This is a genomic window from Thermostichus sp. OS-CIW-26, assembly GCF_054058395.1.
The window spans coordinates 1-54,688 of record NZ_JBSSAG010000011.1 but is presented as its reverse complement, the minus strand read 5'-3'; the positions used below and the strand labels follow the sequence as shown (position 1 = coordinate 54,688).

At 58.2% G+C, this 54,688-nt stretch carries 54 protein-coding genes, 4 pseudogenes and 1 riboswitch (1 of these 59 cut by a window edge); of the genes and pseudogenes, 29 read left to right on the top strand and 29 right to left on the bottom strand.

Going from position 1 to position 54,688, the window contains the following annotated elements; all coding sequences use genetic code 11:
- On the top strand, positions 1–784 hold the 3' portion of the coding sequence (locus ACVW0C_RS06730) for a molybdopterin molybdotransferase MoeA (RefSeq protein ID WP_457384705.1). 464 nt of this gene lie to the left of the window's left edge; 784 of the gene's 1,248 nt are visible here — the last part of the coding sequence; its start codon lies off the left edge, out of view; it ends in the stop codon at positions 782–784.
- A gap of 68 nt (positions 785–852) precedes the next feature.
- On the opposite strand, the pseudogene ACVW0C_RS06725 reads toward ACVW0C_RS06730, so the two are convergent.
- From ACVW0C_RS06725 to ACVW0C_RS06715, 3 genes and pseudogenes are all read right to left on the bottom strand, one after another.
- Positions 853–1,757: pseudogene (locus ACVW0C_RS06725) on the bottom strand (IS630 transposase-related protein).
- 166 nt (positions 1,758–1,923) lie between these two features.
- The gene (locus ACVW0C_RS06720; RefSeq protein ID WP_457384704.1) at positions 1,924–3,387 is read right to left on the bottom strand and encodes a cryptochrome/photolyase family protein; all 1,464 of its coding nucleotides are present in this window, start codon (positions 3,385–3,387) and stop codon (positions 1,924–1,926) included.
- Between the two features lie 122 nt (positions 3,388–3,509).
- Positions 3,510–3,725, bottom strand: a complete 216-nt coding sequence (locus tag ACVW0C_RS06715; protein WP_238376842.1) for a hypothetical protein — start codon at positions 3,723–3,725, stop codon at positions 3,510–3,512.
- Between the two features lie 191 nt (positions 3,726–3,916).
- On the opposite strand from ACVW0C_RS06715, the gene rbfA reads away from it, so the two are divergent.
- From rbfA to ACVW0C_RS06690, 5 genes and pseudogenes are all read left to right on the top strand, one after another.
- Positions 3,917–4,351, top strand: coding sequence for a 30S ribosome-binding factor RbfA (gene rbfA, locus ACVW0C_RS06710; protein ID WP_457384703.1), 435 nt, complete (start codon positions 3,917–3,919; stop codon positions 4,349–4,351).
- Between the two features lie 679 nt (positions 4,352–5,030).
- Positions 5,031–6,266: an RNA-guided endonuclease InsQ/TnpB family protein gene (locus tag ACVW0C_RS06705; RefSeq protein ID WP_457384702.1), complete on the top strand. Its 1,236-nt coding sequence runs from the start codon at positions 5,031–5,033 to the stop codon at positions 6,264–6,266.
- Positions 6,267–6,414: 148 nt separating this feature from the next.
- Positions 6,415–7,263 carry a pseudouridine synthase gene (locus tag ACVW0C_RS06700; RefSeq protein ID WP_457384701.1) on the top strand — a complete coding sequence of 283 codons (849 nt, stop codon included), beginning with the start codon at positions 6,415–6,417 and terminating at the stop codon, positions 7,261–7,263.
- A gap of 65 nt (positions 7,264–7,328) precedes the next feature.
- A pseudogene (locus tag ACVW0C_RS06695) lies at positions 7,329–7,541 on the top strand (helix-turn-helix domain-containing protein); the annotation flags it as partial.
- Between the two features lie 132 nt (positions 7,542–7,673).
- The gene (locus tag ACVW0C_RS06690; protein ID WP_414408085.1) at positions 7,674–8,201 is read left to right on the top strand and encodes a DUF4115 domain-containing protein; all 528 of its coding nucleotides are present in this window, start codon (positions 7,674–7,676) and stop codon (positions 8,199–8,201) included.
- 16 nt (positions 8,202–8,217) lie between these two features.
- Here ACVW0C_RS06690 and ACVW0C_RS06685 read toward each other — a convergent pair whose 3' ends face one another.
- The 5 genes from ACVW0C_RS06685 to ACVW0C_RS06665 all read right to left on the bottom strand — a co-directional run bounded on the left by ACVW0C_RS06685 (position 8,218) and on the right by ACVW0C_RS06665 (position 13,303).
- Entirely contained in the window at positions 8,218–8,907 is a 690-nt protein-coding gene (locus tag ACVW0C_RS06685; protein WP_457384717.1) for a phosphoribosylanthranilate isomerase, read from the bottom strand.
- A 62-nt stretch (positions 8,908–8,969) separates the two neighbouring features.
- Positions 8,970–10,040 carry an LOG family protein gene (locus ACVW0C_RS06680; protein WP_414341868.1) on the bottom strand — a complete coding sequence of 357 codons (1,071 nt, stop codon included), beginning with the start codon at positions 10,038–10,040 and terminating at the stop codon, positions 8,970–8,972.
- A gap of 114 nt (positions 10,041–10,154) precedes the next feature.
- A complete protein-coding gene (gene trxA / locus ACVW0C_RS06675; protein ID WP_011431863.1) occupies positions 10,155–10,496 on the bottom strand; it encodes a thioredoxin in 342 nt (113 codons plus the stop codon).
- Positions 10,497–10,882: 386 nt separating this feature from the next.
- Positions 10,883–11,626: an NUDIX hydrolase gene (locus ACVW0C_RS06670; protein WP_457384700.1), complete on the bottom strand. Its 744-nt coding sequence runs from the start codon at positions 11,624–11,626 to the stop codon at positions 10,883–10,885.
- Positions 11,627–12,079: 453 nt separating this feature from the next.
- On the bottom strand, positions 12,080–13,303 hold the full coding sequence (locus ACVW0C_RS06665; RefSeq protein WP_457384699.1) for an ABC transporter ATP-binding protein: 1,224 nt from the start codon (positions 13,301–13,303) through the stop codon (positions 12,080–12,082).
- Between the two features lie 242 nt (positions 13,304–13,545).
- On the opposite strand from ACVW0C_RS06665, the gene ACVW0C_RS06660 reads away from it, so the two are divergent.
- The 4 genes and pseudogenes from ACVW0C_RS06660 (at position 13,546) to apcD (ending at position 17,355) form a co-directional block, all read left to right on the top strand.
- Positions 13,546–14,277: an SDR family oxidoreductase gene (locus ACVW0C_RS06660; RefSeq protein ID WP_414341872.1), complete on the top strand. Its 732-nt coding sequence runs from the start codon at positions 13,546–13,548 to the stop codon at positions 14,275–14,277.
- Positions 14,278–14,513: 236 nt separating this feature from the next.
- A pseudogene (gene folE, locus ACVW0C_RS06655) lies at positions 14,514–15,083 on the top strand (GTP cyclohydrolase I FolE); the annotation flags it as partial.
- A 266-nt stretch (positions 15,084–15,349) separates the two neighbouring features.
- Positions 15,350–16,678 (top strand): type IV pilus twitching motility protein PilT, encoded by a 1,329-nt coding sequence (locus tag ACVW0C_RS06650; RefSeq protein ID WP_457384716.1) that lies wholly within the window; start codon positions 15,350–15,352, stop codon positions 16,676–16,678.
- Between the two features lie 191 nt (positions 16,679–16,869).
- The gene (gene apcD / locus ACVW0C_RS06645; RefSeq protein ID WP_011431857.1) at positions 16,870–17,355 is read left to right on the top strand and encodes an allophycocyanin subunit alpha-B; all 486 of its coding nucleotides are present in this window, start codon (positions 16,870–16,872) and stop codon (positions 17,353–17,355) included.
- Positions 17,356–17,359: 4 nt separating this feature from the next.
- Here apcD and ACVW0C_RS06640 read toward each other — a convergent pair whose 3' ends face one another.
- The gene (locus tag ACVW0C_RS06640; protein ID WP_414329553.1) at positions 17,360–18,043 is read right to left on the bottom strand and encodes a HEAT repeat domain-containing protein; all 684 of its coding nucleotides are present in this window, start codon (positions 18,041–18,043) and stop codon (positions 17,360–17,362) included.
- A 92-nt stretch (positions 18,044–18,135) separates the two neighbouring features.
- On the opposite strand from ACVW0C_RS06640, the gene rpsO reads away from it, so the two are divergent.
- The 5 genes from rpsO (at position 18,136) to ACVW0C_RS06615 (ending at position 24,220) form a co-directional block, all read left to right on the top strand.
- Positions 18,136–18,411 carry a 30S ribosomal protein S15 gene (gene rpsO / locus ACVW0C_RS06635; protein ID WP_011431855.1) on the top strand — a complete coding sequence of 92 codons (276 nt, stop codon included), beginning with the start codon at positions 18,136–18,138 and terminating at the stop codon, positions 18,409–18,411.
- A gap of 36 nt (positions 18,412–18,447) precedes the next feature.
- Positions 18,448–18,885 carry a photosystem II biosynthesis protein gene (locus ACVW0C_RS06630; RefSeq protein ID WP_414329551.1) on the top strand — a complete coding sequence of 146 codons (438 nt, stop codon included), beginning with the start codon at positions 18,448–18,450 and terminating at the stop codon, positions 18,883–18,885.
- A 96-nt stretch (positions 18,886–18,981) separates the two neighbouring features.
- Positions 18,982–20,175: a nickel pincer cofactor biosynthesis protein LarC gene (gene larC / locus ACVW0C_RS06625; protein WP_457384698.1), complete on the top strand. Its 1,194-nt coding sequence runs from the start codon at positions 18,982–18,984 to the stop codon at positions 20,173–20,175.
- 82 nt (positions 20,176–20,257) lie between these two features.
- Complete coding sequence (locus tag ACVW0C_RS06620) at positions 20,258–22,285, top strand: ABC transporter ATP-binding protein/permease (RefSeq protein ID WP_457384697.1); 2,028 nt, start codon at positions 20,258–20,260, stop codon at positions 22,283–22,285.
- 153 nt (positions 22,286–22,438) lie between these two features.
- A complete protein-coding gene (locus tag ACVW0C_RS06615) occupies positions 22,439–24,220 on the top strand; it encodes an NADPH-dependent assimilatory sulfite reductase hemoprotein subunit (protein ID WP_457384696.1) in 1,782 nt (593 codons plus the stop codon).
- Positions 24,221–24,229: 9 nt separating this feature from the next.
- On the opposite strand, the gene ACVW0C_RS06610 is transcribed toward ACVW0C_RS06615, so the two are convergent.
- Positions 24,230–24,907, bottom strand: a complete 678-nt coding sequence (locus tag ACVW0C_RS06610; protein ID WP_457384715.1) for an adenylate/guanylate cyclase domain-containing protein — start codon at positions 24,905–24,907, stop codon at positions 24,230–24,232.
- A gap of 28 nt (positions 24,908–24,935) precedes the next feature.
- A pseudogene (locus ACVW0C_RS06605) lies at positions 24,936–26,090 on the bottom strand (RNA-guided endonuclease InsQ/TnpB family protein).
- 295 nt (positions 26,091–26,385) lie between these two features.
- On the opposite strand from ACVW0C_RS06605, the gene ACVW0C_RS06600 reads away from it, so the two are divergent.
- The gene (locus ACVW0C_RS06600; protein ID WP_457384695.1) at positions 26,386–27,210 is read left to right on the top strand and encodes a tetratricopeptide repeat protein; all 825 of its coding nucleotides are present in this window, start codon (positions 26,386–26,388) and stop codon (positions 27,208–27,210) included.
- A 79-nt stretch (positions 27,211–27,289) separates the two neighbouring features.
- On the opposite strand, the gene ACVW0C_RS06595 is transcribed toward ACVW0C_RS06600, so the two are convergent.
- Positions 27,290–27,637, bottom strand: a complete 348-nt coding sequence (locus ACVW0C_RS06595; RefSeq protein WP_414341893.1) for an STAS domain-containing protein — start codon at positions 27,635–27,637, stop codon at positions 27,290–27,292.
- Between the two features lie 153 nt (positions 27,638–27,790).
- On the opposite strand from ACVW0C_RS06595, the gene ACVW0C_RS06590 reads away from it, so the two are divergent.
- Complete coding sequence (locus ACVW0C_RS06590; RefSeq protein WP_457384694.1) at positions 27,791–28,972, top strand: glycosyltransferase; 1,182 nt, start codon at positions 27,791–27,793, stop codon at positions 28,970–28,972.
- An 8-nt stretch (positions 28,973–28,980) separates the two neighbouring features.
- Here the strand turns inward: ACVW0C_RS06590 and ACVW0C_RS06585 are convergent, their stop codons facing one another.
- Positions 28,981–29,754 carry a Uma2 family endonuclease gene (locus tag ACVW0C_RS06585; RefSeq protein ID WP_414408014.1) on the bottom strand — a complete coding sequence of 258 codons (774 nt, stop codon included), beginning with the start codon at positions 29,752–29,754 and terminating at the stop codon, positions 28,981–28,983.
- Between the two features lie 196 nt (positions 29,755–29,950).
- On the opposite strand from ACVW0C_RS06585, the gene ACVW0C_RS06580 reads away from it, so the two are divergent.
- The 3 genes from ACVW0C_RS06580 (at position 29,951) to ACVW0C_RS06570 (ending at position 33,217) form a co-directional block, all read left to right on the top strand.
- Complete coding sequence (locus ACVW0C_RS06580) at positions 29,951–31,144, top strand: RNA-guided endonuclease InsQ/TnpB family protein (protein WP_457384714.1); 1,194 nt, start codon at positions 29,951–29,953, stop codon at positions 31,142–31,144.
- A gap of 113 nt (positions 31,145–31,257) precedes the next feature.
- Positions 31,258–31,950, top strand: a complete 693-nt coding sequence (locus ACVW0C_RS06575) for a response regulator transcription factor (RefSeq protein ID WP_414422318.1) — start codon at positions 31,258–31,260, stop codon at positions 31,948–31,950.
- Between the two features lie 739 nt (positions 31,951–32,689).
- Positions 32,690–33,217, top strand: a complete 528-nt coding sequence (locus ACVW0C_RS06570; protein WP_457384693.1) for an E3 ubiquitin ligase family protein — start codon at positions 32,690–32,692, stop codon at positions 33,215–33,217.
- A 33-nt stretch (positions 33,218–33,250) separates the two neighbouring features.
- On the opposite strand, the gene ACVW0C_RS06565 is transcribed toward ACVW0C_RS06570, so the two are convergent.
- Positions 33,251–33,805, bottom strand: coding sequence for a DUF4079 domain-containing protein (locus tag ACVW0C_RS06565; RefSeq protein WP_011431843.1), 555 nt, complete (start codon positions 33,803–33,805; stop codon positions 33,251–33,253).
- A gap of 239 nt (positions 33,806–34,044) precedes the next feature.
- Between ACVW0C_RS06565 and ACVW0C_RS06560 the strand changes: the two genes are divergently transcribed.
- Positions 34,045–34,536 (top strand): phycobilisome linker polypeptide, encoded by a 492-nt coding sequence (locus ACVW0C_RS06560; protein WP_457384692.1) that lies wholly within the window; start codon positions 34,045–34,047, stop codon positions 34,534–34,536.
- A 266-nt stretch (positions 34,537–34,802) separates the two neighbouring features.
- Complete coding sequence (locus ACVW0C_RS06555) at positions 34,803–37,157, top strand: polysaccharide deacetylase family protein (RefSeq protein ID WP_457384691.1); 2,355 nt, start codon at positions 34,803–34,805, stop codon at positions 37,155–37,157.
- A gap of 40 nt (positions 37,158–37,197) precedes the next feature.
- On the opposite strand, the gene ACVW0C_RS06550 is transcribed toward ACVW0C_RS06555, so the two are convergent.
- From ACVW0C_RS06550 to ACVW0C_RS06505, 10 genes are read right to left on the bottom strand one after another with little or no spacing between them, the layout of a single operon-like run.
- A complete protein-coding gene (locus ACVW0C_RS06550) occupies positions 37,198–38,337 on the bottom strand; it encodes an alpha-D-ribose 1-methylphosphonate 5-triphosphate diphosphatase (protein WP_414342139.1) in 1,140 nt (379 codons plus the stop codon).
- Complete coding sequence (locus ACVW0C_RS06545; protein ID WP_011431839.1) at positions 38,318–39,013, bottom strand: ATP-binding cassette domain-containing protein; 696 nt, start codon at positions 39,011–39,013, stop codon at positions 38,318–38,320. Before ACVW0C_RS06545 ends, ACVW0C_RS06550 begins: the two co-directional genes overlap by 20 nt.
- 10 nt (positions 39,014–39,023) lie before the next feature.
- On the bottom strand, positions 39,024–39,791 hold the full coding sequence (locus ACVW0C_RS06540; RefSeq protein ID WP_011431838.1) for an ATP-binding cassette domain-containing protein: 768 nt from the start codon (positions 39,789–39,791) through the stop codon (positions 39,024–39,026).
- The gene (locus ACVW0C_RS06535; RefSeq protein ID WP_457384690.1) at positions 39,784–40,650 is read right to left on the bottom strand and encodes an alpha-D-ribose 1-methylphosphonate 5-phosphate C-P-lyase PhnJ; all 867 of its coding nucleotides are present in this window, start codon (positions 40,648–40,650) and stop codon (positions 39,784–39,786) included. Before ACVW0C_RS06535 ends, ACVW0C_RS06540 begins: the two co-directional genes overlap by 8 nt.
- A complete protein-coding gene (locus ACVW0C_RS06530) occupies positions 40,634–41,686 on the bottom strand; it encodes a carbon-phosphorus lyase complex subunit PhnI (protein WP_457384689.1) in 1,053 nt (350 codons plus the stop codon). The genes ACVW0C_RS06535 and ACVW0C_RS06530 overlap by 17 nt, the downstream gene beginning before the upstream one ends.
- Entirely contained in the window at positions 41,671–42,240 is a 570-nt protein-coding gene (phnH, locus tag ACVW0C_RS06525) for a phosphonate C-P lyase system protein PhnH (RefSeq protein WP_457384688.1), read from the bottom strand. The genes ACVW0C_RS06530 and phnH overlap by 16 nt, the downstream gene beginning before the upstream one ends.
- An 8-nt stretch (positions 42,241–42,248) precedes the next feature.
- Entirely contained in the window at positions 42,249–42,668 is a 420-nt protein-coding gene (gene phnG, locus ACVW0C_RS06520; RefSeq protein WP_011431834.1) for a phosphonate C-P lyase system protein PhnG, read from the bottom strand.
- A 9-nt stretch (positions 42,669–42,677) separates the two neighbouring features.
- Positions 42,678–43,496 (bottom strand): phosphonate ABC transporter, permease protein PhnE, encoded by an 819-nt coding sequence (phnE, locus tag ACVW0C_RS06515; protein ID WP_414388972.1) that lies wholly within the window; start codon positions 43,494–43,496, stop codon positions 42,678–42,680.
- On the bottom strand, positions 43,465–44,361 hold the full coding sequence (gene phnD / locus ACVW0C_RS06510) for a phosphonate ABC transporter substrate-binding protein (RefSeq protein ID WP_457384687.1): 897 nt from the start codon (positions 44,359–44,361) through the stop codon (positions 43,465–43,467). Before phnD ends, phnE begins: the two co-directional genes overlap by 32 nt.
- Positions 44,362–44,407: 46 nt before the next feature.
- Complete coding sequence (locus ACVW0C_RS06505) at positions 44,408–45,199, bottom strand: phosphonate ABC transporter ATP-binding protein (protein ID WP_011431831.1); 792 nt, start codon at positions 45,197–45,199, stop codon at positions 44,408–44,410.
- Between the two features lie 278 nt (positions 45,200–45,477).
- Here ACVW0C_RS06505 and hisIE point away from each other — a divergent pair, with 278 nt between their 5' ends.
- The 6 genes from hisIE to ACVW0C_RS06475 all read left to right on the top strand — a co-directional run bounded on the left by hisIE (position 45,478) and on the right by ACVW0C_RS06475 (position 51,038).
- Positions 45,478–46,110, top strand: coding sequence for a bifunctional phosphoribosyl-AMP cyclohydrolase/phosphoribosyl-ATP diphosphatase HisIE (gene hisIE / locus ACVW0C_RS06500; protein ID WP_457384686.1), 633 nt, complete (start codon positions 45,478–45,480; stop codon positions 46,108–46,110).
- Positions 46,070–46,744, top strand: coding sequence for a DUF1997 domain-containing protein (locus tag ACVW0C_RS06495; RefSeq protein ID WP_457384685.1), 675 nt, complete (start codon positions 46,070–46,072; stop codon positions 46,742–46,744). Before hisIE ends, ACVW0C_RS06495 begins: the two co-directional genes overlap by 41 nt.
- 46 nt (positions 46,745–46,790) lie before the next feature.
- A riboswitch (Fluoride riboswitch) is annotated at positions 46,791–46,896 on the top strand.
- A 145-nt stretch (positions 46,897–47,041) separates the two neighbouring features.
- Entirely contained in the window at positions 47,042–48,691 is a 1,650-nt protein-coding gene (locus ACVW0C_RS06490) for a cation:proton antiporter domain-containing protein (RefSeq protein ID WP_457384684.1), read from the top strand.
- 52 nt (positions 48,692–48,743) lie between these two features.
- On the top strand, positions 48,744–49,175 hold the full coding sequence (gene crcB / locus ACVW0C_RS06485; protein ID WP_457384683.1) for a fluoride efflux transporter CrcB: 432 nt from the start codon (positions 48,744–48,746) through the stop codon (positions 49,173–49,175).
- A gap of 309 nt (positions 49,176–49,484) precedes the next feature.
- A complete protein-coding gene (locus ACVW0C_RS06480; RefSeq protein ID WP_011431825.1) occupies positions 49,485–49,829 on the top strand; it encodes a DUF190 domain-containing protein in 345 nt (114 codons plus the stop codon).
- A 42-nt stretch (positions 49,830–49,871) separates the two neighbouring features.
- Positions 49,872–51,038 (top strand): MFS transporter, encoded by a 1,167-nt coding sequence (locus ACVW0C_RS06475; protein WP_457384682.1) that lies wholly within the window; start codon positions 49,872–49,874, stop codon positions 51,036–51,038.
- Here the strand turns inward: ACVW0C_RS06475 and ACVW0C_RS06470 are convergent.
- The 5 genes from ACVW0C_RS06470 to ACVW0C_RS06450 form a co-directional block, all read right to left on the bottom strand.
- Positions 50,995–52,071 carry an EAL domain-containing protein gene (locus ACVW0C_RS06470; protein ID WP_414398746.1) on the bottom strand — a complete coding sequence of 359 codons (1,077 nt, stop codon included), beginning with the start codon at positions 52,069–52,071 and terminating at the stop codon, positions 50,995–50,997. The two genes, ACVW0C_RS06475 and ACVW0C_RS06470, sit on opposite strands and share 44 nt — an antisense overlap.
- A gap of 81 nt (positions 52,072–52,152) precedes the next feature.
- Entirely contained in the window at positions 52,153–52,911 is a 759-nt protein-coding gene (gene gloB, locus ACVW0C_RS06465; RefSeq protein WP_457384681.1) for a hydroxyacylglutathione hydrolase, read from the bottom strand.
- A gap of 7 nt (positions 52,912–52,918) precedes the next feature.
- Positions 52,919–53,182, bottom strand: a complete 264-nt coding sequence (locus tag ACVW0C_RS06460) for a DUF3143 domain-containing protein (protein ID WP_011431822.1) — start codon at positions 53,180–53,182, stop codon at positions 52,919–52,921.
- Positions 53,183–53,309: 127 nt separating this feature from the next.
- Positions 53,310–53,726 carry a J domain-containing protein gene (locus ACVW0C_RS06455; RefSeq protein ID WP_414351179.1) on the bottom strand — a complete coding sequence of 139 codons (417 nt, stop codon included), beginning with the start codon at positions 53,724–53,726 and terminating at the stop codon, positions 53,310–53,312.
- A gap of 111 nt (positions 53,727–53,837) precedes the next feature.
- A complete protein-coding gene (locus ACVW0C_RS06450) occupies positions 53,838–54,017 on the bottom strand; it encodes a 50S ribosomal protein L32 (RefSeq protein WP_011431820.1) in 180 nt (59 codons plus the stop codon).
- A 228-nt stretch (positions 54,018–54,245) separates the two neighbouring features.
- On the opposite strand from ACVW0C_RS06450, the gene ACVW0C_RS06445 reads away from it, so the two are divergent.
- On the top strand, positions 54,246–54,688 hold a 443-nt coding region (locus ACVW0C_RS06445; protein ID WP_457384680.1), incomplete at its 3' end, for an RNA-guided endonuclease InsQ/TnpB family protein.

Here is a 54,688-nt window from a genome sequence, read left to right as displayed (position 1 = left end):
CCTGCCGGCAGGGCAGGCTTTGGGCGGAGCGGAGCTGGCCGTTTTGGCCGCCATCCGACAGGCGATGGTGCCGGTGTTTCGTCAGCCCCGGGTAGCCCTGTTCTCGACAGGGGATGAGTTGGTGCCCATCCAGCAGGTGCCGGAGCCGGGGCAGGTCGTGGATTCCAACCAGTACGGCCTGGCGGCTCTGGTCAAGGCAGCGGGTGGGATCCCGATCCAGTTGGGCATCGTGCCGGATCGGCCCCAGGTGTTGCGGCAGGTCGTCCAGCAGGCCCTGGCCTCTGCCGATGGGGTGATCTCTTCCGGAGGGGTATCGGTGGGGGATTTTGACCTGGTGGAAAAGGTGCTGGAGGAGTTGGGAGGCGAGATTTTCATCCGCAGCGTGGCCATCAAGCCGGGCAAACCCCTGACGGTGGCTCGTTTTCCCAATCCCCACGGCCCCCCCAAGCTCTACTTTGGCCTGCCGGGCAACCCTGCCTCTGCCCTGGTGACCTTCTGGCGCTTTTTGCACCCGGCCCTGCGAAAAATGGGCGGATCCCTGCCCCCCTACTGGCAGATCCTCTCCGCCTTCAGCCCGGTGGATCTGCATGCCGACGGTCAGCGGGAACACTATCTCTGGGGACGGCTGCAGGTCAGGCCTGAGGGGATCCAATTTCAGCCCGCCGCCAACCTCAATTCCGGCAATCTCATCAGTCTGGCTGGCTGTAATGCCTTGGCTGTGCTGCCAGTAGGGACAACCCAGATCCCTGCTGGTTCGCCCGTTCAGGTGCTGCAACTGCCCTGAAGATCCCTAGCCCTCCTCTCGCTGCTGCTGGAATAGCCGCCATAGTCAATCCAAATAACAATGAGACGCTAGCCAGTACAACAGTTCCGTCTGCAACAGCGGACCGCAGGCCTTATCACTTCATCCACAGAAGTTCCTCTATCAGCATGCATCCTTGCCCTCTTGAGAGCACTAAAGTCACCCTCAATCTCATTCAAGTCTGGCGAGGGCCTCAGCAAAAAACCACCTCCTGCCCTGCCGCTTTCATCAAATCCTTTATCCTTCCCTTCCGTTCGCCGAGCAGGCCCTAGGCCTTTGAATCGGCCCATTGCCCAGAGTCAATACAGATGTCCTCTCCAAACTCGGCATTTAGTGTCCCTCAAATTCTTCCGCATTCGAGCTACTTGAAAAAGCGTCGGGGCTATCAAACCCCCTCTCTCCTTCCTCCTACCGGCTACTCAGCTCTCTCTCTTCCCATAAACTTTCTCCCCTCTCTTTGGCCAAGCATAAAACAGGTGCGTATCTCCCCAAACCCTGTCTCGTCATTCTCTCATCATTCGCGTCAGCGGTGCAGAGCCCATTGTAAGCTAAACTCTCACTTCCATACTTCTGAACCAACTCCCTCAAGACCCTAGAGTCGTTGATTCTCTCTTGGATTCTCTCTTGCCAATCCCGCTCTCGGTGCCTTAACTCTTTTTTTTCGCGTTGTTTTCATCTTCCTAAGAGCATAGTAAATAGCGCTGGGATGGACGCCAAACCTCTGGGCTCTATCCTTCAGTCGAGCTTCTGGGTACTGTTCTACGTCTTGCTGCAGAGCGACCAAGTCTATCTTTCGCTTCCGAGTCTTGACTTTTGTCGGCCTCAGGTCTTCTCGGTTCAGCCAGCGATAAACCGTTGCACGACTGACTTTGTACATCTGTGCAGCTGCAGTGGGGCTGCCCCCTTCCTGGACATACCCTACGACTCTCTCTCTCAGGTCTAAGCTATAGGTCATGAAGCTTCCTCCTGAGGTCTACTCCCACGTCATCTTGCCTTTAACACCGTCTCATTGTCAACTGAATTGACTACAACTACACAGACCTGCTTTGTGGTCATTTCAAATGGCACCTGTCTTGCCTTTTGTCTGCCGTCGTCGAGAGAGGGGGCAGCGGCACAGAGGACTAGGAAGGAGGGGGGAGACCGTCTCGAACAGACCTAGAGTAGGCCTGCTGCACCGCCTGGTAGCGCCGTTTGAACGCCTGCTGCTGCACCTTGTGATCCACAATGGGATCCGGATAGCCACAACTTCGCCGTTCCCGCAAAGCCCAGGCTCCCTTGGGGTCATCTCCCACCCACAGCAGAGCCGGCGTATCCAGCCGTGCCAGCTCCGGCAGATAGCGACGGATGTACTCTCCTTCCGGGTCATAGCGGGCTGCTTGCGTGGCCGGGTTGAAGATGCGCAGGGGCTTGGGATCCGTGCCCACACTGGCGCTCCACTGCCAACCGCCGTTATTGGCCGCCAGATCCCCATCCACTAGCTTTTGCATAAAGTAGCGTTCCCCCCAGCGCCAATCGATAAGCAGATCCTTGGTCAGGAAGCTGGCCACAATCATGCGGCAGCGGTTGTGCATCCAGCCGGTTTCGTTCAGTTGGCGCATGGCCGCATCCACAATGGGGTATCCCGTCTGACCGGTGCACCAGGCCTGAAACCAGTCCTGCCGATTGTCCCACTCCAGGGCGTCGAAGGCTCGTCGATAGGCTCCGGTTTCCACGTGGGGCCAGTGGGCCAAGACATGCTTGTAAAACTCTCGCCAGCACAGCTCCTGCCGCCAAGTTTGCAAGCTGCTTTCGGCCTCTTGGCTGCGCACCTCGGCTTCCACCTCCCGCGTGGCTTGCCACACCTGGCGAATGCCGATCGTTCCCCAGCACAAGTGGGGGCTCAGTAGAGAAGTGCCCGGCTCAGCCGGGAAGTTGCGGGCTCGCTCGTAGTCCAAAATGCGCAAACCCTGACAAAAGTCTTCCAAAAGGGCTTGAGCCGCTGCTTCCCCCGCTGCCGGGATCCGCTGGTCGCAGACAAAGCCCAAATCTGCCAAAGTGGGCAGAGGCTGCGCCTTCAGACCGGACACCGGTTGTAGCCCTTTGGGAATCGGGTAGGGATCCCGCTTGGGCAAGCTCGCCCACCTGCGCCAGAAGGGAGTGAAGACCGAATAGGGCTCCCCCGCCTGGGTCAACACTTCCCCCGGCCCGTGCAGCAGCATATCTTGGTAGGAGAAGGACTGGATCCCGGCTGCGGCCAAACTGGCCTGCACTCGACTCTCTTGCTGTAGGGCGAACGGCTCCCCATCGGCATTCCAAAACACGGCCCTGGCTCCCAGGTCTGTGGCCAAGCACCGCAACTCCACCGAGGGATCCCCCAGCCGCCAGATCAGTGGGATCCCCATCTGGGCGTAGCGCTCTTGGAGCTCTTGCAGAGCCTGAAGCAAAAAGGCCACCCTAGCTGGGGCCATGTCCGACCGTCTCAGCATCTGCGGGTCGAAAATGAAGACAGGCACCACCTGGGAGCTGCGCTGGGCTGCCTCATGCAGGGCTGTGTTGTCCCCTAACCGCAGATCGCGACGATGCCAAAGCAAAACGGGGGAAGTCATAGGCTGCCAAGCAATGGGATCCCATCTTGGCTGGTTGCCACCGTCCCTTTCAACTCACTCCCCCCAAGGCTGGGAGCCGGGGCGGCCAGAAGCTACATTCTAAAGAACCTTGAAGAACCCTATCAAAGCTCTAGACTGTCGAACACCCGACTGGGACAATAGCGGCAGCGCTCCTCTGGCTTTTGCTGGCCATCGCTGTATCCCATCGCGTAAGCTGTATCCCCCAACATCACCACCAGCTGAGTCAGCTTCAGGGAAAGCAACGGGTCAAGCGGCTCCGTCACATTCAGCATGAACTGCTCAATGGAGCGCCGCAGCGCCTCTGGCGTCTTGATCATCACGTCTCCATCCATCCATCGATGGCTTTAGGTATTCATACTCAAGGCAAGATGGACATGGACTCAGGATAAAGGTGGAAGGAAGAGATGCTCGTAGCATTGGCTACTGTTCTTGGGATCGAGCCGGCAAGGGCTGAGCTCCACACCAGCCAGAGCAGGCTTGCGGATGATGTTAGCCTAGGTATCCAAAAATGGCGACAGCGCGACGGGTGGCACGGGTAGCAGAGCTGATCAAACGAGAGGTCAGCCAAATCCTGCTCTCGGAGATCAAAGATGACCGGGTTGGGGCAGGGATGGTCAGCATTGTGGATGTCGAGGTTTCCAATGACCTGCAAAATGCCCGCATCTTCGTCAGCATTTATGGGGATGAGACAGCTCAACACCGAGCTATGGAAGGGCTAGCAGCGGCCACACCCTTTGTGCGGCGGGAAATCGGCCAGCGCCTCAGCCTGCGACGGGTGCCAACGGTGGTGTTTTTGCAGGATCGCTCTTTGGAGCGGGGATCCCGTGTTTTGGCCCTGCTCAACCAACTGAGACCGACCTTTGAGGCCCAGGAACCGGAGGGATCCCAAGCTGGGGTTGAGGACACCGCCGAGGGCGAAGAAAACGAATCGAGCGGCGAATAGTTGCACCATTTCGAGGGATCCGCGCTGGAGCTCAGCCTGCTTTGCACGAGAGAGCAAAGGATCTGCCTTGATGGCCACTAGATAGAGGGGCCTTTGCTTTGCAGCAATGCGGACAACATCCAAGAAAAGTTTTTGACGTTCGCGTAAGCGGGCCGGAGGCCCTGAAGTTTTTGGATTTGTTAGGCTTAAGGGAGCTATACAGCCCTTCCCCCGATCGTCTATCCGTACAGGACTCCATGTCTGCGGCACACTTGCGCAAACCAGAGCGCTCTGCTCCAATGGGCAGCGGCGTTGTTGTGGTCAACCTGCGAAAGGGCTGTAAGGTTGCTGTTCATGCCTTTTCTGCCTTTTCATGGATGTTCAAAGCCCACTGCAACCGGATCCCTCTCTAGGGGGTGCTACTCCACTCCGAGCTCTGCAGGCCCTAAACCAGAGTGTTGCCGAAGCTTTGGTTTCCTGCTTGAAAGGGCAACCCCAACAGGCCACTCAGCACCTTTTGCTGGCTCTGCCGCAGCTCATGGCGGCTCTGGGGGCCTTGAGGCAAAAATCTTCCCTTCGCGTGAGCGGGCCGGAGGCCTTGGCCGAGCCTGCAGGTTGCCCTTCAGCTAGAAATCGCAGGAGCCCCGCACTGTACCCGTAGGGTCAGTGTCGGGAGGAATGCGGAAGTTATGATAGAACCATGACCCAAGTCCTGACCGTCTCCTGCAAGCTCAAGGTGTCCCAGTCGCAAGCCGCAAAGTTGGATGCGACAATGGATGCCTTTGTGCAGGCGTTGAACTGGGTCAACCAAAACACACCAGAAAAAGTAGTCAACGCAGTCAAACTCCAGTCCCTTTGCTATTACCAGATTCGCGCTCGGTTTGGCTTGTCCAGTAACTTGGCAAGGACTACGTCCCGCTTACGCGACCAGCAGGTCTGCAGACGGCTGGCCGGCGCCCGTAAAGTTGCCCAACAGAAAAACCGCCCCGTCAAAGCGTTCAAAGGGGGCTTCGCTACCTACGACGCTCGTATCTTTTCGTTCCGCGAGAAAGACTGGACGGTGTCGCTGACCACGGTGGAGGGTCGGGAGCGCTTTGAGCTGGCGATTGGCCGCTACCAGAGAGAACGGCTGGCGGGCTCCAATCCCAAATCTGCCACTCTGGTCAAGCGTAAAGACGGCTCCTACTCCATTCAAATCTGTGTGGAAGCGGAGCCATCCCCACCGCAACGCACGGGCAGAGTGCTGGGGGTGGACTTGGGGAGGACGGATATTGCCCATACGTCAGACGGGGACAATTGGAATGGACAGCAGTTGAACAGAGTCCGCGACCACTACTCCCGGTTGAGGGCGGCACTCCAACGCAAAGCCAGTAAGGGCACCCGCAGTTCGCGGCGCAGATGCAGAGAACTGTTGCAACGGCTGTCTGGCAAGGAGAGACGCTTTCAAGTGTGGGTCAATCATCGCATCTCCAAAGCTATTGTCTCTAGGGCAAAAGCTACCAACAGCGCTATTGCTCTGGAAGACCTGACAGGGATCCGGGAAAGAGTCAATCAACAGCCGCGCGGCAAAACCGAAAGGCGCAGGGCCAACAGTTGGGCGTTCTACCAACTACGCCAGTTTCTGGAATACAAGGCGAGGGCTGCAGGGGTTTCTCTGGTTCTTGTGCCGCCTGCTTACACGTCGCAGACCTGTCACAAGTGTTTACACATCCACCCTGAGCAGGGCAAGTCCTACCGCAGTGGCAAGTCGTTCAAGTGTGGGCACTGTGGATGGGAAGGAGATGCGGATTTGAATGGTGCGAATGTGATTGCGCTTTTGGGGGCTGTCGTAAACCAGCCTAGAGGTTCAGGCCTGTTTTGTTCTCTGGTAGAGCAGAGCAGGCTCAGGGCTACTGAAAGCCCGCTCCGTACCACTTTAGCGGTCGGAGTCGGGTAGTTTACTCGGAGATGCTGCTGTTGCCCTCCAATTCTGCTGATTTGTCCGACCGGCTCTCCAACCCCGTTCACGTAAGCGGGCCGGAGGCCCCAGGCTCTGCCGCCTAGCACCCCCAGCTTCGGTTGCTGCTTTTGCTGTTCAAATCCCCATGGCAGAACCCCAACGGCTACAGAAGCTCTTGGCTCAGCAGGGATTGGCCTCGCGTCGCCAGGTGGAAGCCTGGATCCTGGCCGGGCGCGTTCGGGTCAATGGGAAGGTGGTCACTGAGCTGGGCTCCAAAGCCGACCCAGAGCGGGATTGCATCGAGGTGGATGGTCAGGTGATCCCTTTGGCCAAGGATCCGGCGCGCTATGTTTTGCTCCTGCACAAGCCGGTGGGGGTTTTGTCAACCTGTGCAGATCCTTGGGGACGCAAGACGGTGCTGGATCTGCTCCCCCCATCTTGGAAACGGCAAACCCGCCTCTACCCGGTGGGCCGGCTGGATGCGGACAGCAGTGGCGCTTTGCTGCTCACCAATGATGGCGACTTGACCTTGAAGCTGACCCATCCGCGCTATCATCTGCCCAAAACCTACCGGGTACAGGTACAAGGGCATCCGAGTCAGGCCACTCTGCAACATTGGCGAGACGGAGTAGACTTAGAGGGGTACACCACCCTGCCGGCGGAGGTGGAGTTTTGTCCTGCCCCGGATTTCCGGCAAAGGGAGCATCCTGATTGCTCCTGGCTGAGGGTGGTGTTGTTTGAGGGACGCAACCGGCAAATTCGGCGGGTGGCGGAGCGTCTTGGGCATCCGGTGCTCAGCTTACATCGGGAAGCCATTGGCCCACTGGGCTTGGGCAACCTGAAAGCAGGCCAGTTCCGCCAGTTGGATCCCCATGAGCTCCAAGCTTTGCTGGCCCCTCTCACCGGGCACAGCAGCTTATCCTCGCAAGGACTCCGTCCCGCTTACGCGATCGGGAAGCGCCCTCTAAGGCCTCCGGCCCGCTCACGCGATTAGCTCGTCAGAGCCTCTAACTGAGTGCAAACTCTCACAGTAGCCTCCTTTCTTCCGCAGGTGGCCAAATGATGCAAGAGCCAGCACACTCTTTAGAAGCCCTGGGATCCCTGTTGCGGCAAACACGGGAGGCACGGGGACTGACGTTGACAGAAGTAGCTAACGATACCTTCATTCGCTGCCAATATCTGCAGGCGCTGGAGGAAGCTGACTTGAGCCGGTTACCGGAGCCGGTGTATGTGCAAGGGTTTCTCAAGCGCTATGCCGACTATTTGGGGTTGGATGGCGAAACCCTCTCTCGGCGTGCCTCTCCGCTTTTATCGGCCAAAACCCCCCGCGCGCCAGCTCCTCTTGCTGTTGTCGGCCAGCAACCTGCCTTTGCCCTGCGCCCTCTCCACCTTTGGGCCGCTTATGTGGTGCTGATTGTGCTGACGGTGGGGGGATTATCAGCTCTTTTGGAGGGCACAGGCAATCCTTTTGGGCGTTGGCTGGTGAGCCTGCCAACAGTTGGCCGGGAAGGCTCCGGCCAGCAACCGCCTGCTGCCAACTCCCCGGATCCCACTCTGTCGGCAGCTCAGCCCACGGCCCGCCAACTGTTTCCCACCCTCGACCAATGGACGCGCATCCAAGGCGTCTTCCCCGAGGTCTTGGAAGCTCACTCAGGGGGGGCGGGGCGCAAGCCGGTGCGTCTGGATATTCGCGTTGTGGAGCGCCCTTCCTGGTTGCGGGTCATCGCCGATGGGCAAACGGTTTTTGAGGCCACCTTACAGCCAGGGGCCGAGTTGAATTGGGAAGCGGAGCAGTCAATCGTGTTGCGTACCGGCAATGCGGGCGGTGTGTTGGTGACCTTTAACGACCGGGAGCTTGGAGTGATGGGCCGATTTGGGGAAGTGAAAGAGCTGATGTTCGAGCCGGGGTTGGATATTCAGTCGCTGCAGTAGGAACCCAGCCAAATGATCATCCCGTTGCGCTTGGCGTTATCGGCGGCAGAGTAGGAGCAATCTCCCACCCTTGGGAGCCAAGCTGCTGCAGCAGGTGCCGGACTTTGTCGATGTCTTTATCGCCTGGCCGACGTTCCACACCACTGGAGAGGTCGATGCCGCTTGGCTGCAGGTGGCTGAGCGCCTGCAGAACATTGTCCGGGTTCAGCCCACCAGCCAGTAGCCAAGGCAAGGGCAGGGAGCGGTGGGCAAGTTCTGACCAATTCAGAGTTCGCCCCGTTCCACCCGCCTGTTGGGGGTGATAAGCATCCAAAAGCAGCATCTCCACACAGTCTCGGTAGAGATTGGCCACTTCCAGATCTTGCGGCTGGCGGACGCGCAGGGCCTTGATGCGGCGGATCCCGGGAAGCCATTCCCCCAATTGCTGACAATCTTGCGGGGATTCTTGGCCATGCAACTGGACAGCCGTGAGGCCCACCGTTTCCACCCAGGAGGCGATGGCGCGGGGATCCTGATCCAGGAAGACCCCCACCTTTTCCACAGGGCCGGGCAGGGATCCCACCCAACGAGCCATTTCCGAGAGGGGCAAATAGCGGGGGGTATTGGGCACCGCGATGAACCCAAGGGCACTCACCCCCAGCGCGGCGATGGCCTCCGCCTGATCCTGACGGGTGATGCCGCAGATTTTGACAAACAACCGGCCCATTGGGAGCACCACCAAAACAATTGGCTGCTGGTTCTTGGATGGTTCTGAGAGCGCTGATACATCTACTTTTGTTCAGGGCGCATTTGCAGAGGATCCGGCTGTTCCGGGTGAAGCTTGTTGATCCGGCGCACCATTTGCCATAGCCGTCCGAAGTTGCGCTGGTTGAAGTGCATCACCAGCCGTGGCAGATGGGCAATATCTTCCTCGGCTTCCTCCGGCAAGGCCCCAGTTTGCTCGATCCGGCCCGAATCGAGAATATCGGCAAACTCTTCGTTTAAGATGTCTAGGGCTTCCGGTGAGAGTCTGGTGTTCAAGCGCAAAACCAGGAGCTCCCGCACGTAGCGATTGCTGTGAAAGACGCGATAAAAATCGACAATCTGCTGGCAGGCATCTTCCACGTCGTCGGTTAGGGTGTAGAGGAAGAGATCTTCTGGGCTGATCAGGCCGCGACCAAGCAGGTGCTCCCGCACGTATTCGTCCCATTCTTTCCAGTAGCAGCCACCTGTTCTGTCCACCAGCACCAAGGGCATGAGCTTGGTTTTGCCGGTTTGCATCAGGGTTAGGCATTCAAAGGCTTCATCCTGAGTGCCGAAACCGCCGGGAAAAAGCACCAGCGCGTCGGTTTCTTTAACAAAAAAGAGCTTGCGGGAAAAGAAATACTTGAAGTTGATGACCCGATCGCTGGCAGCAATAACGGGATTGGCCATTTGCTCAAAGGGAAGCTGGATATTGAGCCCAAAAGAGTTTTCCAGCCCTGCCCCTCGGTTGCCGGCTTCCATAATGCCGCCGCCGCCCCCCGTCATCACCATGAATCCCCGTTGACTGATGCAGTAGGCGAACAACTGGGCCTGGCGATATTCGGGACTTTCTGGCCCCAGTCGTGCCGACCCGAAAACGGTGATCTTGCGTTGGTGGGCATAGTTTTGGAAGGCGGCAAACCCCTGCTCCAGATCCTCAAGAGTAGCCGCCAAGATCTTGGCATCTAAACGGCTCAGCTCCAGGGATCCCATGCGCTGCAGCGACTGCACAATACGCAGCCAGGCCGTCCGGTTGGGATGATACTCCAACTGCTTTAGGCGGGTCTCAGCGTTGGAAAAAACTTCTTGCAGAAGGGAAGAAACGGAATCGGTCAAGCTGGGATCCTAAAGTTCTCTGGAATTACTTTAATCAGTTCTCGGCACAAAATGGCAGCTGGGTTCTAATCCAGAACCCAAAAGTTACATTCTGAAACACCCAAGGCATAGCCCTCAGGCTTCGGCAGGTGTGTCGAAGTGCTTTTCCAAAATCGTGGTTAGAGTTGCCTTGGGTACGGCGCCAACCACCACATCCACTTTCTGGCCGCCCTTGAACAACATCAGGGTGGGAATGCTGCGAATGCCGTACTGGCTGGCAGTTTGAGGGTTCTCGTCGGTGTTGATTTTTACAACCTTAACTTTGCCAACATACTGCTCAGCTATCTCCTGAACCACAGGAGCCACCATCCGACAGGGGCCACACCAAGGTGCCCAAAAATCAACCAGAACCGGAATATCGCTGCGCAGCACCTCTGCCTCAAAGGTAGCATCAGCAATATCTATTGCTGCAGACATGCTTGGAGAACTCCTGAAACAATACCAATCATGGTTTCTAATCTTAGCACAGCTCTCTGGCTGCTGCTGACCGAAAACTCGGCGTCGCAGGCCCCGGCATTCATGCCTGGGGATAAGTCACCGTCTCATGACAGGACGGGAGACTCGCTCCACCCGCTTATGGAAGGGTGCAGCGTTAAAGGTGAAGTAGAAGTATCTGGGGTGTTTTGGCATCTCAGTAGTTGAGGAGATGGCGTCCCCCACGAGGATATAGGCCCTCGTGTAGCCCATTGCAACGAAGCGCGAGGAGCGTGGAGCGATGGAAAAAATCCCCCGGCTTTAGCCGTGGGGAGAACGTTAACGATCTGGCTGGACTGGCCGGATTAGCATTGGTGAGCTGGGATCCCTTAGACAAACACCATCGGCTTATGACGGATTTTCTCGAAAGCAGCCGCATCAAAACGGTAGAGGGTTGCCGGTCTGCCTGTGCCTTGGGTGCTTTTCTGGCCGGTATCCCGCAAAATGCCCAGTTTTAGCAGGCGGGCGCGAAAATTGGAGTAGTCGGAGAACCCCTCGCCCAAAACGGTGCCGTAGAGCTGATAGACCTCCCCTAGCGTGAAGGTGGCGGGCAAAATGTCAAAGGCAATCGGGCTGTACTCCAACTTGGCGCAGAGGCGACGGCGGGCATAGCGGCAAATCTCTTCGTGGTCAAAGGCCAAGGGGGGAATTTGGTCGGCGGGATACCAGGCAATGCCCTCCACTCCGTCTGCCAGCAATTCAGCATCCTGGAACCGCACCAGGGCAAAGTAGCTGACCGACAGGTAGCGCACTCCATAGCCATCCTCGGCCTCGCGGGGATCCCGCTCCGGCCCCCCGAAGGTGTAGAGCTGCTCCAGATAGAGGTTTTTAACACGAATTTTCTCCGCCAAGATGCGGTAGGCCGCTGCTTCTAGGGATTCTGAGCGCCGCACCAGTGTTCCTGGCAGGGCCCAGCAACCGCGGAAGGGATCCTCCCGCCGCCGCACCAGCAGCACCAGGAGGCGATTCTGCTCAGTGTCGATGGAGAAAATGACCGCATCCACGCCCACCCGGAACTCCGCCAAGGCGATCCGGTTCTCCGATGGGCCTGCCACGATGCGGGATCCCTGCATAGCTTGGCACTGAATCCTGATACATTCACGCTGAACTCTCCTGAACATGGTTCAGGAAAGAAGCGATCGCATCCTGCCTATCTCTGTTCGCGTCAGCGGGACGGAGTCCAAACAGGAAGGCGGTATCCCGCAAAGCCCTGAGGAATACCCCCCGAGCGCTTTCCCCCTTCACTTCCCGGCAACCGTTGCGGTGGACTCAAGGATCAGGGGGAAACTTGGTCTACTATATCCCTCTCAATGACTTTTGCCAAACCGCCTAAAGCTCAGTAAATTCAGCAAAGTTCAGGGTTTTGGGGGTTAGAGGCATGCTCCACCAACAGCCTACCCAGTTTGTCCCTCCAGAGGGAGCTACCAGCCTGGACCACCGTCTTGCCAGTCTAAGCCCTATCTGAGGCGAAGGCTTTCGTGTCGCGGGGAAGATGGGTTGCTAAAGGTGTGCAAAAGAACCCCGACTCAGGCAACACTTTTACTTTTTGCGCGATTTGGCTCTTTTTCAGCCACGGAGGACCCCTCAGCGAGGGGGAACAGCCGACCTTGCCCAACAGCAATGTGAACCCGCGCGCCCACAGGCAGGGCTTCCCGGGCTAGGGCGTGCAATTCTTTGCCGGCTGCTGTGATCAGGGAATAGCGGTACTCTCGCCCCAAAAACTGTCGATCCCGAATGACAATGCCGCCCTGAGGATCAGGATGCAAATGCAACTCCTCCTGTCGAACCATCAACTCTGCGCAGCGCAAGCTGGGGTCGGGCTGATCCCTCAAAGCCTGGAATGGGATGTGCAGCAGCTCTTCAGCCTGCCAACCAAACTCCCGCCGCTCACAGCGCAGAAAGTTGGCCTGGGTAATAAACTCTGCCACGAAGCGAGTAGCCGGCTCCCGGTAAACCTCCTCCGGGGATCCCCATTGCTCAATACGGCCTTCCCGCATCACCGCCACCCAGTCGGAGAGGCAGAGAGCCTCCTCTTGGTCGTGGGTGACAAAAATGGCCGAGGTCTGGGTTTGCTTGAGGATTTTGCGGATTTCTTCCCGCAGGTAGTAGCGCACCTGCACATCCAAATTGCTCAGCGGCTCATCCAACAGGATCAAGCTAGGCCTGGGGGCCAAAGCCCGCGCCAAAGCCACCCGCTGCTGCTGCCCGCCCGAAAGCTCGTGGGGATAACGATGGGTGTAGTCTTCCAGGCCCACCAACCGCAACACCTCGTAAGCGCGTTCCCGCGCCTGTTGGGCAGCGCCTCGCAACTCAGCTCGCAACTCAGTTGAGGGGGAGCGATTGCCACCCCCTGCCGCCGACGCAAACGGGGTAGTGGGTCGGAGGCCAAACATCACATTGGCCAACACGTTCAAGTGGGGAAACAGGGCAAAATCCTGAAACACCAGCCCCACTCCCCGTCGCTCCGGTGGGATCCACTGCCCCTCCCCAGCCACAACCTGCCCCCCCAGCAGGATCCGCCCGCTATCCGGCTGCTCAAATCCGGCAATGGTGCGCAATAAGGTGGTTTTCCCACAACCTGATGGGCCCACAATGCTGAGGATGTCTCCTTGGGGCAGGCGAAACTCGACTTCCCGCAAAACCAACTGCCGCTGGCCGGGAAACCCCTTGCTGATGCCCTCAAGCTGAAGGATGTAGGAGGGATCCTCCCGCGCGGCAGTGGGACTTGGAGAAAACAAGAACTCAGCCATGACGGTTTTTGTTGCAAAAGATTTTCACTATTTTTACCACACTACCATGTCCCCGGATCCCGTCCAACCGGATCGAGATCCAACAGCCAGCAGCCAGATCTTGAGCAGGACAGAATAAGGTTTCTACGCCTCGCCCTGATTCCAAGCGAAGCAGCGGAAAATCAGTGTTAAACTTAGTTAACGAAGTTTCTCAGGCCTGGGCGGCGCTTGCTTGTGTGGCGCACTCCAGAGGCTTGTTGTAAATGAGTTTTGAGACAAAGTTTCCCGAACGTGCTCTGATTACAGGGGCCAGTCGAGGGATCGGCAGAGCGGTAGCCCTAGCCCTAGCCCGACAAGGGATAGCGGTGGCTCTGGTGGCCCGCTCCCAACCTGATCTGCTGGCGGTGCAGGCCCAAATCCAAGACCAGGGGGGTAAGGCAGCGGTTTTTCCCATGGACTTGGCCGACTTAGCAGCTCTGCCCCAGCAGTTGCAGGCTCTCCTGGATCGATTTGGCGTCTGCGATGTCTTGGTCAATAATGCGGGCATGGCCCACGTTGGCCCTTTGGCCACCTTACCTTTGTCGGATTGGCAGCGAGTGATCGACTTGAACTTGACGGCAGCTTTTCTGTGTGCCCAAGCCGTACTTCCCGGAATGCGCCGGCAGCGCTGCGGCACGATTGTCAACGTCATCTCGATTGCGGGCAAGCGAGCTTTTCCCAACTGGGGAGCTTACTGTGCCAGCAAGTTCGGCCTAATGGGCTTTTCTCAAGCTTTGGCCGAAGAGGAACGACAGCATGGCATTCGGGTCACCAGCCTGTGCCCTGGTGCCGTGGACACGTCCCTCTGGGATACGGGCACGGTAGGGGTCAACTTCGACCGTTCCAAAATGCTCTCGCCGGAATGGGTAGCCGATTTGATTACCTATATTGTTCGGTTGCCCACAGGTGCGGTGGTGGAAGATCTCACCTTCATGCCTGCGGTGGGAGCCTTTTAGGCTTGCCCCTGACTGAGGATGGTCTTGGCTATCGCAGCCTTTGACTGGATGCCACCTGAGCTGAGTTGCATGCACCGAGTTCTCTTAGCCTTTCGTTAACCAAGGAATATCCTGCTATGACCCTTGCGAAACCCGGATCTGGCTCGCAATCTCGAATGGATGACAAAGCCCATTTCAAGTCTCGGGTGATTCGAGATCGAGCCACTTTTGCGGAAGAAGAATTGGGTAGCTCGGATGTCTCAGATCCGGCTATGGTGGCGGCGGTGGAGACGCTGCTGCGGGGGATCGGGGAGGATCCCCAACGGGAGGGGCTGCGAAAAACCCCGGAACGAGTGGTTGCGGCTTTGAAGTTTTTGACCAGTGGGTATTGGCAGTCTTTGGAGGAGCTACTGAACAGTGCCATCTTTGATGAGGGCCATGACGAGATGGTGCTGTTGCGGGATGTGTCTCTGTTTAGCCTGTGCGAGCACCATCTGCTGCCCTTTATCGGCAAAGCCCATGTTGCCTACATCCCCAAGCAAAAGGTGGTGGGCCTAAGCAAAATTGCCCGTATCGTCGAGATGTACTCCCGCCGCCTGCAGGTTCAGGAACGCCTGACACGGCAAATTGCTGAGGCCTTGATGGAGGTGCTGGATCCCTACGGGGTGGGGGTGGTTATCGAGGCTACCCACATGTGCATGGTGATGCGGGGGGTACAAAAGGCCGGCTCCTGGACGGTCACCAGCTCGATGGTGGGGGTGTTTCAGGAGGATCCCCGTACCCGTGAGGAGTTTTTGAGTCTCATTCGCCATCCGTCCAATTTTTAGGGAGCTTCCCGGAGCTTTGTCGGTGAGTGGGTTAAGCCTCTGCTCAGGCTGGGAATACTAGCCTAAGATTGACTCAAACCCTGCCAGAAGCGAGGCTTGTCATGAGCGAGGTCAGCCCCGAAAACCAGTTTCCCACCGATTTGGACTCCAATTGGCAGCCCCCGGCTCCGCCGGTCATGCAGCGTCCGCCTCGTCCGGCTGCTCAAACGCCCCCGGTGGAGCCCCCAACGCAACTGGATCCGGTGCTGGGTTCAGCTTCCCAAGGGATGGGATCCCGGCCTGTCAACGCCAAAAGCCCCCCCAACCCCATTCTGGGTCGGCCCCTTCCGCCTGGTGTGGCTGTCGCTCCCCCTCAGGTGCCTGTGCCCGATCCTGTCGCTCCCCCTCGAATGCCCCCGCCCACTCCGGCTCCGGCTGCTGCTGCTCGGCCTCCAGTGTCGCCGCCCAGCCCCAATCCTGCCGCTCCGCCTTTTGCGCCACCAGCTCGCCCAACGGCTGCCGGTCGGATCCCGGTGGCTCCAGCTACTCCTGCGGGCCTGACCCTGCGCCAACTGGTGCAGGAAGCCTATGACAAAGGCTACTCCGATATTCATTTGGGGGTGGGGGAAGTGCCTCGCTTTCGGGATCGGGGGCAAATGCTTTTGACCAACTACCCGGTCACCACCACCGAGATGTTCTATGGCTGGCTGCGGGAAAGCCTGCCGGAGAGCCAAATTCGCCAGTTTGAGGAATGTTTGGAACTGGATACTGCCATCCAGTACGAGGGTTTGGTGCGTTGTCGGGTCAACTGCTTTGTTTCCCTTCTTGGCCCGGCTATGGTGATGCGTCTGATCCCGTTGAAAATTTTGACGCTGGAGCAGTTGCGGGCGCCGGAAGTGCTAAAGCGCATTGCCGAAGAGCACAAAGGCTTGGTTTTGGTGACCGGCCCCACCGGATCCGGTAAGTCCACGACCTTGGCGGCGATGGTGGACTACATCAATTCCAACTTTCCCAAACACATCATTTCCATTGAGGATCCCATCGAGTTCGTCCACCAGAGCAAGAAATCGATGGTGCGGCAGCGGGAGGTCGGGATCCACACCCTGGAATTTGCCAATGCCCTGAAAGCCTCTCTGCGGGAAGATCCGGACATCATCCTGATTGGGGAGATGCGGGATCGAGAGACAGTGGATATTGCCCTGAAGGCCGGCCAGACGGGCCACTTGGTCTTTGGAACCCTGCACACCAACAGCGCCGTCCGCACCATCGAGCGTCTGCTGGGGATTTACAAGCCGGAAGAACAGGAGCCGATGCGTCTGCAGCTGGCAGAAACCCTGGTGGCGATCATCGCTCAAACCCTGGTGCGCACCACCGATGGCAAGCGAGCTGCGGCCCACGAGATCATGCGCAACACCGATGCCATTCGGGACTACATCAAGCGGGGGGCGGTGGATGAAATTGAGGAGCTGATCGCCGACGGCTCCTATGAGGGCATGTGTACCATGAATCAATCCCTGTTTAGGCTTTACCAAGAGGGGCGGATTACCGAAGAGGTGTGTCTGGAGGCTGCCCCACGCCGCAATGAGATGGCCCAATGGCTGCGAGGCCGGATCTAGGGCCAGTCTCGAGATGGAGTCACGCCAAAGTGCTTGAGGGAAGGTTTGCCCTATCCTAAACTGGGAGCAGCCGGCGGCGCTGGCTTGCCGAGCTACCTGCTCATCTCTTGGGCCGACCTTGGGCTGGGGGGATGGGTTGCGAATTGATGAACCGAATTGAAAGCAAGTTAGAAAACAGGAGAATCCCTACCGTGAGCGTGATCAACCAGATCATCGAGACCGCGGATGACCAGCTGCGTTACCTCTCAGTTAGCGAACTGGAAGCCATCAGGAATTACATGACCACCGGCGAGAGGCGCTTGCAAATCGCTCAGGTGTTAGCAGAAAACAAAAAGCGCATCATTGACCAGGCCCAGAAGCAGCTATTCGCCAAGCGGCCCGAGTACGTGCAACCCGGTGGCAATGCCTACGGTGACAAGCGCTACAACCAATGTTTGCGAGATTACGACTGGTATCTGCGTCTGGTGACCTATGGCATTATTGCCGGCAGCAAAGAGCCGATTGAGTCTATCGGCCTGATAGGGGTGCGGGAAATGTACAATGCCCTCAATGTACCCATCGCCGGCATGATCGATGCGATTGTCTTTTTGAAGGAAGCTGCCCTCAGCTTGTTGGAGCCGGCGGCAGCCGCTGAAGCCGCCCCTTACTTTGACTACATCATCAATGCCATGAGCTAGGGATCTACAGGGATCCCAAGGCAGCCCGGGCATGTACGGCCACCTGTTCTTGGGAATCCTGGGCCAGCCGGGTCAGTCCGGCGCGAGCGGCTTCTGTTCCCAACTTGGCCAGGGCAATGCAGACGCGGTAGCGCAGTTGCCAGTCGTCGGAATCAATGAGGGGATCCAGGTAGGGGATGGCCCGCGGATCCCCCAGATCGCCCAAGGCAGCGGCAGCGGCTGTGGTGATCAGCTCGCTCTTGTCCTGCAAAGCTTCCACCAGAGTGTCGAAGGCGGCAGGGTTCCCCAGCTCTCCCAGGGCAGCGATGATGCTAAACCGTACCAGCCACTCCGTTTCTCGCCGATAAGCTTCCAGGAGATCGGCCAGGGCCTGTGGCTGCTTGAGATCCCCCAGGGCAGCGGCGGCAGCAGCCCGCACATCGAACTCCGGATCCTCTCGCAAAGAGCGCTGCAAAATGGGCAACAGTAGGTTCGGATCGACGCCAGACAGGGTGCCCATCTGGCTGATGGCAGCATAACGGACGCGGGCATTCTCGTCGTGAATCGCTCGCTGCAGCAATGTCAGGGCTTCTGGCCCAGGCAGTTCTCTGGCTTTGTTGACAGCGCGCAGCCGATTTCCCAAGTCTTGTGAGTTCAACAGCTCCAGCAAAGCGGGCAGTGCCGGAGGATCCCCAGAGGTTGTTGTCATATCCCATTCTCTCCATAACCCTCCTCGGCCATAGCGAGGGAGGAAAAGCCGATGTTATTATCTTGAAGCAGTGCATCCAGTCCCTTGATCTTATGGCCTTATTGCAACAAGAGAAGCAGCAGATCATTGAGAGCTATCGACTGCACGACACCGACACCGGTTCTGCCGAGGTTCAGGTGGCTCTGCTCACCAGTCGCATCAACCAGCTCTCTCAGCACCTTCAGAGAAACCCGAAGGATTTCAACTCCCGCCGCGGCCTGCTGATGATGATCGGTCGTCGCAAGCGTTTGCTCAACTACATCGCCAAGCATTCTCCTGACCGCTTCCGGGAGCTGGCCGAACGGCTGAACATCCGGGTGAAAAAGTAGGCAGCCCATCCAAAACGCTATCGGAGATCTGTCTTCGTGGGCAAATCCAGCCGCCAGTCCAAAACCTTTCGCCGTCGCTCCCCCTCCGCCTCTGTTGAGGTGGAGAAGAAGCCGGCCAAGAAGGAGCCTGTTGCCGTGATTCCCCCTGAGGTCAGCCGGCGGATGGTGCGGCGGATTCTGGTGTTTTCTGGGATCCCTTCGGGGCTAGGTCTGAGCAGCTTTTTTGTGAATTACTATCTCTTGACCAACCATGTGGTCGCTCTGCCCCCCTACTTCACCTTGGCGGAGTCGCTGACCTTGTTTGGCCTTGGTTTTTTGGGCATTAGCTACGGTGTGTTCTCGGCTTCCTGGGATCCCGAGCCGGGATCCCTGCTGGGAATTGGAGAATTCCGGCGCAATTTGGGCAACATCATCCAACAGTGGCGGGAATCTGCTGCTCGATCTTCTGAATCTTCTGACTCTAGGGAAGCCTAACTGCTCTCCCGTCGCCTTTTCCAGGCCGGTTGCTGCCTACAATCAAGAGGGATCCAAGTCCATTCTGGCGGCAGCGGCTACCCCCAGTTCTCCAGCATGAAAATAGCCTACTTCGACTGTGCGGCGGGCATTGCCGGCGATATGTGTCTAGGAGCCCTGCTGGATTGCGGGGTGCCTTTGGAGTACCTCAACCGTCAGCTCCAGGCGTTGGGCATCGAGGGGGAATATAGCCTGCAGGTGAGCCGGGTGCAGCGGTGTGGGCAGCCTGCTCTGCAAGCTGTGGTGGAGGTGCTGGGATCCCAGAGTGGGGGATCCCTTGCCCGGCATTGGATGGAGATTCAGGCTTTGATCGCGGGATCCCAGCTTTCCCCAGCCATTAAGGCCCGCAGCTTGGCGGTGTTTGAAAAGTTGGCGCAGGCAGAAGCAAAAGTCCATCAAGTGCCCGTGGAAAAAGTGCACTTTCACGAAGTGGGGGCAGTGGATGCTTTGGTGGATATTGTCGGCACTTGCATCGGCCTGGATTGGCTGCAGGTGGAGCGGGTGTTGTCATCCCCCCATCCTATTGGGGGCGGCTGGGTGAGCACAGAGCATGGCAAATTGGCCGTGCCGGTGCCGGCGGTGATCGAGCTGTGGGAAATGGGCCGCGTGCCGGTGTTCAGCAACGGGGTGGAAGCGGAGCTGGTAACCCCCACAGGAGCAGCCTTGGCCGTGGCGTTGGCGGAAGAGTTTGGCCCCTGTCCGCCGATGCGGGTGGAAAAAGTGGGGCGTGGGGCCGGTGCCCAAGAGCTGCCCATTCCCAACGTGTTTCGTCTCTGGATTGGGGAAGCCGATGGGGGAGAGCTAACGGAAACGGTATCGGTGTTGCAAACCCAAATCGACGATCTCAACCCCCAAGTGATTGCCTACACCTGCGAGCAGTTGTTGGCCCTCGGGGCCTGGGACGTGTTTACCCAGCCGATCACCATGAAACAGGGGCGGCCGGGGATCCTGCTCACCGTTATCTGTCCGCCGGATCGGGTGCCGGAGTGTCAAGATCTCATCTTCCGGGAGACCACCACCCTGGGCATTCGCCACTTCCAACAGCAGCGCACCCTGCTGGAGCGGGTTATCGAGCGGGTGGAAACCCCTTACGGCCTGGTAGACATCAAAGTGGCCCGCCACCATGGCCGCATCGTCAACGCTCAGCCGGAGTTTCGCGACTGTGTGGCCCGCGCCCAGGAGTTTCACGTGCCGGTTCAGACGGTGTGGCTGGCGGCCCAATCGGCTTGGCAAAACCGGTTGCAAGGTTGAAGGGACACCGAACCTGTTCCACCCCCAATGAATCCGCTCCTGTTGAACACAGATTGGCACCCATGGCCTGCTAGCCTGGGAGATGTCGATCTTGCTCTCTCCGCCGACCACAACAATGGAATCCCAAGCCTCTCAATTTAACTTTGACCGCAAACTGTGGGATCGGTTTATCACGGTGGCCCAGCCCTACTTTTACCCCAGAGTACGCTATGGGGGCTGGATCTTTTTGGGCTTGCTGGCAGCGGCCATGGTGTTTGTGGTTGCCCTGATGTTCTTTGTGGAGATTGGGGTGACTTTGGTCGGTCAAGCCCTGTTCCCGGAGTTTTTTACCAATGTGGCAGCCGGATTGGTGGCCCAAACGGAGAGAAACTTGTCCTCGCCAGTGCTGTGGGTGGCCTCGGTCAGCTTGGCTCTGAGCAGCCTTTGTTTTGGGGCAGTGTGGCGGCAGCTTCGCCAGCGCTGGTTGCAGTGGGTGCTGCTCACCTTTTTGCTGTTTCTGTCGCTGACGGTCAACCGGCTGAACGTGATGATCAGCTTTATCTTTCGGTTTATCGACACAGCTCTGCAGCAAAAAGAAGAGCCCACTTTCTGGCAGTTTTTGATTATTTATGGAGTGCTGATTATCTCAGCCATTCCGATTTTGGTGATCTACCGCTACACTCGCCTCAAGCTAGGGCTGTTTTGGCGAGAATGGCTGACCGATCATTTTCTGGATCGCTACTTCGATCAGCGGGCTTACTACGAGCTGGATTCCAACGCCGCCAACACCGAAATCGACAACCCCGACCAGCGCATTTCCGAGGATGTTCGCTCCTTTACCGGCACCACCCTCTCCTTCCTGTTGGACATTCTCGACTCGATTCTCACCCTCTATGCTTTTACTGGCATTCTCTATGGCATTTCTCGTCCGTTGGCGTTGGGGCTGGTGGTCTATGCCACCATTGGTACCGCCATTGCCATTTTGGCTGGTCGCAAGCTGATCAAAATTAACTTCGATCAACTGCGCTACGAAGCCGATTTTCGCTACAGCTTAGTGCACGTGCGGGATAATGCTGAGTCCATTGCCTTCTACCAGGGAGAGGATCAAGAACTCAGGCAAATTTTGCATCGCTTTGGTGCGGCCTTGCGCAATTTTAATTTGCTGATCATCTGGCAGGCCATCATCGATATTTTCCAATACGCCTACAACTATTTCACCCGCATTGTGCCCTATGTCATCGTCGCCCCCCTTTACTTCAGCGGCGTGCGAGATTTCGGCACCATTACCCAAGCCACCATTGCCTTCAGCCAGGTGTTGAGCGCCCTCTCCATTGTGGCCAACCAGATTCAAAGCATTTCCAGTTTTGCCGCTGGGATCAACCGCTTAGGCTCCTTTCACGAGTCTCTGGAAGATCCGGCGCTGCGCCACACCGGCGCTCGGGAAAGCAACATTCAAACTCGCATTGCCCAGCAATTGGCGCTAAACCACGTCACTTTGCTCACCCCCAATTCAGAACGAACCCTGGTGCGGGATCTCTCCTTCGCCTTGGAAGCCGGCCAGCGGCTTTTGATTGTCGGTGTTAGCGGCAGCGGCAAAAGTTCCCTGTTGCGGGCCATTGCCGGCCTATGGACCAACGGCCAGGGATCCATCGCCCGCCCAGATACTCAGGAGATGCTCTTTTTGCCCCAGAAACCCTATATGCTGCTGGGATCCCTGCGGGATCAACTGCTCTATCCCAAACGCCGCCGAGACCTCACCGATGAAGATCTCATCCGAGTCTTGGCCCAGGTGAACTTGGGGGACTTGCCGGAGCGGGTGGGCGGCTTTGATGTGGAGAAAGATTGGGCCAGCACCCTCTCCCTTGGGGAGCAGCAGCGCCTTGCCTTCGCCCGCATTTTGATCACCCAGCCCCGCTACGCCATCTTGGACGAGGCCACCAGCGCCCTGGATGTGGCCAACGAAAAACTGCTCTACCTGCAGCTGCAACACCTGAACACCACCTACATCAGCGTCGGCCATCGTCCCACCCTCTTGGCCTACCACGACCTGGTTTTGGAGCTGCAGGGGAATTGTGCCTGGCAACTGTGGTCGGTGCAGGAGTATGGTGCCCGCCTAGCCCTGGCCAGCTAGCAGCGCCGACATCTCCAGCTGACTCAAATGACAAGCTTTGCGGGTTTGGAACAAAACCCGGATAGGAGGCTGACTTTTCCAACTGGACGCCGCCCAAGGGAGGTGATAGCCTGTTATTCACAAGTATTCCGACCGGTTTACCGGAGATCACCAATGCCCCCCATGATCCCATCCGAGGCCAAGCGTTCCAAGGTGGAGCAGATCAAGGCAGACAGCCACTTTCTACGGGATCCCCTTCAGCAGGAGCTGGCCCAAGACACCACCCACTTCAGCGAAGCAGCGGTGCAGGTGCTGAAGTTTCACGGGGCTTACCAGCAGGACGACCGGGATCGGCGGCAGCAACGGAAGCAGGAAGGATTGGAGCGGGCCTATTCGATGATGTTGCGCACCCGCATCCCAGGGGGACACGTGCCCCCCCAGCTTTACTTGACCCTGGATCGGCTGGCCGATGAGTACGGCAATGGCACCCTGCGAGCCACAACGCGGCAAACCTTTCAGTTGCATGGGATCCTCAAGAAAAACCTCAAGGCCACCATAGCCAGCATTCTCAAACAGATGGGATCCACCCTGGCCGCCTGCGGCGATGTCAACCGCAACGTGATGGCACCGGTGGCCCCCTACAAAAATCGCCCTGCCTATCGCTATGCCCAAGAGTATGCCCGCAAGCTGGCGGATCTGTTGGCTCCGAAGACCTCTGCCTACTACGAGATCTGGGTGGATGGGGAGCCGGTTCCCATCCCACCGGTGGATGAGGAAGTGGTGGAAGCCGAGAAGTTTGTCGGCAACGGGGTGAGGTTAGAGGGCCCAGAACCCCTGTATGGCCCCGTCTATTTGCCCCGCAAGTTCAAGACAGCCATCACCGTAGCCGGGGAAAACACGGTAGATGTGTACTCCCAGGACCTGGGCTTGATTGTGCTCACGGATCGCAAGGGCAACTTGAAGGGCTTCAACATCGTGGTGGGTGGGGGCATGGGGCGTACCCACGGCAAGGAAGAAACCCAGCCCTTGCTGGCCCAGAAGCTCTGCTTTGCCCCTCCGGAGGCGGTGTATCGGGTTTGCCAAGCGGTTTTGGCCGTGCAGCGAGACTACGGCAACCGGCACGACCGCAAGCAGGCGCGGTTGAAATACTTGGTGAGAGACTGGGGGATCCGCAAGTTTCGCCGCGTTGTCGAGGAGTATGTGGGGGAAAAATTGCCCCGGTTTCGCCCCCTACCCAAGTTTGTTCCCAACAGCGACGACTACCTGGGCTGGCACGAGCAGGGGGATGGCCGTTGGTTTTTGGGCATTTCCATCGAAAATGGCCGTATCCAGGACACCCCAGAGCGGCAGCTCAAAACGGCGCTGCGCCGGATTGTGGAAGCCTTTTCTCTGCATGTGCGGCTGACCCCCACTCAGGATTTACTTTTCATCGACATTGCGGAGCAGCAGCGGGATGCCATCAACCAGATCCTCAAGTCCCACGGGGTGCTCTCCAAAGAAGAGATCCCTCAACTGGTGCGGCTGTCGATGGCCTGCCCTGCCCTGCCCACCTGTGGGTTGGCGATTACCGAGTCGGAGCGAGCTTTGCCAGGGCTGGTGCGCCAGTTGGATCAGCTGTTGCAGGAGCTGGATCTGCAAGATTCGCCCTTCTTGGTACGCATGACCGGCTGCCCCAACGGCTGTGCCCGACCCTACCTGGCCGAGCTGGGATTGGTGGGATCCGCCCCCGATGGCTACTACCAGATTTGGCTGGGAGCCAGCCCGCAGGGGGATCGCCTGGCGCAAGTGTTTCAGGATCGGGTACACATCAGCCAGATCGTGCCGCTGATGAGAGTTCTCCTGCAGGCCTACAAGCAGGAGCGCCGTCCTGGCGAGAGCTTTGGAGATTACTGCCATCGGGTGGGGATCCCCTATTTGCAGGCCCAAGTTCAGCAAAGGGATGGCGTTTTTGCCTAAAGGGATCCCTCAAAAACGAGACCAAGCCTGTAGCCATTCCCGGAGCGCTTCCAGCCATCCAAGCGGTTCAGGCTTGGTTGCTTCTGGAGCTTGCTCCTCGCCAGTCGGCAAGCTGACGGGGTTGGGATGCACCCTGTAGACTCGGATGGGTTTGGCGTTGGGAACGGGTTTCACCGAAAGAGGCTCCACCTGCAGGAGTTGCCCTTCCACGGCTCGATACACAGCTGCCGAGATGAGCAACCGGGAGCTCTGTTCCTCAGACTGTTCCCCCCCTTGCGAAACATCCTCAACCGACTCCAGCCAGGTGGCAACATTGACCGACTTGCCAAAGGCAGACAGCCGCTGCGGATCTTGGGGATCAATGGGGAGCAGAAGAACCGGGCCGTGGTGGATCCCGAGGGTGAGCTTAACCTGGGGGTAGGAGAGTTGCCGCAGAGACCTATTCAACTCCGCCGCCGACTGTCCAAGCGCCAATCCCGCCTGCAGTGCCTGCTGTACGGCCAGCTCGGGTTGTTTTAAGCCAAACAAAGCCAGACTTCTCAGCCCGCTCTGGTTGGCCAGTACTCCCCCATATTGCTGCACCAAGGCCCCCATTTGGGCGAAGTAGCGACCCAAGGTGTAGACAACATCGTAGGGAAAGTTCTCCTCGTCGAAGTTGGCCATCCCCCGCAGGGAAGCGCTGAGAATGGCGGCGGTAAACTACCCGACACCCGCGCTATGCGCAGGGTGCGGGCTTTATCCCAATCCCCAGCGGCCCCAGGGGGCAGCTAAGTTTCGGAATTTCAGGCGAGTTTACAGTCGCCCCAAGGAGAGAGATTACTTGAGCAGCGTTATGGTCAGCATCCCCTTCCCACCCGCAGTGCCCACACTTGAACGACTTACCATTGCGGTAGGACTTACCCCGCTCAGGGTGGATGTGCAGGCATTTGTGGCAGGTCTGACTGGTGTAGGCAGGCGGCACCAGCACCACAGGCACTCCAGCAATGGCAGCCTTGTAGGCTACAAACATCCTGAGCTGGCAGAACGCCCAGTTGTTAGTCCTGCGCCGCTCAGTCTTGCTCCGAGGCTTCTGATTCAGGCGCTCTCGAATGCCTGTCAAGTCCTCAAAAGCCAGTGCCGCACCAATAGCCTGGGCATCCCTGACCAAGGTTTTGCTGATGTTGTGGTTCAGCCATGTCTGGTAGCGCCGTTCTCTCCCAGAGAGCCTTCTCAGCAGCCTCCTAGAGCTGCGAGTGCGTTTGGATTGAACCTTGGCGCGTACACGGCTGAACCGGTCACGGACGGCCTGGATGTGCTCTCCACTCCAAGAGCGTCCGTTGCTAGCGGTGGCGATATCCCGCCTGCCCAAGTCAACTCCGATTACCTTGGGAGTCTTGCCAGTCGGGGGAGTATCCAGCTCAACAGCAATGTTGATGTAGTAGTCCCCTTGCTTGGTCTTGGACAGAGTAGCGCTGGTGGGCGTTTGCCCCCGCAGCAAAGCGATTTGATAACCGCCAATCTTGAGCTTGAGTCAAACCCGTCCGCTCATCAGGGTCACGTCCACGGCCTGGTCGGACTCTCGGTACTTAAAAGTACGAGCGTCCAAAGTCAGACTGGTGGGGCGGAACTTGTGGACTTGCTTCACCGCCTTGGCATTGCTAATCACCCGACGGAGCGCCTGACAGACGTGGTTGGCTTTCAGCCCCGTTGCTGCCCTTACCGGCCGATAGACCAAGTGGTGCAGCTTGGCGGTGTTCCAGCAGTTCTTTTGTTTGGCGGCGTCGAGAATCTGGTTGCAAGCGTTCGCAAAGCCCTGCAAAGTGCGGTCAATTTCTTGACGCAACTCTTGTGGGACTATCAGCTTGCAACGTACAGAGATAGTCTGGCTCATGGGCTTATTGTAGTTTATCCAGACTTTTGACCAGCAAACCTATATGAAGGAGGGCTTTCCTCCCGACACCAAGCCTGCGGCTATGGTGCGGGCCTCCAGCCCGAAAATTTGGTGATCCGCATGGTTAAGAGGGAGTGAGGGGTGGCAAAAAGATTCAGCACTACCTAAATTCAGTACGGCATTGCCCTCCCCTTGGATGCTGTTTTTAAAAGTTTTGGGTATTGGGTAACCTCACCCCGCAGCCTGCCCCGGCGCCGATGATAGAGTACAGAGGAGTCTTCTGCGCGAGCCCTTTATGCCTCAGTCCAAACCCCAAGAATCCCCAGCCCGCAAGCTCCTCAACATTTTGCTGCTGGTGGTGGGCACGGTAACTTTCTTGGGCTTCTCCTTTGGCCCGCTATTCCAGGCCCTCGGGCCTTCCGAATCCCCAGAGGCCAGCCGGGTAACCGAGCAACTGCGGGCCCAGGCAGATGGCTACCGCGCCGTGCTGGAACGGGAGCCGGATAACCCCATTGCCCTGCGGGGGTTGATCGACACCCAACTGCAGCTCAACGAGCCGCAAGGGGCCATTGAGCCGCTGAAGAAGCTGGTGGAACTGGAGCCCGAAAATCGGCAACTGCGAGCTTTTTTGGCCCAAATCCAACAGGATACGGGGGATTTTGAAGGGGCGTTAGAACAGCTCCAGCTCCTTTACGAGGGGGATCCCAAAGATGGCCAGGTGCTGCAGCAGTTGGTGGATGTGCAGCTAACCCTGGGCCGCACCTCTGAGGCCATTGCCCTGCTGGAGAAGCATCTTGAAGAAGTGCCGGAAGATAATGATGTACGTTTGCGCTTGGCCTTTGTCTACGCCCGCAACAACCAGACTGAGAAAGCTGTAGTCCTCTACGACAAGTTGATTGCGGCGGATCCCAGTGATTTCACCCCCGTGTTGGGCAAAGCCATAGCCCTCAGCTCTGCCACCGATGAAAACCTACGGGCAAAAGCGCCTGAGCTGTTTGAGCAAGCAGCGCGGTTGGCCCCACCCCAAGTCCGGGAGCAGATTCGGCAACAGGCAGAAGTTTATGCCCAGGTGAACCGGCCCCAGACGGTCGAGAACCAAAACAGCAACCCCTCCCCCTGAGCAGGTTTTCAACCGTTAGGCTAATCCAGGTGTTGAGAAGCTGATCCCTGACGGTTCTCAGTTGACCCGATAGGGAGAGCTACGGAAAAGACTCAAGTGCCTTTTCTACAGAGGGGTAGATCTCGTAAATGGCATCCAAGCCGGTGATGGAGAAGAGCAGCTTGACCTGCTCCTGCAGGCTGCAGAACTTGAGTTGATAGCCCGAAGCGCGGCAATGGCGATGCGCCCAAACCAGAACCGACAACCCCATGCTGTCGATCAGGCTAACCTGACTAAGATCCAACAAGAAATGTCCCGGTTTCTCGGTGAGAATTTGGCTTAGCTCTTTCCGTACCTCGCGGGCAATCGCGGCGTTGAGCCTTTCACTGTGCAATTTCACAACCGTAACAGGGGATCCCTTGTGGCTGAGCTGGATGAAGACATCCATGAAAAGCCCGGCAGGTTTGAGGGGGGATGGGCACAGGCACGATGCAACCAGACTGATTTTGAATTGCTAAATCACCATGAGTATGAGTTTGTCCTCCCTGGGCTTCTCTTGCAAGCATTCTTGGACACTTTTCCCTTACAGGTTAGAACTGGCATGAGCGGGATCCCTGCCTGGGCTGGAGATGCTGCCGCCCTGAGCCTATTGGTTATGCAAGTGCCGATGCTGGCGGTGCTGCTGGCGCGGCTGCTGCCCTCTTTGCGGCGCCCTTCCCCTCTGCCTCCCGGTCAGCCTGGGATCCCTTTGCAGCCGGGCTTGGTCAGCGTGTTGTTGCCCACCCTCAACGAAGCCGAGCGCATCGATCCCTGCCTGGAAGGATTGCACCAACAGAGCTCCGTCCTGCGGGAGGTGCTGGTGGTGGACAGCCGCTCTCAAGATGGCACCCCCGAAAAAGTGCTGCAGATGGCCAAGCGGGATCCCCGCTTTCGCCTGCTGACCGACGATCCCCTCCCCGGCGGATGGGTGGGCCGCCCCTGGGCTTTGCACTACGGATTTCTCCAGTCGGATCCGGCCTCTGAGTGGATCCTGGGCATTGATGCCGATACCCGCCCCCAGCCAGGCTTGGTGGAGCGCCTGCTGGAAACCGCCCAGGCCCAAAGGCTCGACCTGATCACCCTGGCACCGCAGTTTATCTTGCAGCACTGGGGGGAAGGCTGGCTGCAACCGGCTCTTTTGGTGACCCTGATCTACCGCTACGGGGCAGCCGGAGACACCGCCACCCTGCCGGAACGGACGATGGCCAATGGGCAATGTATGCTAGTGCGCCGGTCGGTGCTGGAAGCCATGAACGGCTACACGCTGGCGCGGGCCTCCTTCTGTGACGATGTCACCTTGGTGCGGCAGATTGCGGCAGCCGGCTTTAAAGTAGCTTTTTACGACGGTCGGCACCTGCTCAAGGTGCGCATGTACACTTCTTTTGGCGAAACTTGGCGAGAGTGGGGCCGATCCCTCGATTTGAAAGATGCCACCCCTGTGGCCCAGTTGTGGGGGGATATAGCTCTCCTCGTCCTCACCCAAGGGATCCCTGGGCCGGTGGTTGTAGGGCTGTTGGGCAAAGCCGGGATGGGGTTTCCCTTTTCCCTGACGGAGCAGGTGCTGCTGGGGCTTAACCTAGGCTTACTGATTCTGCGCTTAGGTGTACTGCTGGGCATTCGCGGCTCCTATCAGGATCCCCCTTGGACGTTCTGGATGTCGCCTCTGGCGGATCCCTTGGCCGTTCTGCGGATAATCCTATCTGCCCTCAGCCGGCCCCGCTCTTGGCGCGGGCGCACCTACTAGGAGAGCCCTCAATCGGCTATTGCCTCGGGATCCACGCCCAACTCCCGCAATTTCGCGGCTAGGCGCTGCTGTTCCAGACGGGCCTGTTCGAGGGCTGCTTCTGCCGCTTCGGCCCGCTGCCGCTCCTGCTCTACCTGTTCGATTCCCCATAGGAGCAAATTCCCATCGGCAGTCCACCACCGCAACCAGTTGGCTTTGGTCTCGGCTTTTTGTCCCCGCCACACCCCCAAAAACAAGCCAATCTCCGGGATCCAGTAGCGACGGTTTTCATCCGCCGATACAGGGGTATAGCGGCCATTCTCCAGGCGGTAGACATCCAGCTCACCGGTTTTGGGATGAAAGATTACATAGACAGGCACCTGCAAAATGCGCTCGTAGAAATACCATTTTCCATAGGGATAGTGGGGATTGATGGAGTACTCGCCGCCCTCGGTTTCGGAGATGAATTCCATCACAATCGCCGGGGGATTCCCTTCTAAGTGTGGGGTATAGCTGCGGCGGATCTCTCCTTCGGGAATCGGCTGTACTGCGGGCACATAAACCCAGTCGGGGGCTTTCACCACCACCTTGTCCCCGACAGTGCTGCAAAGGCCAAAGTTGGAGGCGATCAAAGCCTGGGCAGGGATCATCTGAGCGAGTTCCAATGCCTCACGCAGAGCAGCAGCCAAAAGGGGCTGTAAGGTGCTTTCCACAGGCTCATCCGGCAAGGGAAAGTCTTCCGGCAGTTTTTCCCATCGAATGGGAGGTAGGGGCGGGGTGAGCCGAACAGGAGAGAGGGTCATGGCTTGGGATACTCATGGTGATAAGGTACATGAATGCCTTTTGAATAACTCAAAGCACTTGCTGATATCAACCCCAGGCAATTCCACAAGGCTGTTGCAGGCTAGGACGGATTCAGCTAGAAATCGCAGGAGCCCCGCACTGTACCCGTAGGGTCACTGCCGGGAGGAATGCGCTTTGATGAAGTACAATGAACTTATGAGCCAAGTCCTGACCATATCCTGCAAGCTCAAGGTGTCCCCGTCGCAAGCCGCCAAATTGGACGCGACGATGGATGCCTTTGTACAGGCATTGAACTGGGTCAACCAAAACACACCAGAAAAAGTAGTCAACGCAGTCAAACTCCAATCCCTTTGCTACTACGAGATTCGATCCCGGTTTGGCTTGTCCAGTAACTTGGCTCAACAGGTGTGCAGACGGGTAGCGGGTTCCCGCAAAGTGGCTAAGCAGAAAAAGCGTCCCGTCAAGGAGTTTAAGAGCGGCTTTGTTACCTACGACGCCCGTATCTTTTCGTTCCGTCAAAAAGACTGGACGGTGTCGCTGACCACGGTGGAAGGGAGAGAACGCTTTGAACTGGCCATTGGCAACTACCAGCGTGGGATGCTGGCTGGTTCCAACCCAAAAGCTGCCACGCTGGTCAAGCGCAAAGATGGCTCCTACTACATCCAGATTTGCGTAGAGAAAAAACCACCCAAGCAACAAGATATCGACAAGGTGATCGGGGTGGACTTGGGAAGGACAGATATTGCCCATACATCGGAAGGAGATAACTGGAATGGACAGCAGTTGAGCAGAGTCCGAGAGCGCTACTCCCGGTTGAGGGCGGTACTCCAACGCAAAGCCAGTAAGGGCACACGCAGTTCGCGGCGCAGATGCAGAGAACTGTTGCAACGGCTGTCTGGCAAGGAAAGACGCTTTCAAACGTGGGTCAATCATCGCATCTCCAAAGCTATTGTCTCCAGGGCAAAAGCCACAAACAGCGCTATCGCTCTGGAAGACTTGACAGGGATCCGGGAAAGGGTCAATCAACAGCCACGCAGCAAAACCGAAAGGCGCAGGGCCAACAGTTGGGCGTTCTACCAACTACGTCAGTTTCTGGAATACAAGGCGAGGGTTGCAGGGGTTTCTCTGATTCTTGTTCCGCCTGCCTACACGTCGCAGACCTGCCACCGGTGTTTGCACATCCATCCCGACCCTGCGCAATCCTATCGCAGTGGTAAGTCGTTCAAGTGTGGGCACTGTGGATGGGAAGGAGATGCGGACTTGAATGGTGCAAACGTAATTGCGCTCTTGGGGGCTGTCGTAAACCAGCCTAGAGGTTCGGGCCTGTTTTGTTCTCTGGTAAAGCAGAGCAGGCTCAGGGCTACTGAAAGCCCGCTCCGTACCGCTTAGCGGTCGGAGCCGGGTAGTTTACTCATCTCGACTGCCAATCCATACGGTTGAGATATGCTTGGGGGCAATGAGCAAGTTTTTCGGCGTCTTCCTTGGATTCAGCAAGAGAGCGTATGCCAGAGCCTGAACCCTCTTCTGCCCACATTCTGGTGATCGAAGATGAAGCTAAGCTGGCTCGTTTTGTGGAAACGGAGCTGACCTGTGAGGGATATCGAGTCAGCGTAGCCAGCGATGGCATGGCCGGGTTGAGGGCAGCCTGCGACCAAAACCCCGACTTGGTGCTGTTGGACTGGATGTTGCCCGGCATCTCAGGTTTGGAAATTTGTCGGCGACTGCGCTCAACGGGCAACCGCGTGCCCGTGGTGCTGATGACCGCCAGAGATGAGGTGGCGGATCGGGCAGCAAGCTTGGACGCTGGGGCGGATGACTACGTGGTCAAGCCTTTCAGCATTCAGGATCTGCTGGCTCGGATACGGATCTATTTGCGGCAGCCAAAGCGATCCCGCGACGGCCAGTTGGTGTTCATGGACCTGACCCTGGATCCCGTAACGCGGGAGGTAACCCGGGGAGAGCGACAGGTGGAGCTGACGGCCAAAGAATACGACCTGTTGCGCTACTTGATGGAACACCCCCGTCAGGTGCTCACCCGCCAACAGATCTTAGAGCATGTGTGGGGCTGCGACTTCACGGGCGACTCCAATATCATCGAGGTCTATATTCGCTACTTGCGCCTCAAGATCGAAGGCCCAGGGGAGAAGCGCCTTATCCAGACGGTGCGCGGGGTAGGCTACGTGTTGCGCGATTGACATGCCCCCCGCCCCAAAGAGCAAGGATTCTGGTTCCTGGTTCTGCGACAGCACTTAGCTGTATCAGGTCTCCCCTCCACGACGGCGGTGCCTATCTCCCCAGTCGTTCCCCCAAGCGCTCCGCGCCGCTAGCGTGAAAGACTTGGCCAAGTGGTGATTTCTCACCAAGTTCTACTGTTGAGTATTTGCGCTCCCAAAGGTTGGTTCAACAGCTCTCTGCAACTCGGTTGCTCAAGATAGCCGAGCTTCGCCATCTCGGTCAGACCAACCCCCAGGCAAAAGGAGCAAACTTGGCTCAAGTTTACGGCAGGGTTGTGTGCGATCGGCCTTTGGTATCGGAACTTTCGCGACAGCCTTGCGTCTACTACAAGTCTGAGATCTCTTGGGAGTATGACGAGATCGAATGCTATCGAAGGTATTTGAATAGCCAAGGCGATGTAGCGTATAGCGAACGGATCAGCGAAGGCGAATATCAGAACGCTCTACGCTTGGGATCCCGAGCAAAATCCTATCCGGGGGAGATGGTCGGGAAAAACCTGACTCCGGTTCTTTTCAGAAAAGGGTTGATCCCGACTACTCTAATTCTTTTCCACAAAAGCCCAACCCTGGCTACCCCGGTTCCGGTTCTTTCCAGAAAAAGCCTGGTTACCCCGACTACCCCCAGCAGCTTGGCTCTCCAGGCTATCCTCAAAAATCGCCGTTTTCCGAAGTAAGCTCTCCCCAAAAACACTACGCCAACGTGTATTACGATCCGAGCACAGGTCGGGAATATCTCCTTGAAAGAGAGACGAGAACGAGAGACGAAACCCTTCACTCGGTGGTTCGCCAGATCCCTTTTTTCATCGAAGACGAAACTGGAAGGGTGAGGGTGGATCCCACAGGTGCGGAGATAGAGGCTATGTCGGTTGTGGATGAGCATATTTTTCCAGGAAGAGGGCCCAGCCGGTTCAACTTCAATCTCAAGCGCTACCTTTCCGGAGTGAGAACAGAAAATCGCTCCACCCGAGCTTTTATCTATAAGGAATGGGTGATTCCGGTGGATGCGATGGCGTTTACCATGGGGCAGGTGCGTTTTGAGGCAGGGGATCCCGTGATCCGAAAACCCCTTTCTGGGGAAAGGTTTATGATTGCCCCCAAATCCCCTGAAGCCCTCTTGGAAGAGCAGCGCTCCAATGCCAGCAGCTACCTGGTGGGATCCGTCGTCCTGCTGGGTATCGGCATTTTCACCGTGCTCCACCTGCTGCAATCCCTGCAGCCTTATCGCTAGTTCCTGCCCAGGCAGAGGGAAGCCTACTGCCACTCACAACGACAAACCCAGCTTGAGCCCAAGCAGGGCATGGGCAAACAGTACACATAGAATGAGGCTGCCCACATAGGCATGGGTGGTGCGCAAAGCAGCGCGGTTGCCCCCAAAGCCGCTGAGGGACAAAGCTCCATTCACCGCCAACAACAGCAACACCAGGGATCCCGTCCAAAAATGGGGGCTGCTCAACAGGGGCTTCCCTTGCATCACCAGAGAAAGAAGGCCGCCAGTGTAGCCCAAGGCAATGAAGGTGGCCATCCAGGGGGCCAATTTGCGGTGGTCAAGCAGAGGCTTCTGGGCCGCTTCCGGCAGGGATCCCTCTGGCGCTGTGGAGGCGGCTGCCAGACGCAAGGCCCGTCCTCGCCACCCAGTCAGGCCGACAAAGCTGCCCATCACCACCACCACGATCCCCATCATCAAGGGGTGACCCCATTGCACAATGGGTTGGGGCAAGTTAAGGCCGGCAAAAAACTGGGCTACGGGCTGCAAGGTGGCGGCTAACCCATCCGAAGCTGCCGACAGATCCGGCAAGGCCAAGCTCAACAGGTTCATGGCGCTCCCTCTACCTCCGCAATAAATCTACAGCTGCTTAACAAATCTACAACACCCCAATTCTAGAATGGGAGGACATCAGTGATCTCCCTCAATTCGTTGAAGGGAGGACGTCAGCTGACCCATGCCAGCGGGAAGCTTCTGGTGGGCACCTGGCAGCGGTAGAATGTCTGACGGTAAAGCTGTGGCTGTGAGCGGCTCTCTCGCCACTGAGTGCTGAGCAAAACGGAGTTGTTGAGATGGCCAAGTTGTTGTTGGGGGATCAAGCCTTTGAGGTCGAGCTGCTGACGGATGTGCCCACCAATTGGCCGGGAATTAAAGTCATGTCTAAGGGGGCCAAGCTGGACATTCCAGCGGGAACTGTGGTGAAGGTGGAGGCCGAGGATGACCACATAACCGGCTCCTATAAGGTGGTCTATCGTTTGGCGCCTGCCTATCCCCGCAGCTGGCGGCTACTCCTGGAGCGGGAGAGCGTCGCCACGGCGCCTCAGGTGGCATCGGCTCCAGAACCAGAGGTTGCTCAGGCCAGCAGCTCAGAAGGAGGGCTGCCCAATAGCGATAAAATCTTCGCCATCAAGGTATCCGGCCTCGTGGGAGGAGGTGTGCGCAGAAGTGTTGTCGAGTACAAAGTGCCCTTCAGCCGCCTTTCCCAAGAAGTGAAACGGATCACCCAAATGGGAGGCAAGATCGTCAGCATTGCCGAGTCCAATCTGCTAAGCACCCTTGAGTAGCGGGCGGCTTCCTGGGAGGTTCTGGGTTCTTTCAGGCCACCCGTCCAGGCCGTTCTGGTTCAAACAATTTCAACGAGGGATCCCTGTAGAAAGCATGCGGCGATTTCTCCCCTATCCCCAACCTGAGGATGGGGTGGTAGGCTGGCGTTGGTTTTGCCGTTGCCTGGAAGGCTGCCTTTTCCTGCTGTCCTGGGGGTGGGCTTTGGGTAGGAAAAGGCGTTCCGGCGAGGGCTGAGCTTTTGCAATTGGGAGTGGGGAGTGAGGCCATGACATCTCGACGACAGCCGACGCGCTTGGGAGGGTCGATGCCCCAAGGCCATGCAGGCTTTGGGTCAGCAAGGGGATCCCAGCCGTACCCCTCGCCCACTCCACGACAGAGCTTTTCCTCTTCCTCTCGACGTCCGCTGGTCAAGTCTCGACCGAGGTTACTCCCCTTCTTAAGCTTGCTGGTGATCCTGCTGGGATTTGGGGCTGGGGCCCTGGTGGCCTGGGCAACTGCTCATCCCGACTGGGTCAGCCGCCTGCCGGGGCTCTCGCCACCTCTAGCGGAGATCCCTGCCCCCCGCGCCCACGCTAAAGCGGCTCAACAGCGCTTGCCCATCTCCTTAGAGACCCAACTGGAGCGGGATCCCTTTGCTTTGGATCCCTTGGCCAGCCTTTCTTATGTGCCCGCCATCATGTATCACGATGTGGTGGCTGGCCGCAAGCAGGTCTGGTTCGACACTACGGCGGCGGAGCTGCGGCAACACTTTGAGGCCATTAAGCAGGCGGGGTTGACCCCCATCCACATCGACCAACTGTACAAACACCTGCGGGACGGGGATCCCTTGCCCGAAAAAGCCATTTTGCTCACTTTTGACGACGCCTACCTGGGCCTGTACGAGAACGCCTACCCCCTTTTGAAGGAGTACAACTACCCCGCCACCTACTTTGTGCAAACCGGCTTTGTCGGCGTGCCCACCAGCAAGGATCACTTCACCTGGGATCAGATGCGGGAGATGGATGCCAGCGGGCTGATTGACTTTGCCGCCCATACCGTCAACCATCCTCCTGATCTGCGGGTGCTAGACGATGCCCGCCTACGGCGAGAGGTGTTTGACTGCAAGACCAAGCTGGAGCAGGAGCTGGGCCACCCCATCCACTACTTTGCCTATCCCGAAGGCAACCGGGACGAGCGGGTGAAGCAATACCTGGCCGATGCCGGTTACCGGATGTCTTTTACGATGGATCCCGGTTTTACAGGACAATCGCCCAACTTGCTGGAGGTGCGACGCTTTAACCAGTTTCGCCTCACCGAGGCCATTCTTGGCGCCCGCACCTTCACCCTCAGCCGCAGCCTCGACTACTGGCTGGATGTGACGCAGCCTCTGGCTCTGACCGACGAGATCATTGACGGGGTGCGGGTGCTCACCATCCGCGGCGGACGGGCAGCCACAGTGCACGCAGAACGGCGCTACGAAGTCAGGACGTTGGTCCAGCGCTACCAGGCCGATGCTGGCATTAACGGCAGCTTCTTCTCCATCCCCTGGATCAACTCTGCCAGCAATGTCATGGTGGGGCCGGTGATGGCTGCCAACCACAAGACCTTCATCCCCGGTCGCCCCGAAGACGACAAGGTGGTGCGCGGTCGCCCCTTGGTGCTGCTGGGCAGGGATCGCATCCGCTTTGTGCCCTTTGATCCCGACACCATGACCCACTTGGAGAACATCCGCCAGTTGATGCCGGATGTCACGGATCTGTTTGTGGCCGGTCTGTGGCTGGTCAAGGATGGTCATGCCCTCTCTCAGACGGAGATCGATTCTTTCCGTCTTTCCAGCGCCGCCGAGTTCCGCCCCAGGGCTTTCTTTGGTGTGGATGACCAAGATCAGGTGGTGATCGGAGTTACCAAAACCCATGTCAACGCCGCCACCCTGGCCCGTATTTTGCCCAAAACCGGGATCCGGGAAGCCGTGCTGCTGGACTCTGGCTTTAGCACCTCCCTGGTCTACCAAGGGGAGATCCTCGCCACCGGCCATGCCGGTCCCAACCAGCCCAGCCGTCCTGTGCCCCATGCCATCTTGCTCTACGACCTGACTCGCCTTTGGCGGGAGGATCCCCATCCCGAGGCCAAGGCTGGCTCTGAGGGAGATCAGCTGGAAGGGCTAGTGCAACTTTTGCCCGGCAGCGAGCAAGAGGCGGCCAAAGCCCAACTCAAGAGCATTCTGGCCGGCCAACGCACGTTGAGGCGGGGGGATCGGGGGGCGGCGGTGGTGGCGGTGCAACTGGGGTTGAGCCACCTGGCTGCTCAGCAGGGACGGCTGGATCTACTCCCTTCGGGCCCTGATGGGGTGTATGGTCAAGAGCTGGCCCAGGCAATGGCGGAATTGGTGCTGGCTGCACCTGAGCGCAGTGAGATGGGATCCCCCCTTCCAGCCACCCCTACCCCCCTGGTGGCCGGAACGGCGACAGCCCGCCAAGGGGTGGACATCATCGATGCTCAACTGCTGCGGCGTCTGCTGGAGCGCGTTAACTTGGCCTCTCCCTCGGTACTGGTGGATACGCGCTTAGAACGGCCTGCCCTGTCCCTGGAGCGCAAGCCAACCCGGAAAATGCTGCCCAGGGTTGCCTTCGGGCAGGACTAAGTCTTGTCTTCGCCTTCCAACCTAGGCCTTGGCGGGAAGCCTAGAAGACCCCCCTCCAACAGAGGCTATCTCTGAGAAAGACGGGCCTGCCGGCAACGAATACACCCATAACCTGGAAGGGTTTCTCCCGCAGCACCACTAGATCGGCTCTTAGGCCTGGGCGAAGGGCTCCCCGATCCTGCAGACCAACCGCCTGGGCAGGGTTGTGAGTGACCAAAGCTATGGCTTGGGGCAGATCCAGCAGCTGCTTCTCCGCCAAGGCAAAGGCAGCCCTCAAGGCTGAAGCGGGGGAGTAGTCAGTGGCCAAGGCGCCTAGGGCTCCTACTTGTAGAGCCTCCGAAGCGGAGAGATTGCCGACATGGGAGGATCCCCTCAGGGCATTGGGAGCCCCCATGACCACCAGCAGGCCCAGTTTCCGCGCTTCCAAAGCTGCTGCTAGGGTAACCGGAAACTCGCTAATTTTCAGGCCCATCTTGGCCATTAACTGAACCTTGGCGGGGCAGTCGTCGTCGTGGGAAGCCAAAGGTACCCCCAAAGCTTGCGCTTGCTGAGCCAATTGGGCAAAGCTCTGCAAGGTCTCCTCCCCCGCCTTGGCCGCCAAACTAGCGGCAACCTCCTCGGAAGGCCGGGCCAGCTGGCGAGCCATGTAGCGGATGTAGTCCTCCGGCGTCCGGAATTGGCCTTGGCCGGGGGTGTGGTCCATGAAGGAAAGGAGATCCACCCAGCCTTGGCTGAGAGCTTGGCGAACAGCTGCTGCTCCCAAGGGGCGCGAGAGTTCATAGCGAGCGTGGATCCTCAAGTCCAGAGCCAGCTGGGAACGCAGCGCCACCAACTGCTCTGCCATAGCCAAGGCCGTTTCTGGGCTGCGCCAGCCAGGCAGGCCTTCCCAAAAGGACAGAGTTACAAAGGCAGTGGTAATCCCCGCCGCCAAAGCTCGGTTTTCCCAAATCCCCAAGGCCATGTCCACCGCCAGCTGTACCCCTGGGCGCGGCTCCAGTTCGGGCTCCAGGCTATCGGTATGGAGGTCGACTACGCCGGGCACCAGGGTAAGTCCTCGCAAAGGGATCCCTTCCCCCACTTGCCCCTGCCGAATCTCGGCAATCCGCTCCCCCTCCAGCCGCAGGGATCCCACCGGGAGGACACCATCGGGGAGAACTAGCTTAGGCCCTGCTAGCCACATTTGCCCTCACCTCTAGGGAATAGGTTTTGTCAACCAAACCCGACACATCGTCTAAGGAGTGAAAAACGCCAATGATAGCTGTTCCCTGCTGCTTCAAGGCTCGTAGGCGTTCTCGCAAGGCCAACTTGGCTGCAGTATCCAAGCTGGCGGTGGGCTCGTCCAGAAGCAGCAGCGGATAGGGGTGGATGAGAGAGCGAGCCAAGTTGACTTTCTGTTTCTCGCCCCCCGAGAAGCTGGTTGGAAAAGTCTCCAGCAACTCTGGCTTCAGACCCAGCTCCAGGAGCAGCTCTGCTGCTCGATGTCGCGCTTGGTTTTCCGCTACTCCCTGCCACAGCAAGGGCTCCGCAACCAGCTCCAAGGCCGTGGTGCGGGGCCTGGGATCCAGAAACTGGCTGACGTAGCCGATGCGCTCGCGGCGGATTGCTAACACCTCGCGATCCCCTAAGCGGGCCAGATCCACCGTTCCCAGAGGGGTCTGCAGGAGGGCTTGTCCTGCCGTAGGCCAATAGCTGCGGTAGAGGGTTCGCAGTAGAGAAGACTTGCCAGAGCCGTTGGGGCCCTCCAGCAGCAAAAACTCTCCGGCTTGCAGGGAAAAGCTCACCTGCTGGAAGGCCAGAACCTCTCGCCCCAGTCGGTGAAGAAAGAACCGCTTTTCTAAGTTAACGACCTGCAACACCTTGCCCTTCCTAAAGTCTTGCGGCAACCAGATCCTGGGTAAAGGGGTGGCGAGGATCCTCCAGCACTTGGTCGGCCAATCCCTCCTCCACTACCTCCCCCTGGTACAACACCACAATTCGATCCGCCACAGCCCTCACGACCGAGAGATCGTGGCTTACTAGGATGAGGCTCATCCCCAACTGCCGCTTGAGGCGGCGCAGAGTATCCAGAAAGGTGGCCTGCACCAGCAAATCCAAACCGGTGGTGGGCTCGTCCAAAAGAACAGCCAGAGGCTTTTGGACTAAAGCTTTGGCAATCTGTACCCGCTGGCGCTCTCCTCCCGAAAGAGAAGCTGGGGGATCCCCGGCTCGCTCTAAAGGAAAATCGGCTCGCTCCAAAGCCTCCTGCGCCTCCGCTTCCAGCACTCCAAACCGCCGTTCTCCTCTAAGGACAAGGGGCTCCGCAACATTAGTCAGGGCCGCAAAGCCCATGCGCAGGGCCTGGGCGGCATCCTGATAGACCATGGCCAGGTAGTGCCGCGCCGCAGGCTGCTCGTAGCGAGAGAGCAACAGCAGGTTACGTCCCTCCCAACCCGGCACGTTTAGCCGATACTCCCCCTGGGCTGTCTCCTGAAGGTAAAGGATCTTCAGAAGAGTAGTCTTGCCACTGCCGGAAGCTCCCACCACCCCCAGCACCTCTTGGGGATAGAGCTTGAGGCTGACGTTCTTAAGCGCCCAGCGATCCCCGTAGGCTTTGCAAACCTTGACCAGCTCCAGAAGGGGGGTCTCCTCAGCCATGCTCTTTCTCCACAAATAGAGGACCGCTCGTTTTCCCGGCCAGCAGCTTTTCCATATAGCCCTGGTCGGAGATTTCATAGGCCAAGCTGCCATCTTCTTGGGGAATGGCGTTGAGGAAGACGTGGCGGCAACCGCTGCGACGGCAGGATCCCAAAATGGGCTCCGGCTGGAAGGGCCGATCCACAAAGGCCAAGGGCTCCACCCGGGTGTAGGGAGGGACGGCATAGAGCCGCTTCTCCCGCCCGGCCCCAAAGAGGGTGATATGGGCTGCCAGATGCAGCTTGGGCAGATCCCAGCGGGGCATAGGGCTGGGATCCATCCCATAGCGCCCATGGACCAGAACTGGGTAGGCCGCTCCCTTGCGGCTCCGGCCGTGGCGTAGGTGCTCCTCAAAAAGATCCACCCACAGCAGGCTATAGTCGCCCAGGGCATGTAGCTCCCGCGCCCTGGCGTCAGAGGGCTCCACATAGCGCAGAGGCTCAGGGATGGGAACTTGCAGGATTAGGATTTGACCTTCTTGGAGCCGCTCCTCGGGGATGCGGTGGCGGCTTTGGATGAGGGTGGCCTCCAGCGTGTCGGTGGTTGTTCGAGCGCCGCTGACCTGGGCAATGAAGCGGCGCAAGTTGGCGGCATTGACAGAGTCATCGGCCCCCTGGTCAATGACCTTCACCACGTCCTGCGGCCCCACCAGGCTGAGCGTAAGCTGCAATCCCCCTGTGCCCCAGCCGCGAGCCAGCGGCATTTCCCGGCTAGCAAAGGGAACTTGATGGCCCGGTATGGCCAGGGCCTTGAGAACCTTGCGCCGAATTTCTCGCTTGGCCTCCGGATCCAGGTAGGCATAGCTATGCTTGGGTTTCAAGGGAGGCCTCCTTTTGGAAGTGGCTCATCCAGTTGCTGAGAAAGGTTACGTAGTGGGGTAGCTTGTAGTGGAGGGCAAAGCCGGAGGCCTCCACGGGATCCGTATGCACCAGGACAAACTCCTCGCTGCGAGCCGGATGGCTGGGGCGATCCATTTCCAAATCCAGCATGGCGCCAGCGATGGCCCGCCCCTCGTTCCAACCCAGGCTAGCGGCAAAGCCCAAGCGGTATCCTTTTTCTCCGTGTCCCACCACCTCAGTAAAGACCAGGCGGATCCGCCCCAGGCGAAAGCTTCCCCCCCGCACAGGATGAAAGGCGCGTACCTCGAGATAGCCCACGCCCAACTCGGCAACCGTTGGGTGGGTGTGGACGTTGTAGGCGCGCATGGCGCTGTAGGCCAGAGCCAGAAGTCCCCCCGTATCTCCCCTGGCCAAAGCTTGCAGGCGGTGGGCCCGCGGCGCTGGAAACAGCAGTGGCTGCCGCGTCAAGTCGGGAATCTCTTCCCCTGGAGCAGGGCTACTGGCTTGCTGCTCTGCCGTGGGATCTTCTTCCAGCAGACCTTGCTCCCTCAGCCAGCTGCGCACAGAAGGATAGTGCTGGGCAGCAGCCACGGCCGCCGGCTCTAGCGGGGGGCTTTCAGAAAAGCCCAAAAGACGCAGGCTGTAGTCTAGGGTGGGCCCCAAGACCTGGCCGCCGGGAATGCTCTTGAAAGCCGAGGAAAGCCGACGCACCAGCAGGAGATCTTCCTTTTTCTGCAGCTGGGCTTTCCCTAGGCGAGGGAGAGTAGTCCGGTGTGCTCTCAGAAGCAGCAGGGCCTCGTAGAGGTCCCCCCCTGTCTGCACAAGGGCAGTGGCCGCCAGCTCCGGAGCCCACAGCCCCGCCTCTGCCATCACATGATCCAGGAGATAGGGCAGCCCAGCCAGCTGCTTTGTCCGGCCTCGCCTGCTTTTGGCTTCTGTCGCTGACAACAGCTCGCGAAAAAGGGCCTCGGCATTGAGAATGGCCTCTTGGCTGCCCCGCGCTACGACATAGCCCATCCACCCACCTCCACGCTTCGGGGTAAGCCTACCACTTGGGGGCCGTCAGTTAACAGGATGTCCACTCCCAGCGGGTAGGCCAGGATCTGGGAGCGCAGCTGCCAAAACAGAGAGGGCAAGCCTACAGCCAACTGGATCTCCCCAGCTATGCCGGGCCCTCTGAGCAACACAGGGGATCCCCGGCCCAAGGGGGCCCCCAGGATAAGGGTCGCTCCCGCTTCAGGCTCAAGGTGGGTGCCTCTTTTGAGAGCCAAAAGGCTGTCTGGGCCAGCGGGCAAACTCTCCAGCTGCTCGGCAAAGACAAAGTCAGCAGCCTCCAAAGCCACGGGCCGGGGATCCTGCCCACGCAAATCCAACAGCAGCCAGCTTGGCGCCCAAACCCCTACATTGCCGTCCACCAGCGTCAGCCCAATGAGGCGAAAGGCTTGGCGAAGGGAGCGAGCGGGAAAGCTCTCCAGACGGCCAGGGTAGCTCAACGCCCTAACCAACGCCCGGAAGACCTGCTGGCTTTGCTTTTCTGCCAGTCCCGGTGTGGGGCCGTAGGCTTTGGACATCCCCAGGCTCACAGAGTCTCCACCTCCAGGCGAGTTGCAGCTACCTTGCGCCAGAGGCGCTCGTCTTCTTCTTGAAGATCCTTCTGGGCCGCTAGCGCCAAAGCCTGGATCTTCTCCACAGCAATTCCCGCCTGCAGAGCGGCGTCTAGGTAGGCCAGGGCGCGCGCCAGACGCGGCTTTTCCCCCAGCACCATCCCGTATCCTTCTACTCCCTTTTTTGGAAAGCGCAGCCAGACCTCGTAGACCAGCACTTCTCCCACGTAGAAGGGCGTCCCCGTGCGGGAGTCCTCAAAGGGGAGCGCCAGCAGCCCTGCCCCTTCCCTGAGCTTTTGGCTGGATCCCAGAGCAGGCCTGACCTCCCGCGCCAAAGCCAGCACCTCCTTCTCGGGGGCCTCCTGCAACAGCTCTAGCATCTCTAGGGGCTGCATCCCAGCCTCCTAAATCAGGGTCTGGCGGATCCGCGCCGAAACTTTGTCAATTGTAAATACAGCCAGCAGAATCAGCAGAACAACCGTGGCCGCATCTTGAAAGCGAAAGGCTCGTATGGTCTGCATCAAATCAAACCCAATGCCCCCTGCCCCCACCAAGCCCAAGACCGTTGCCGAGCGCACGTTAGCCTCAAAAAGGTAGAGAGTGCTGGAGTAAAAGGCAGGAGCCACTTGCGGCCAGAAGCCATAGGCGATAACCAGGAAAGGGTGGGAACCTGTAGCCTCTACCGCCTCCACCTGCTTCATATCTACTGTCTCGATGGCCTCTGAGAGGAGCTTGCCTGCCACACCCGCCGTGTGCAGGGTCAAAGCTAGGATCCCTGGCAAGGGTCCTAGGCCAATTGCGGCCACAAAAACCAATGCCAAGACCAGTTCATTGAGCCCCCTGAGGACATCCATGAGCCCGCGCACAAGCAGGTAAACCGCAGGGGAACGCATGACATTTCTGGATCCCAGGAAGGCCAAGGGAACCGTGAGAAAAGTGGCCAGGAAGGTGCCCCAGAGGGCCATCATCAGGGTTTGCAACAGGGAGTAAAGGAAGTTGGGCAAGAAGTAAAAGCTGGGAGGAAAGAAGCGAGCCAAGAAGGCCGCACTCCTCCCCAAGCCAGCTAACAACTTTCCTGGCGAGATCTCGGCAGGCTCCGCCGTCAGCAAGAGAGCGAGAAAAACCCCCCCATACAGCACAACCGTGCTCAGCTCCCTGCGCTTAAGCTCTGCTGGCAGGGGGGGAAGTCTCCTAGAGTTGGCACTCAGGTTTCTTAAGAGCATCGTTGACCTTGCGGAAGGGATCGTAATCTGCGTCGCTAGCCGGCTCAAAGCCCTTCAGCCCACGAGCCTCCAGCCATTTCTGACCCTCCGGCGTGTTTTCGTACTCCAGATAGACCGTGCGCAAGGCCTCCTTGAGATCCTCTGGCAGATCTTTACGGTAGGCCCAGGGAGAGGAAGGAATGGGATCCGATCTCCAGATGACCTCAAAGTCCTCTATGCCTTTGATCTGCCCCTTGTTGGTGGCAAGGCTGATCCCGGTATCCCAGGTTACACCAACGGGAATGGTTCCCTGAGCTATCCCCAAGATGACCGACTCGTGGTTGCCAGCAAAAACCACCCGCTTGAAATACTCCTTGGGCTTGATTTTGGCCTCAAGACAGAAGTGGGCCATGGGCACCTTGAAGCCAGAGGTGCTCTCTGGGTCGACGAAAGCAAAATCTTTGCCCTTGGCGTCTTCTAGAGTTTTGATGCCACTGCCTTTCTTGGAAAGTATCAAGGAGTGATAAACGGTACCCGAGCGCAGCGAGTCCTCTTTCACGAACGCTTCAATGGGAGCGTTGGCCTTTTCAATGGCATCTACGTAGGAGCCAGGGCCGTAGAAAGCTACGTGAGTTTGGCCTTGTGCCTGGGAGACCATCACCGCCGTGTAGTCACCGGCCACAAACAGGCGGACGGGGATCCCCAGTTTTTGTTTGAGATAATCCAAAAAGGGAGCATAGCGAGCTTCGTAATCGGCAGCACTCTCCACCGGTACTTCAGCAATCACCAGCTCCTTGGGCCAGTTTTGCTTCTGAGCCAGCCCTGGAACCCAGCTGGAAATTCCCATGAGGAAGGCAGCAAGGAACAGAATTTTTCTTCTCCGCATAAGGTTTTCTCCTTTGCAGTTAACTTGCGGTTGAAGGTGGATCTTGTTAGACCATCAAGGTTGAGGAAAACCATTCGCTTGCCTCGTGGGTTTCCTTCTCCCCAAAGTAGAGCTCCTTTTCCTTTTCAGAGGTAAAATCGGAAAGCGGCCCATTGAAGAAAACCTGGCCCTCCTTGAAAGCAACGACTCGATCGGCGTAATGGCGCACCATTTCTAGGTGGTGCAGGGTAACCAGCAACGGAATCCCCTGGCGGCGCACCGCTCCCAGCAGCAGCTCCATAATTACCTTTGCATTTTTAGGATCCAAAGCCGAAATGGGCTCGTCGGCCAGAATCAGGGCCGGCTCCTGGATCAAGGCGCGAGCAATACCCACTCGCTGCTGCTGCCCCCCTGAGAGAGCGTCGGCCCTTTGCCAGGCATGCTCTAGCAACCCTACCTCTTCCAGCAGCTTTTCCGCCTTGGCCAAATCCTGAACAGAAAAGTGCTTGAAAAGACCCCGAATGGGACTCATGTGAGGCAGACGCCCAACAAGAACGTTTTCCAGAACCGTCAGGCGCCCGATGAGTTGAAAGGTCTGGTAGACCATGGCCGTGCGCCTGCGCAGCTGTTGCAGGGCATCCCTTTGGCCTTCATGGAGAGGAAGAGAATCAACCCAAACTTTTCCGCCGCTGAGCTTGACCATCCCTTTCAAAAGCCTAAGAAAGGTCGACTTTCCTGCTCCCGAAGGTCCGATCAAGGCCACAACCTGCGCTCCATCGCCAAATAGGTCAAGGTAAACCTCCCTTAGGGCAACCTTGTTTTTGAAGGCAACCCAAAGGTTCTCGACTTGGATGCGCATAAGCTACCTCACGGCGGGAAAACCGGTAACAAACTTAGCAGATTGGCCTGATACTGAGGTTAAAACCAAGTTAAGCTTTGCTGGCCTGGGCAGCAGGACTTCTCAATGGCTTCTCGAAACTGGCTTTGGCCTGGAGGGCGCTCTTGGAGGTACCCCTGGGAGAGCTTGCTCTGCTATCCTGCTAATAATCTCGATTGATTTTCTGCCAAACCCTTATGGCTGCTGCTGTGATCTCGGGCCTCTCTTGGCAGTCCCCCAGAGCCCTTTCACCGGAGGAGATGGCTTGGTTAGGCAGCCTCACCTACAATGAGCAGGGCCTGATCCCGGCCATCGTGCAGGACTACCTGGACGGAACAGTGCTGATGATGGCCTGGATGAACCGGGAATCGCTGCAAAAAACCCTGGAAACAGGCCGCACCTGGTTCTGGAGCCGCTCGCGGCAGGCGTTGTGGCCCAAGGGGGAAACTTCTGGCCATGTGCAGTGGGTCAAGCAAATCCGCTACGACTGCGACGGCGACGCGCTGGTGATCTTGGTGGAGCAGGTGGGAGATGCAGCTTGCCACACGGGGGCGCGCAGTTGCTTCTTCCGCCCACTGCCAGGGGATCAAAGGGATCCCATCCCGGCAGCAGATACTCTGTCTCAGGTGTTTGCCGTGGTCAAGGCCCGCCAGGCGGATCCCCGTCCCGATTCCTACACCAGCAGCTTGCTAGCCAAGGGGGAAAATGCCATTTTGAAGAAACTTGGCGAGGAGACGGCTGAGGTGGTGATGGCGGCTAAGGATCAAGACCGCGTGGCTTTGGCCCGTGAGGTGGCCGATCTCTGGTACCACTGCCTCGTGGCTCTTGCTCATTATCAGGTGGATATTAAGGATGTCTATCGCCAGCTCCAAGCCCGCCGTTCCGCCAAGTGAAAGGGCCGTGTCCTCCGAAGGCGGCGCCCCTGATCTTCTGGATCCCTCTCTGGACAAAGCCCACCTGGATTTGCGAGCCACGCGGTGTGGACAAGTGGATCTGGAGACGGATCGGGAGACCTTGGCCCGTTACCTAAGAGGCCACGCCCAGTGGATCCAGCGGTGCTTTAGGCCGTTGCAGGTGGAAGCTTTGTCCGCCGAGACCTACCGGCTGCAGTTTTTTCGCATGGGCGGCCTTGGGTTTGAGCTGGAGCCCAGTTTTGGGGTGAGGATCTGGCCGGATGAAGATTACCGGTTTCGCCTGACCTCGATTGAGTTGCCCGGCGATGAGGGAATGCCTTACCGGGTCAGCTGCCAAGCCGATTTCCGGCTGGAGGAGCTACAGGGATCCCTGAAAGACCTGCCCACAACTCGTGTTCACTGGTCTCTTCATCTGGAGATTGGGCTGGCTTTGCCCAGGTTTTTGCAGGTTCTGCCCCGCAAGTTGGTTTATCGGGTGGCCCATCAAGTGGTGCAGCAGGTAACCCGGGGTATGAGTGACCGCCTCACCCACAATGTGTGCAGCGATTTCTATCGCTCTATTGGGTGTCCCGATCACCCCTATCGCTTAATTGCAGTGGAAGACAAAGCGTGATATCTTAGGCGCCAAGTAAGTTGCCGGTCAGCTTTCGAGTAGTGCTCCGGCAACCGGCGATGGAGTTCGCCGCAACCGCCTCACTTGGAATTTTTCTATAGAGGAAGAGGGTTCTAACCTCAAAAGCTGAGGCTGATGACTCCTACACTTCTGGGCAAGTCCAGGGGGTAGGGGTCTTTGGCTTTGTTTGAGGCCCCACCCTGCGGACGCGATGGTGCTCCCGCTCCTGACGCGGATGGCTTTTTCTCCCTGGGCTGCCCTTCAACACCCTGACGACAAGGAGATGAGGATCTGGTGATGCTGGGCAGTTGGCTGTGGATCTTGGTGATGGGCTTTTTTGTCGGCCAAATCGTGGGTCGGCTGGGGATGCCCCCCCTGCTGGGGATGATCCTCGTGGGGATCTTGCTGGGAGATGTCCTATCCCCGGAGGTGCTGGCAGCGGTGGGGGATCTGCGGGTGGTGGCGGTGATGATCATTTTGATGAAGGCGGGCCTGGGGCTGGATCGGGAGAAGCTGGCCCAGCAGGGATCCGTGGCGTTGCGGCTGGGTTTTTTGCCGGCAGCCTGCGAGGCGGTGGCGGTGGCCCTGTTGAGCACCTGGATCCTGGGGTTGGACTGGCCTACCGGTTTGCTGTTGGGCTGCGTGATTGGGGCGGAGTCGCCAGCCGTGATCGTGCCGGGGATGTTGCGCCTCAAGAGTTTGGGCTGGGGAGTAACCAAAGGGATCCCGGATGCTATCTTGACCGGCAGCGCCCTTTCCGATGTGCTGCTGCTCTTAGGGTTTAGCCTGTTGCTCAGCTTTTTGGGCCAGGGCTCTGCAGAGAGCGTTCGCCTGCTGGGGCTGGAGCTATCGCCGCTGCAGTGGCTGCCGTTCCAAGTGGGGATGGAGATCCTGCTGGGCATAGCCATAGGCTACCTGGGGGCGCGGGTTCTGGTGTCGCTGCTAACCCAACAAAACTGGACTCGCAACAGCGTGCAGGAAGTGCTGCTGGCTGCCTGCATGGCCTTGGGCTTGGTGCTGGCGCCGCAGGTGTGGCCCTATTTTTCCGGCTATCTGGCGGTGATGGCCATGGGGTTCTTTCTAATTGAGCTGGATGCCCCTTTGGCGCGGCGGCTGCGGGGTGGGTTCGATGCCCTCTGGACGGTGGCGGAGATCGTGTTGTTTGTGCTACTGGGAGCGTCGCTGGATCTGGGGGTGCTGGGATCCGTGTTTTGGCCGGGCTTGCTGCTCTTGACCTTGAGTCTGCTGCTGGGGCGGGGCCTGGGTTGGTGGCTTTCCACTCTGGGAAGCAATTGGAACGGGCGGGAGCGGCTGTTTTTGCTACCGGGCAACATGGCCAAGGCGACGGTGCAGGCGGCTATTGGTGGGATCCCTTTGGCCCAAGGGATCCCCGGTGGGGAGATCATTTTGGCTTTGGCGGCTCTGTCGATTTTGGTCACGGCCCCCCTGGGTGCTTGGCTGACCCAGGTGTGTGCTCCCCGGCTTTTGGAAAAAGGAGAGGTGGATCCCACCAAGGTAGGCAGCCAGGGCAAGGTGAGCTTTTTGGCAGCGGTGGACACCTCCCCTTTGGCCGAAGCCGTGCTGCGCAAGGTGGCCGATTTGGCGCGGCGGGTGGATGGGGAAGTGATTGTGTTGCATGTTACCGATGAGCCGCAGGGGAAAGGGGTAGAACTGTTGCGGCAACTCACCCAGCGTCTTTTGGCGGACATTCGCCACCAGTTTTGCTTGGCCTCGGGGCCCTTGGCAGAGACCATCGTAACCCTAGCTCAGGAGCGGCAGGTTACCGACATCGTCATGGGCAAGCGGGGCCACCGCGGCTGGGAGCAGGTTTTGGTGGGATCCACTTCCCAAGCGGTGTTGGAAACCAGCCCGATTCCGGTAATTTTGGTAGAGGAAGAGGACTTCAAGAGAAGCAGGATCCCTATCTCTGAGGGCAGAAAAAGCTAAGGATCCCACCTTTTCCGTAGGAAGTTCTGGGAACACAGTTCAAGGAGAATAGATGCGCTTGCAATCGGTGTGGGCTTACCTAAACCATGGCTTGGTCTCTCCCAGTTTGAGAGTTCCCTTTGCGGTTGCGTTGGGGGCTATTGGCGGATCCCTGAGTCGCTACTATCTATCCCTCTGGTTTGCGGAGCGATTTGGCCCTAGCTTTCCCTACGGAACCCTGATCATCAACTTATCGGGTTGTGTGGTCATGGGTTGGTTCATGACCGTGGCTATGGAACGCCCTGAGATCTCACCGGAAATTCGCCTGCTGTTCGGGGTGGGATTCCTGGGTTCCTACACCACCTTTTCTACCTATGAACTGGATACCTTTAGCCTCTGGCAGCAACATCGCTTTGCTGCTGGGCTTGTCTATTGGCTCGGTTCTTGCCTATTTGGAGCCTTGGCTATGGAGATTGGGATCCTGTTGGCACGATTGTGGCGATAACGTTTAACGTAACCCCTATCAATCAGCAATCTATCCATCCAAAAGCCAGGTGCAGCAACTGGTCATTTTGGGCAATAACTTTTTTCTTAAAAGCACCGGGATCCCCACTAGTCAACCCCCTGGAGTTTCTTATCTTAAGGAGCACTCTTCACCAAAGCAATATACAGTTTTTCCAGCGTTACTCACTACAGCCAATGCCAGCCAATCTCTTGCCTGACAAGGATCCCACTTCACTGTAGACTTTATGTGAAGCGGAAAAATCTGTAACCATGACAATCGCAACAGCCCAAAGACAAAAGGGATACAAGTATGCTAGATGATGAACCAGAAGTTTATAAATTGGATATTTACATCGGCGAGTCAGACCGTTGGCAAGGGAAGCCTCTCTACCTGGCTCTGCTGGAGCTAGGTCGTCAGCGTGGGCTAGCTGGTGGTACTGTGGTGCGAGCTATTGCTGGCTTTGGTCGAAACAGTCATATTCGCAGCAGTAACCTTCTAGAGCTTTCCACAGATCTGCCCATTTTGGTAACTTTCATCGACACGCCGGAAAAAATCAAAGCCTTTCTACCGGAAGTAAAAACTCTGATGCATGACGGTCTAGTTACTTGCCATAGGGTACAAGTATTCCATCATGTTCCTCATCAACAACAATAGTCCAGATCTGAAAATAGATTCCCCATTGCCAAGGAGCTGGTTATGCCCGATTCCCCTTCTGCCCTGCGCTTTATTGTTTTGCTGGGGATCGTCAGCCTCTGCGCCGATGCCACCTACGAAGGGGCACGCAGCATTTCTGGAGCTTTTTTGGGATCCCTGGGGGCCAGCGGCACGGTGGTGGGCTTGGTGGCGGGCGGGGGTGAATTGTTGGCCTATGGATTGCGTCTGGGGATTGGGGTTTTGAGCGATCGCACTGGGCGCTACTGGCAGCTCACCACCCTGGGTTATGGCATCAATACACTGGTGATCCCCGCTCTGGCTTGGGTGGGCAGTTGGCCTTTGGCGGCCTTGCTGTTGTTGACGGAACGAACTGGCAAAGGGATCCGCACCCCGCCGCGGGACGTGTTGCTTTCTCATGCAGCCCTGCAGGTGGGACGGGGCTTGGGGTTTGGCCTGCATGAGACCCTAGATCAAATTGGGGCAGTGGCAGGGCCGCTGCTGGTGGCAGCCATGCTAGGAGCGGGATATGGCTTCCGGGGCGCGTTTTTGGCCTTGGGGATCCCGGCAGCGGTGGGGCTGGCGGCTTTGGGGCTAGCGCAATGGCTGTATCCCAGTCCGCGCGACTTTGAGCCGGAGCCGGAGATGACTCCAGCAAAAGGCTTGCCCAAAGTTTTCTGGCTGTATCTTTTGGCAGCAGCCTGTGTGGCTATGGGGTTTGCGGATTTTCCCCTCATTGCCCTGCATCTGCAACAACAGTCAGGGAGCGATGGGGCAGGGATCCCTTTGCTGTATGCCCTGGCCATGGGGGTGGATGCCCTAGCAGCCCTGGGCTGTGGCTGGCTGTTTGACCGCGTGGGGCTGTGGAGCTTGCTGGGAGCGGTGGCGGTATCGGCTGGATTTGCGCCTCTAGCCTTTTCCGGCACCTATGCTCTGACGGTGCTGGGCATGGTGCTCTGGGGCATTGGCTTGGGCGCTCAGGAATCGGTCATGAAGGCGGCAGTAGCCAGCATGGTGACCCCCCAGACGAGGGGCTTTGCCTTCGGCCTGTTTACCAGCGTCTACGGCCTGGCCTGGTTTTTGGGCAGCGCCCTGATGGGGGTGCTTTATGATTTCTCCCTTCCAGGTCTGGTAGCCTTCTCAGTGGCTGCTCAAGCTGTGGGAGCGGCTATCCTGCTGGCTGTAGCGGGACAGGCTGGGGCTGGGCAATGAAAAAGCCCTGCACCAGATCCACGCCGTGTTCGCAAACCCACTGTAGCTCCCCCGCAGTCTCGATCCCTTCCGCTAGCGTGGTGATCCCCAGGTCTTGGGCCAGCTCCAGCAGCTTTTGGGCAATCACCGCCTTGTAGGGATCCCGGTCCACCCCGCGAATGAGCTCTCCATCCAACTTGATCATGTCTGGCCGCAGCTGGTGCAGCAGGTTCAGGGATCCATAGCCAGCCCCCAAATCATCCAAAGCCACCCGAAAGCCTGCCTGCTGATAGAAGTGCAAAATCCGCTGCAAATGGTTCAAATCGGGGCTGCGGTCAGACTCATTGACCTCAAACACCACCCGCTGGGGCGGGATCCCGGCGCGGCTAATAGCCCAGACAGTATGGCGCAGGCAAAAAGCCGGGTCGTAGATGGCAGTGGGGCTGAAGTTGATAAAGAGATCCCCCTGCAAGTGGTGCTGCATGGCCGCGGCAATGGCCGTGCGGCGGGCGGCCAAGTCCAGCTGGTAGAGCAAATGGGCTTCCCGAGCCATAGCAAAGAGCAAACCCGCGTTGATCAACCGCCCTTCCTTGTCCAGTCCTCGCACCAGCGCCTCATGGCCCACCACAAAAGCGGGATCCCGCGCCTGGACAATGGGCTGAAAGTAGGTGGTGAGCCGGCTTTCTGCCAACACTTCCAGCAACAGCTCGGCCTGAGTGCGGTGGAACAACTCCTGCAACAACTCCACCCGGGCGCAATCCTGCCAACAGGGATCCCTATCTCCGGCCAAAAACAGAGCGCGGCTGGCCCGCATCTCCTGCTGCGAAAGAACCTCGGCCATTCCTTCTAGGGTTTTCTTGAGGGCCCCCTGGGCAATGGAAACCGCCAGGCCAAGGTTTTCCAAAAGTTGAACCGAAAGGGGGGCTGGGATCCCCTCCTTAGCCTCCAGAAGCCGCACCACCTTGCGCTGGGTGTGAGGGGTGGGCAGCCAGAGAAACAGACGCCCTGCCTCCTGCCAAAAGGTAGGCAGAGCCGGACACTCAGGACAAGACATAGGATTTTGGGGAATAGCTAGGCAGTCCCACCGACAGTATGCCCTCGCTCTCCCAGGAGAAAGCAAACTTTACAAACAGCGCTAGAACTGATCCTTCATACCTCGCAGCCGGGCAAAAACCCGCACCGGATCCTGAGCTCCGGTGGCTGCCTGCAAAGCCGGCTGATCCCAACGCAAGAAGGGATTGGTGCGGCGTTCCTCGCCAATGGTGCTGGGGACAGTCGGGGATCCCGTCTGGCGGAGGGCAGCCACCTGCTGATAACGGGCCTGCAGGTCGGGATTTCCCCCATCCACCGTCAGGGCAAACCTGAGGTTGTTGAGGGTGTATTCGTGGGCACACCACACCCGTGTGGCTTCCGGCAACTGGCGCAGTTGATCCAGGGATCCCACCATCTGCTCCGGCGTGCCTTCAAACAGCCGCCCGCATCCCCCGGCAAACAGGGTATCGCCACAGAAGAGATCCCCACTCTCGGAAAAGTAGTAGGCAATATGGCCGCGGGTATGGCCGGGCACAAACAGCACCTTTGCTAGCCGACCCGCAAACTCCACTGTTTCCCCTGCCTTGAGCTCCACCGTCTGGCCAGGGATCCGCCCCCGATCCACCTGGCTGCCATAGACTCTGGCACGGGGATAGCGCTCCAAAAGCTGTCGGTTGCCCCCCACGTGGTCGTGGTGGTGGTGGGTGTTGAAAATGGCCACCAACTCCGCCCCCAGCTCGGCCAGCTTTTCCAACACGGGCTCAGCCACTGCCGGATCCACCACGGCTGCTGTCGCGGTGTCGGAATCGTAGAGCAGATAGATATAGTTATCGCGCAGGGCGGGCAACTGGAGAACGCGCATGGCTCGGCTAACTCTCAAAAATGGCCTGTTCTACGTCTTGCCGGCTGAGGGAATAGGGAAAAGATAAAGTTTTCGTGTTGCCGTCTGGGTAGGTGTATCGCACCCAAATGCTGGTTTCTTCCAGGCGCAAAATGGCTTTCCAGCCAGGCCGTTCGCAAAACCACTGCTCCACATCCTGCGGATCGCGGGTGCAGCCCTGATCCTCCAGCCAGCGTTCGATGGTGTGGAGCGGGTGATTGTACAGGGGCGTGGTTGCAGGAGGCAAAGGCATGGCGAGATTCAAGAAAAGCAATCAAACCCTAGAGTCAACGGGCTATGTTCATTCAAGCACTCCTGATCCAGAATCCGAAAACTCGATCCCAATGTCCTACCGAAGAGGGCAGGAAATGCTCGCAGAATCAGCTTGCCCCACTCTCTCGCAGCCAAGCGAGGACACCTGCCAGTAGCAAACACACGACTAGGGTGGATCCCATCAGCAGCAGGGCACACAGCTCGCCAGCCGAAAGTGGGCGGGTTTCCATACGCAGCTCTAGAGAATCGGCACCAAGGGATCCCGGCATGCCCAGAGATCCCGTGTTGGCGGTCACCGCCCGTAAGCTGGCATCGTAGATGGCTCGTTTCGCCGGGTTGCTAAGGACAAGGTAGGCCTCCTGCAACTCTTGGAAGCAGCGAATGGCCACTTCCGGAGCCAGGGGAGAAGTATCGGGATGGTAGCGCTTGCTCAATTGCCGGTAGGCCCGCCGGATGGCCTCAGGAGATGCCCCTGGAGACAGACCCAGCCGTTGGTAGTAGGTGAGGGAAGTCAAGGAGCGCATGCAACCTATGGAGGAGCAAGACTACAGGGGCAGCAAAACCGCTTTCAGGGGAGCACAGCTCTAGTCCAGTGTAATCACTCGCGCAGACACCGGGATCCCTGCAGCAAGCCTCTATTCTTCCTCATCCTCTTCAGACTTAGCTTTGGGATAGTAGAAACCGGTGTTGCGACCGCTGAGAATGGCGCGCCCAATGGTCATGGCTCGCTGGGCCTGGAGCTTAGCTTTGCCCAGCCAGACGGCGTAGCGCCTGCGACTGCGGGCTTTAGAAGTTTTCTTCTTAGGAACAGGCATGGCTTCGCACAAAAACACAGCCTTACTAGGCTAGCATTGAGGCTGCGCTGCCGATCCCAGCTTTATTCAGGCAAGTAGCCTATCAGTGGCTGACCAAAAGGCGCGGCAAGCCCCGTCCTTCAGGGCAGGGAAGGATAGCGCCGACCGTAGCCGACGCCCTTTAAAAACGCAGTGTCGGCCATGTGAATATCGTTGTCATCACGCATAGGTCAAGAATACGATTGAGCGGTGCAACGACTTCAAGCCTTCAAGTACGAATTGCTGCCCAACAGCCAGCAGGAACGGCAGATGCGCCGCTTTGCTGGCTCCTGCCGGTTCGTCTACAACAAAGCACTGGCGTTGCAGAAGGAGCGTCACGAGCAAGGCCAGAAAAAGCTAGGCTATGCGGGCCTGTGCAAGTTGCTCACCGCGTGGCGCCACAGCGCAGATACGGCGTGGCTGGCGGATGCGCCGGTGCATCCGCTGCAACAGGCGCTCCAGGATTTGGAGCGAGCCTACAGCCACTTCTTCGCCCAACGCGCCGGCTTCCCGAAGTTCAAGAAAAAAGGCCGGTCCGACAGTTTCCGTTATCCCGACCCCAAGCAAATCCAGCTGGACCAGGCCAACAGCCGCATCTTTCTGCCCAAACTTGGCTGGCTGCGTTATCGCAACAGCCGCGACGTGGTGGGCAA

What these genes read in the sequence shown, in the direction of transcription:
- ACVW0C_RS06720 (WP_457384704.1), bottom strand. Translation starts at nt 3,387, where the DNA reads ATGACTTCCCCCGTTTTGCTTTGGCATCGTCGCGATCTGCGGTTAGGG.
- ACVW0C_RS06715 (WP_238376842.1), bottom strand. Translation starts at nt 3,725, where the DNA reads ATGATCAAGACGCCAGAGGCGCTGCGGCGCTCCATTGAGCAGTTCATG.
- rbfA (WP_457384703.1), top strand. Translation starts at nt 3,917, where the DNA reads ATGGCGACAGCGCGACGGGTGGCACGGGTAGCAGAGCTGATCAAACGA.
- ACVW0C_RS06705 (WP_457384702.1), top strand. Translation starts at nt 5,031, where the DNA reads ATGACCCAAGTCCTGACCGTCTCCTGCAAGCTCAAGGTGTCCCAGTCG.
- ACVW0C_RS06700 (WP_457384701.1), top strand. Translation starts at nt 6,415, where the DNA reads ATGGCAGAACCCCAACGGCTACAGAAGCTCTTGGCTCAGCAGGGATTG.
- ACVW0C_RS06685 (WP_457384717.1), bottom strand. Translation starts at nt 8,907, where the DNA reads ATGGGCCGGTTGTTTGTCAAAATCTGCGGCATCACCCGTCAGGATCAG.
- trxA (WP_011431863.1), bottom strand. Translation starts at nt 10,496, where the DNA reads ATGTCTGCAGCAATAGATATTGCTGATGCTACCTTTGAGGCAGAGGTG.
- ACVW0C_RS06670 (WP_457384700.1), bottom strand. Translation starts at nt 11,626, where the DNA reads ATGCAGGGATCCCGCATCGTGGCAGGCCCATCGGAGAACCGGATCGCC.
- ACVW0C_RS06665 (WP_457384699.1), bottom strand. Translation starts at nt 13,303, where the DNA reads ATGGCTGAGTTCTTGTTTTCTCCAAGTCCCACTGCCGCGCGGGAGGAT.
- ACVW0C_RS06660 (WP_414341872.1), top strand. Translation starts at nt 13,546, where the DNA reads ATGAGTTTTGAGACAAAGTTTCCCGAACGTGCTCTGATTACAGGGGCC.
- ACVW0C_RS06650 (WP_457384716.1), top strand. Translation starts at nt 15,350, where the DNA reads ATGGGATCCCGGCCTGTCAACGCCAAAAGCCCCCCCAACCCCATTCTG.
- ACVW0C_RS06640 (WP_414329553.1), bottom strand. Translation starts at nt 18,043, where the DNA reads ATGACAACAACCTCTGGGGATCCTCCGGCACTGCCCGCTTTGCTGGAG.
- rpsO (WP_011431855.1), top strand. Translation starts at nt 18,136, where the DNA reads ATGGCCTTATTGCAACAAGAGAAGCAGCAGATCATTGAGAGCTATCGA.
- larC (WP_457384698.1), top strand. Translation starts at nt 18,982, where the DNA reads ATGAAAATAGCCTACTTCGACTGTGCGGCGGGCATTGCCGGCGATATG.
- ACVW0C_RS06620 (WP_457384697.1), top strand. Translation starts at nt 20,258, where the DNA reads ATGTCGATCTTGCTCTCTCCGCCGACCACAACAATGGAATCCCAAGCC.
- ACVW0C_RS06615 (WP_457384696.1), top strand. Translation starts at nt 22,439, where the DNA reads ATGCCCCCCATGATCCCATCCGAGGCCAAGCGTTCCAAGGTGGAGCAG.
- ACVW0C_RS06600 (WP_457384695.1), top strand. Translation starts at nt 26,386, where the DNA reads ATGCCTCAGTCCAAACCCCAAGAATCCCCAGCCCGCAAGCTCCTCAAC.
- ACVW0C_RS06595 (WP_414341893.1), bottom strand. Translation starts at nt 27,637, where the DNA reads ATGGATGTCTTCATCCAGCTCAGCCACAAGGGATCCCCTGTTACGGTT.
- ACVW0C_RS06590 (WP_457384694.1), top strand. Translation starts at nt 27,791, where the DNA reads ATGAGCGGGATCCCTGCCTGGGCTGGAGATGCTGCCGCCCTGAGCCTA.
- ACVW0C_RS06585 (WP_414408014.1), bottom strand. Translation starts at nt 29,754, where the DNA reads ATGACCCTCTCTCCTGTTCGGCTCACCCCGCCCCTACCTCCCATTCGA.
- ACVW0C_RS06580 (WP_457384714.1), top strand. Translation starts at nt 29,951, where the DNA reads ATGAGCCAAGTCCTGACCATATCCTGCAAGCTCAAGGTGTCCCCGTCG.
- ACVW0C_RS06575 (WP_414422318.1), top strand. Translation starts at nt 31,258, where the DNA reads ATGCCAGAGCCTGAACCCTCTTCTGCCCACATTCTGGTGATCGAAGAT.
- ACVW0C_RS06565 (WP_011431843.1), bottom strand. Translation starts at nt 33,805, where the DNA reads ATGAACCTGTTGAGCTTGGCCTTGCCGGATCTGTCGGCAGCTTCGGAT.
- ACVW0C_RS06560 (WP_457384692.1), top strand. Translation starts at nt 34,045, where the DNA reads ATGGCCAAGTTGTTGTTGGGGGATCAAGCCTTTGAGGTCGAGCTGCTG.
- ACVW0C_RS06555 (WP_457384691.1), top strand. Translation starts at nt 34,803, where the DNA reads ATGACATCTCGACGACAGCCGACGCGCTTGGGAGGGTCGATGCCCCAA.
- ACVW0C_RS06550 (WP_414342139.1), bottom strand. Translation starts at nt 38,337, where the DNA reads ATGTGGCTAGCAGGGCCTAAGCTAGTTCTCCCCGATGGTGTCCTCCCG.
- ACVW0C_RS06540 (WP_011431838.1), bottom strand. Translation starts at nt 39,791, where the DNA reads ATGGCTGAGGAGACCCCCCTTCTGGAGCTGGTCAAGGTTTGCAAAGCC.
- ACVW0C_RS06530 (WP_457384689.1), bottom strand. Translation starts at nt 41,686, where the DNA reads ATGGGCTATGTCGTAGCGCGGGGCAGCCAAGAGGCCATTCTCAATGCC.
- phnH (WP_457384688.1), bottom strand. Translation starts at nt 42,240, where the DNA reads ATGTCCAAAGCCTACGGCCCCACACCGGGACTGGCAGAAAAGCAAAGC.
- phnG (WP_011431834.1), bottom strand. Translation starts at nt 42,668, where the DNA reads ATGCAGCCCCTAGAGATGCTAGAGCTGTTGCAGGAGGCCCCCGAGAAG.
- phnE (WP_414388972.1), bottom strand. Translation starts at nt 43,496, where the DNA reads ATGCTCTTAAGAAACCTGAGTGCCAACTCTAGGAGACTTCCCCCCCTG.
- phnD (WP_457384687.1), bottom strand. Translation starts at nt 44,361, where the DNA reads ATGCGGAGAAGAAAAATTCTGTTCCTTGCTGCCTTCCTCATGGGAATT.
- ACVW0C_RS06505 (WP_011431831.1), bottom strand. Translation starts at nt 45,199, where the DNA reads ATGCGCATCCAAGTCGAGAACCTTTGGGTTGCCTTCAAAAACAAGGTT.
- hisIE (WP_457384686.1), top strand. Translation starts at nt 45,478, where the DNA reads ATGGCTTGGTTAGGCAGCCTCACCTACAATGAGCAGGGCCTGATCCCG.
- ACVW0C_RS06495 (WP_457384685.1), top strand. Translation starts at nt 46,070, where the DNA reads ATGTCTATCGCCAGCTCCAAGCCCGCCGTTCCGCCAAGTGAAAGGGCC.
- ACVW0C_RS06490 (WP_457384684.1), top strand. Translation starts at nt 47,042, where the DNA reads ATGCTGGGCAGTTGGCTGTGGATCTTGGTGATGGGCTTTTTTGTCGGC.
- crcB (WP_457384683.1), top strand. Translation starts at nt 48,744, where the DNA reads ATGCGCTTGCAATCGGTGTGGGCTTACCTAAACCATGGCTTGGTCTCT.
- ACVW0C_RS06480 (WP_011431825.1), top strand. Translation starts at nt 49,485, where the DNA reads ATGCTAGATGATGAACCAGAAGTTTATAAATTGGATATTTACATCGGC.
- ACVW0C_RS06475 (WP_457384682.1), top strand. Translation starts at nt 49,872, where the DNA reads ATGCCCGATTCCCCTTCTGCCCTGCGCTTTATTGTTTTGCTGGGGATC.
- ACVW0C_RS06470 (WP_414398746.1), bottom strand. Translation starts at nt 52,071, where the DNA reads ATGTCTTGTCCTGAGTGTCCGGCTCTGCCTACCTTTTGGCAGGAGGCA.
- gloB (WP_457384681.1), bottom strand. Translation starts at nt 52,911, where the DNA reads ATGCGCGTTCTCCAGTTGCCCGCCCTGCGCGATAACTATATCTATCTG.
- ACVW0C_RS06460 (WP_011431822.1), bottom strand. Translation starts at nt 53,182, where the DNA reads ATGCCTTTGCCTCCTGCAACCACGCCCCTGTACAATCACCCGCTCCAC.
- ACVW0C_RS06455 (WP_414351179.1), bottom strand. Translation starts at nt 53,726, where the DNA reads ATGCGCTCCTTGACTTCCCTCACCTACTACCAACGGCTGGGTCTGTCT.
- ACVW0C_RS06450 (WP_011431820.1), bottom strand. Translation starts at nt 54,017, where the DNA reads ATGCCTGTTCCTAAGAAGAAAACTTCTAAAGCCCGCAGTCGCAGGCGC.